The sequence below is a fragment of the Candidatus Zymogenus saltonus genome, from assembly GCA_016929395.1.
GTDB classification, from domain to species: Bacteria; Desulfobacterota; Zymogenia; order Zymogenales; family Zymogenaceae; genus Zymogenus; species Zymogenus saltonus.
Window position 1 is genome coordinate 1 of sequence record JAFGIX010000030.1, and the last position, 52,157, is coordinate 52,157.

46 protein-coding genes are annotated in these 52,157 nt (G+C 48.6%); 32 read left to right on the plus strand and 14 right to left on the minus strand.

Annotated features, from left to right (window positions below; all coding sequences use genetic code 11):
• Window positions 1–524 precede the first annotated feature (524 nt).
• From JW984_06370 to JW984_06380, 3 genes are all read left to right on the plus strand, one after another.
• Entirely contained in the window at window positions 525–1,589 is a 1,065-nt protein-coding gene (locus JW984_06370) for a 4Fe-4S dicluster domain-containing protein (protein ID MBN1572806.1), read from the plus strand.
• A gap of 793 nt (window positions 1,590–2,382) precedes the next feature.
• Window positions 2,383–3,045 carry a hypothetical protein gene (locus JW984_06375; GenBank protein MBN1572807.1) on the plus strand — a complete coding sequence of 221 codons (663 nt, stop codon included), beginning with the start codon at window positions 2,383–2,385 and terminating at the stop codon, window positions 3,043–3,045.
• Between the two features lie 440 nt (window positions 3,046–3,485).
• Complete coding sequence (locus tag JW984_06380) at window positions 3,486–4,103, plus strand: isoprenylcysteine carboxylmethyltransferase family protein (GenBank protein MBN1572808.1); 618 nt, start codon at window positions 3,486–3,488, stop codon at window positions 4,101–4,103.
• 225 nt (window positions 4,104–4,328) lie between these two features.
• On the opposite strand, the gene JW984_06385 is transcribed toward JW984_06380, so the two are convergent.
• Window positions 4,329–6,749 carry a hypothetical protein gene (locus JW984_06385; GenBank protein MBN1572809.1) on the minus strand — a complete coding sequence of 807 codons (2,421 nt, stop codon included), beginning with the start codon at window positions 6,747–6,749 and terminating at the stop codon, window positions 4,329–4,331.
• 495 nt (window positions 6,750–7,244) lie between these two features.
• Between JW984_06385 and JW984_06390 the strand changes: the two genes are divergently transcribed.
• From JW984_06390 to JW984_06400, 3 genes are all read left to right on the plus strand, one after another.
• Window positions 7,245–7,820, plus strand: a complete 576-nt coding sequence (locus JW984_06390) for a hypothetical protein (GenBank protein ID MBN1572810.1) — start codon at window positions 7,245–7,247, stop codon at window positions 7,818–7,820.
• Between the two features lie 258 nt (window positions 7,821–8,078).
• Window positions 8,079–8,540 (plus strand): cyclic nucleotide-binding domain-containing protein, encoded by a 462-nt coding sequence (locus JW984_06395; GenBank protein MBN1572811.1) that lies wholly within the window; start codon window positions 8,079–8,081, stop codon window positions 8,538–8,540.
• Between the two features lie 439 nt (window positions 8,541–8,979).
• Window positions 8,980–9,429, plus strand: a complete 450-nt coding sequence (locus JW984_06400) for a hypothetical protein (GenBank protein MBN1572812.1) — start codon at window positions 8,980–8,982, stop codon at window positions 9,427–9,429.
• 734 nt (window positions 9,430–10,163) lie between these two features.
• On the opposite strand, the gene JW984_06405 is transcribed toward JW984_06400, so the two are convergent.
• Window positions 10,164–10,685 (minus strand): ECF transporter S component, encoded by a 522-nt coding sequence (locus tag JW984_06405; protein ID MBN1572813.1) that lies wholly within the window; start codon window positions 10,683–10,685, stop codon window positions 10,164–10,166.
• Window positions 10,686–10,990: 305 nt separating this feature from the next.
• On the minus strand, window positions 10,991–12,025 hold the full coding sequence (locus JW984_06410) for a DUF4118 domain-containing protein (protein MBN1572814.1): 1,035 nt from the start codon (window positions 12,023–12,025) through the stop codon (window positions 10,991–10,993).
• A 391-nt stretch (window positions 12,026–12,416) separates the two neighbouring features.
• Between JW984_06410 and JW984_06415 the strand changes: the two genes are divergently transcribed.
• The 17 genes from JW984_06415 (at window position 12,417) to JW984_06495 (ending at window position 31,759) form a co-directional block, all read left to right on the plus strand.
• Entirely contained in the window at window positions 12,417–13,097 is a 681-nt protein-coding gene (locus JW984_06415; GenBank protein MBN1572815.1) for a response regulator transcription factor, read from the plus strand.
• Window positions 13,094–14,827 (plus strand): HAMP domain-containing protein, encoded by a 1,734-nt coding sequence (locus JW984_06420; protein ID MBN1572816.1) that lies wholly within the window; start codon window positions 13,094–13,096, stop codon window positions 14,825–14,827. The genes JW984_06415 and JW984_06420 overlap by 4 nt, the downstream gene beginning before the upstream one ends.
• 291 nt (window positions 14,828–15,118) lie before the next feature.
• The gene (locus tag JW984_06425) at window positions 15,119–16,123 is read left to right on the plus strand and encodes a diguanylate cyclase (protein ID MBN1572817.1); all 1,005 of its coding nucleotides are present in this window, start codon (window positions 15,119–15,121) and stop codon (window positions 16,121–16,123) included.
• A gap of 96 nt (window positions 16,124–16,219) precedes the next feature.
• Window positions 16,220–16,681 carry a universal stress protein gene (locus JW984_06430; protein ID MBN1572818.1) on the plus strand — a complete coding sequence of 154 codons (462 nt, stop codon included), beginning with the start codon at window positions 16,220–16,222 and terminating at the stop codon, window positions 16,679–16,681.
• A gap of 70 nt (window positions 16,682–16,751) precedes the next feature.
• Complete coding sequence (locus JW984_06435; GenBank protein MBN1572819.1) at window positions 16,752–17,231, plus strand: universal stress protein; 480 nt, start codon at window positions 16,752–16,754, stop codon at window positions 17,229–17,231.
• Window positions 17,232–17,371: 140 nt separating this feature from the next.
• Window positions 17,372–17,908 carry a XylR N-terminal domain-containing protein gene (locus JW984_06440; GenBank protein MBN1572820.1) on the plus strand — a complete coding sequence of 179 codons (537 nt, stop codon included), beginning with the start codon at window positions 17,372–17,374 and terminating at the stop codon, window positions 17,906–17,908.
• Between the two features lie 56 nt (window positions 17,909–17,964).
• Window positions 17,965–18,426: a universal stress protein gene (locus JW984_06445; GenBank protein MBN1572821.1), complete on the plus strand. Its 462-nt coding sequence runs from the start codon at window positions 17,965–17,967 to the stop codon at window positions 18,424–18,426.
• 55 nt (window positions 18,427–18,481) lie between these two features.
• Window positions 18,482–20,371: a GNAT family N-acetyltransferase gene (locus JW984_06450; GenBank protein MBN1572822.1), complete on the plus strand. Its 1,890-nt coding sequence runs from the start codon at window positions 18,482–18,484 to the stop codon at window positions 20,369–20,371.
• Between the two features lie 62 nt (window positions 20,372–20,433).
• Window positions 20,434–21,738, plus strand: coding sequence for a 4-hydroxybutyrate CoA-transferase (locus tag JW984_06455; GenBank protein ID MBN1572823.1), 1,305 nt, complete (start codon window positions 20,434–20,436; stop codon window positions 21,736–21,738).
• A gap of 127 nt (window positions 21,739–21,865) precedes the next feature.
• Window positions 21,866–22,234, plus strand: a complete 369-nt coding sequence (locus JW984_06460; GenBank protein ID MBN1572824.1) for an AtpZ/AtpI family protein — start codon at window positions 21,866–21,868, stop codon at window positions 22,232–22,234.
• 275 nt (window positions 22,235–22,509) lie between these two features.
• Window positions 22,510–22,770 (plus strand): ATP synthase F0 subunit C, encoded by a 261-nt coding sequence (gene atpE, locus JW984_06465; GenBank protein ID MBN1572825.1) that lies wholly within the window; start codon window positions 22,510–22,512, stop codon window positions 22,768–22,770.
• 1,019 nt (window positions 22,771–23,789) lie between these two features.
• Window positions 23,790–24,989 carry a HAMP domain-containing histidine kinase gene (locus tag JW984_06470; GenBank protein MBN1572826.1) on the plus strand — a complete coding sequence of 400 codons (1,200 nt, stop codon included), beginning with the start codon at window positions 23,790–23,792 and terminating at the stop codon, window positions 24,987–24,989.
• Between the two features lie 151 nt (window positions 24,990–25,140).
• Entirely contained in the window at window positions 25,141–25,515 is a 375-nt protein-coding gene (locus tag JW984_06475; GenBank protein MBN1572827.1) for a response regulator, read from the plus strand.
• A gap of 213 nt (window positions 25,516–25,728) precedes the next feature.
• Window positions 25,729–25,959, plus strand: a complete 231-nt coding sequence (locus JW984_06480; GenBank protein MBN1572828.1) for a hypothetical protein — start codon at window positions 25,729–25,731, stop codon at window positions 25,957–25,959.
• Between the two features lie 281 nt (window positions 25,960–26,240).
• The gene (locus JW984_06485; GenBank protein MBN1572829.1) at window positions 26,241–26,747 is read left to right on the plus strand and encodes an NAD(P)H-dependent oxidoreductase subunit E; all 507 of its coding nucleotides are present in this window, start codon (window positions 26,241–26,243) and stop codon (window positions 26,745–26,747) included.
• Between the two features lie 94 nt (window positions 26,748–26,841).
• A complete protein-coding gene (gene nuoF, locus JW984_06490; protein MBN1572830.1) occupies window positions 26,842–30,006 on the plus strand; it encodes an NADH-quinone oxidoreductase subunit NuoF in 3,165 nt (1,054 codons plus the stop codon).
• Window positions 29,987–31,759: an iron hydrogenase small subunit gene (locus JW984_06495; GenBank protein ID MBN1572831.1), complete on the plus strand. Its 1,773-nt coding sequence runs from the start codon at window positions 29,987–29,989 to the stop codon at window positions 31,757–31,759. The genes nuoF and JW984_06495 overlap by 20 nt, the downstream gene beginning before the upstream one ends.
• Before the next feature lie 594 nt (window positions 31,760–32,353).
• Here JW984_06495 and JW984_06500 read toward each other — a convergent pair.
• The 3 genes from JW984_06500 to JW984_06510 all read right to left on the minus strand — a co-directional run bounded on the left by JW984_06500 (window position 32,354) and on the right by JW984_06510 (window position 35,341).
• On the minus strand, window positions 32,354–32,749 hold the full coding sequence (locus JW984_06500) for a response regulator (protein ID MBN1572832.1): 396 nt from the start codon (window positions 32,747–32,749) through the stop codon (window positions 32,354–32,356).
• A gap of 183 nt (window positions 32,750–32,932) precedes the next feature.
• Entirely contained in the window at window positions 32,933–34,006 is a 1,074-nt protein-coding gene (locus JW984_06505; protein ID MBN1572833.1) for a hybrid sensor histidine kinase/response regulator, read from the minus strand.
• Between the two features lie 537 nt (window positions 34,007–34,543).
• Window positions 34,544–35,341: a sulfite exporter TauE/SafE family protein gene (locus tag JW984_06510; protein MBN1572834.1), complete on the minus strand. Its 798-nt coding sequence runs from the start codon at window positions 35,339–35,341 to the stop codon at window positions 34,544–34,546.
• Between the two features lie 494 nt (window positions 35,342–35,835).
• On the opposite strand from JW984_06510, the gene ubiE reads away from it, so the two are divergent.
• The 3 genes from ubiE (at window position 35,836) to JW984_06525 (ending at window position 38,269) form a co-directional block, all read left to right on the plus strand.
• Entirely contained in the window at window positions 35,836–36,537 is a 702-nt protein-coding gene (gene ubiE, locus JW984_06515) for a bifunctional demethylmenaquinone methyltransferase/2-methoxy-6-polyprenyl-1,4-benzoquinol methylase UbiE (GenBank protein MBN1572835.1), read from the plus strand.
• Window positions 36,538–36,653: 116 nt separating this feature from the next.
• Complete coding sequence (locus JW984_06520) at window positions 36,654–37,358, plus strand: rubredoxin (GenBank protein ID MBN1572836.1); 705 nt, start codon at window positions 36,654–36,656, stop codon at window positions 37,356–37,358.
• A 260-nt stretch (window positions 37,359–37,618) separates the two neighbouring features.
• Window positions 37,619–38,269 (plus strand): tetratricopeptide repeat protein, encoded by a 651-nt coding sequence (locus JW984_06525; GenBank protein MBN1572837.1) that lies wholly within the window; start codon window positions 37,619–37,621, stop codon window positions 38,267–38,269.
• Between the two features lie 274 nt (window positions 38,270–38,543).
• Here the strand turns inward: JW984_06525 and JW984_06530 are convergent, their stop codons facing one another.
• Both JW984_06530 and JW984_06535 read right to left on the minus strand, forming a co-directional pair.
• Window positions 38,544–38,945 carry a hypothetical protein gene (locus JW984_06530; GenBank protein ID MBN1572838.1) on the minus strand — a complete coding sequence of 134 codons (402 nt, stop codon included), beginning with the start codon at window positions 38,943–38,945 and terminating at the stop codon, window positions 38,544–38,546.
• Between the two features lie 400 nt (window positions 38,946–39,345).
• Window positions 39,346–39,990, minus strand: a complete 645-nt coding sequence (locus JW984_06535) for an HAD-IB family phosphatase (GenBank protein ID MBN1572839.1) — start codon at window positions 39,988–39,990, stop codon at window positions 39,346–39,348.
• Window positions 39,991–40,167: 177 nt separating this feature from the next.
• Between JW984_06535 and JW984_06540 the strand changes: the two genes are divergently transcribed.
• The 4 genes from JW984_06540 to JW984_06555 all read left to right on the plus strand — a co-directional run bounded on the left by JW984_06540 (window position 40,168) and on the right by JW984_06555 (window position 43,203).
• On the plus strand, window positions 40,168–40,500 hold the full coding sequence (locus JW984_06540; GenBank protein MBN1572840.1) for a hypothetical protein: 333 nt from the start codon (window positions 40,168–40,170) through the stop codon (window positions 40,498–40,500).
• Between the two features lie 29 nt (window positions 40,501–40,529).
• Window positions 40,530–41,672, plus strand: coding sequence for an acyl-CoA dehydrogenase family protein (locus tag JW984_06545; GenBank protein ID MBN1572841.1), 1,143 nt, complete (start codon window positions 40,530–40,532; stop codon window positions 41,670–41,672).
• Window positions 41,673–41,926: 254 nt separating this feature from the next.
• Complete coding sequence (gene yidD, locus JW984_06550) at window positions 41,927–42,163, plus strand: membrane protein insertion efficiency factor YidD (GenBank protein ID MBN1572842.1); 237 nt, start codon at window positions 41,927–41,929, stop codon at window positions 42,161–42,163.
• 86 nt (window positions 42,164–42,249) lie between these two features.
• Entirely contained in the window at window positions 42,250–43,203 is a 954-nt protein-coding gene (locus tag JW984_06555; protein ID MBN1572843.1) for a TAXI family TRAP transporter solute-binding subunit, read from the plus strand.
• 395 nt (window positions 43,204–43,598) lie between these two features.
• Here JW984_06555 and JW984_06560 read toward each other — a convergent pair whose 3' ends face one another.
• Complete coding sequence (locus JW984_06560) at window positions 43,599–45,137, minus strand: hypothetical protein (GenBank protein MBN1572844.1); 1,539 nt, start codon at window positions 45,135–45,137, stop codon at window positions 43,599–43,601.
• A 156-nt stretch (window positions 45,138–45,293) separates the two neighbouring features.
• Between JW984_06560 and JW984_06565 the strand changes: the two genes are divergently transcribed.
• Window positions 45,294–46,328: an endo alpha-1,4 polygalactosaminidase gene (locus tag JW984_06565; GenBank protein ID MBN1572845.1), complete on the plus strand. Its 1,035-nt coding sequence runs from the start codon at window positions 45,294–45,296 to the stop codon at window positions 46,326–46,328.
• Window positions 46,329–46,389: 61 nt separating this feature from the next.
• Here the strand turns inward: JW984_06565 and JW984_06570 are convergent, their stop codons facing one another.
• Window positions 46,390–47,577 carry a M28 family peptidase gene (locus tag JW984_06570; GenBank protein ID MBN1572846.1) on the minus strand — a complete coding sequence of 396 codons (1,188 nt, stop codon included), beginning with the start codon at window positions 47,575–47,577 and terminating at the stop codon, window positions 46,390–46,392.
• Between the two features lie 195 nt (window positions 47,578–47,772).
• On the opposite strand from JW984_06570, the gene JW984_06575 reads away from it, so the two are divergent.
• Entirely contained in the window at window positions 47,773–49,125 is a 1,353-nt protein-coding gene (locus JW984_06575) for an MFS transporter (GenBank protein MBN1572847.1), read from the plus strand.
• 310 nt (window positions 49,126–49,435) lie between these two features.
• Here JW984_06575 and JW984_06580 read toward each other — a convergent pair whose 3' ends face one another.
• The 4 genes from JW984_06580 to JW984_06595 form a co-directional block, all read right to left on the minus strand.
• The gene (locus JW984_06580; GenBank protein MBN1572848.1) at window positions 49,436–49,741 is read right to left on the minus strand and encodes a hypothetical protein; all 306 of its coding nucleotides are present in this window, start codon (window positions 49,739–49,741) and stop codon (window positions 49,436–49,438) included.
• Window positions 49,734–49,997: a hypothetical protein gene (locus JW984_06585; GenBank protein MBN1572849.1), complete on the minus strand. Its 264-nt coding sequence runs from the start codon at window positions 49,995–49,997 to the stop codon at window positions 49,734–49,736. The genes JW984_06580 and JW984_06585 overlap by 8 nt, the downstream gene beginning before the upstream one ends.
• A complete protein-coding gene (locus tag JW984_06590; GenBank protein MBN1572850.1) occupies window positions 49,978–50,292 on the minus strand; it encodes a DUF3467 domain-containing protein in 315 nt (104 codons plus the stop codon). Before JW984_06590 ends, JW984_06585 begins: the two co-directional genes overlap by 20 nt.
• Before the next feature lie 434 nt (window positions 50,293–50,726).
• Complete coding sequence (locus tag JW984_06595; protein MBN1572851.1) at window positions 50,727–51,932, minus strand: alcohol dehydrogenase catalytic domain-containing protein; 1,206 nt, start codon at window positions 51,930–51,932, stop codon at window positions 50,727–50,729.
• Window positions 51,933–52,157: the final 225 nt, after the last annotated feature.

The following is a 52,157-nucleotide window of genomic DNA, read 5'->3' on the forward strand; positions in this document are numbered from 1 at the left end:
CTGGTTAGCGCACCTGCTTTGGGAGCAGGGGGTCGGAGGTTCAAATCCTCTCGCCCCGACCAATATTATCTAACAATATCAACTGCTTACTAAATCCACCGCTTATCCAAATTGCCAAAAACATTAAGTTTTGCAAAAAGTGGTACATCTGCGACAGGGACGCGGTATCCTTTTCCTGGCACGGAGGGGGGCGCGGGTTCAGGACTATATTTGGATAACGGGGGCCCGCGGGAAACCGCACCCCAGCGAGCTTCCGGGCGGAGATTGCCCTATCCTAAAACCGCCTTGTTATCTATCGGCCCTGCCCCTAAAGACGGTTCCATGTTATAGGCCGGAATCATACGGGTAGGGTAATATTAAATATCCGGACGTCCCCAGATCATGGTATAATCGGCGTGGGGGCCTGAAAAAAATATGCCTCTTCCCGCCCCCCGGCCCCGGGATTACCTGCGCATAATCTCCCGGCGGGAGGCCGTGTAAAAGGGAGTGGCTGATTTTCCAACAGAAAAAGGAGTGGAGTTATCATGTCTGAAGATATTTTCCGTCAATTACAGAAGCGGCTCGACCGCTACTCTATGGGATTTCCTGAGACTAAGTCCGGCATCGAGTTGAAAATTCTTAAGTATCTGTTTTCCGAGGACGACGCGGAGATGTTCTTATCGTTGAGCCACGAGCTGGAGAGCCCCGAATCTGTGTCGTCCCGTTTTAGCCGGCCGCCGGAAGAGGTCGCCGCCCTCCTGGACGATATGGCCGAGCGGGGCCTTCTGTTTCGCCAAAAAAAGGGGGGTGCCGTCAGGTACGCCGCGATACCGTTTGTCCACGGTCTGTTCGAGTTTCAGGTGAAAAACATCGAGCGAGAATTTTCCGAGATGGTTCAACAATATTTTGAAGAGGGTTTTCACAGGGCGATCGAGAACGGCGCCGAGTATTTTCTCCGCACTGTCCCCGTTCATGAATCTGTGAAGACGGGTTACAACGTTGCGGCCTATGAAGACGCCGTGGAAATTCTACGCGGCAAGGACAAGATCGTGGTTACGGACTGCATCTGCAGAAAGAGCATGAAGATTATCGACAGGTCGTGCGACAAGCCGCTGGAAGCATGCTTCATGTTCGGCTCTATGGGGCAGTATTACCTCGACCGCAAGATGGGAAGGAAGGTCGACGTGGACGAGGCGAAGGAGATCCTGCTGAAATGCCACGAGGCCGGCCTGGTGACGCAGCCGGCAACGGCTCAAAATCCGGGCGGCATGTGCAACTGCTGCGGGGATTGCTGCGGCGTGATGCGCGCGCTGAACAGACATCCGAAACCGGCTGAAATAGTTTTTTCAAACCACTACGCGGTTGTTGACACAGGCCTCTGCACCGGGTGCGAAACCTGCATAGACCGTTGCCAGATGGAGGCCGTCACTTTAAGCGAGGGCGTTTGCGAGATCAGCCTCGACCGCTGCATCGGCTGCGGACTCTGCGTGACTACTTGCCCGGCGGGGGCCCTGGAGTTGGTTACCAAACCGGAAGAGGAGTACCGCACACCTCCAGAAAACACGTCTGAGCAGATGATGCTGATGGCTCAAAAACGGGGGCTGGTCTGATTCAAAGATTAAAAACCAGGAATTCCATTGCCAGGGAAACTTTTTGATACTATTTGAAAACCTAACAATTTAAAGTGTATCATGTTTAACGAAACGTGTTCAAAATCCCTCGGGTGGAATCGAAATTTAGAACACTGGCCAGTTTATTTGTATGTTATTTATAATATGCGAAATTGTTACAAAAATGTTACAAAAACTAGGGAATTCTAGGGCATTTCAGGGCATCCTGGAGCAAGATAGGAACACAAAAACACCCCGCAGGGGCACGCAATTAAGAATTATGCAATGATGTCAGTACTTTATCGTCTTGTCGCTATGCTTTTGGAGCAGGGGGGCGGAGGTTCAAATCCTATTGCCCCGACCATGATTATCCAACAATACTTTATATTTGTTGAACTTGCTATTCTTTCTGATTTTAAAGAATAGCAAGTGAGACTGAGTGCTAATACGATTTTCAACGAATCGAATAATTTCCGGAAGATCAGATATATCGAATCTTTTAATGGGAATCTCATGAATGAATAGCTTAATGGAGAGAGCTTTGATACACTATTGTAAGTAAAAGTATTGACAGAGAGATGGCGAAGAGAGTACGATACTCTTGCTAAATAATGTGATTGTTTATAATCCCCCAATTCCTGAAGCAATGATTCCCCGGTTTTCTGGAGCTTAAAAGGAAACATTCGCCAATAGACTAACTTAAATACTGTCCAGTTCTCGGGGGCAGGTTATAAGTAGTCGCTGACATTTTTCTTTGTTTTAGTTGTTCTACTTGTGTTTTAGCTATTAGTCAATGGCAATATCACTTCAAGAATCACAAGCGATTAATGAGATGGTTGGAACGCTATGTAGCTTCTTACCAGGTACCCCCCATCCTTATGCCTCATTCGACATTTCATTTGAGGGAATCGCTCAGAAACTTGGTCTATCTAAATATTGGATGGGCGGAAGTAAATCACCAGCGATAAATAGGCTTTTACAGGCCACGTTAGAAACAAGAAGAGACATTTTTTGTAGGTTAATATTAGAAATAGTTCAAGTGGGCATGACTTATCGGAGTAATAAGGGTGATCCGATAACGCGAGAGGAAATTGTGCAACTAAACGATCAGATAGAACGCTTAAGTTTTAAAATCCCTGAACTCTGGAATTCGAACTTCTTGGATTCGCTACCGCGCTCAGAGGAACAAGAAGAGTCTGCTGTCGAGGAAATAAATCAAGAGGTACTTCTGAAACTGAAAAACGATTTACTAAGAATAACGGAGTTAGAGGCTCAACCGCGAGGGTACGCCTTTGAAGAATTTCTTAACGAATTATTCAAAGCATATAATCTTGACCCACAGAGTTCATTTAGACTAGTAGGTGAACAGATAGATGGGAGTTTCAAATTGGTAATGACACTTATCTTGTTGAAGCGAAGTGGCAAAACAAGCAAATCGGGCAAAGTGAACTACTGAGCTTTGATAGAAAGGTTGGCGGTAAGTCTAAATGGTCTCGTGGATTGTTCATCAGTTATAACGGTTTTTCAGAAGATGGGCTTTCAGCTTTCTCAAGAGGCCGCTCAATTGGCATTATAGGTATGAATAGTAGGGACTTATTTTTCATTCTTGAAGGCAGAATGTCTTTAGTAGATGCTATAAATCTGAAAGCGAGACGCGCCGCCGAAACTGGTGAGTTCTTTATAGAAGTCTATTTATTAAGCACAACATGATAAGTAAATATTTTTATTCATAGAACAAGTTGATACTAAAAGTAATTGCTATTCATTCCGCGTTTATGAACTGTTGCTTCGTTTATGCGTTGAAGTCGATATAAAATGAAAAGGGATTCGGCCTATTTCCCTGAACCTGAGGCCGATCCCGGTGTTTAATACAACCTTAATCAAGGGAGGCTTATTATGCATCTTATAGGCGAGCAAGGAGTTGGGATATTCCTGTTCGTGATGCTGGCATTCCAGGGCGGGACTATGATGGTCTTTGCCAGGAGATTTCTCCAGGTCAAGCCCGAAGGACGAGGTATAGTAATCGTAGAAAACTATTTCAACACGACCATACTCATCTTATTTATCCCCCTGATTGCCGTTTCCCTGATCATAGGCCGGTATCAAGCCCTGGACCTGACTCACCTGGTTATAACCACACCCTGGCTGATCTACGGGCTGGAGGCCGTCGGCATTGCCCTGATAATCTGCGGCACCGCGATGATCGTGCTCGGCTTCATTGCCCTGGGCACAACCTTTCAGCCCGGCGGCTTCGCTCCACGCCCCAATGACCCGCTGGTTACCTCGGGTATATACTCCTGGGTGAGACACCCGCTGAATGTCGGTGTCTTATCCGTATTGCTGGGCCTCGCGCTTTTAGTACAGTCCCTTTTCGTACTTATCCTGTTTATCGTCTACTTCATACTGGTCCTGCGCGTGATCTCGATAGAGGAAAGCCATCTGTCCGAGACGTTTGGTGAGGCGTACCTCTCCTACAGCCGGAGGGTCAGGCGGCTGGTTCCGTTTATCTATTGACGCCGTAACGAGGCCCGGCCCCTTATATATTACAGGGGCCGGTGCCGCTTTTTTTCAATAAAAACCGTTATCGCCGCCGGGGGCGGCCCGGGGGGGGTCGGTCGACCTGCCCTCACCCGCGGCGGCGGCCGTTAAAGCACGGGCGATGCGGCCCTATAGTCCTATTGCTCGCCCCATCGCCCGCGTCATCGCTTGCTTCAACGCTATATATTTTCGGCCGCCGGCCTAAACCAGGAGCCTCACCGTGGCGACGGTGCCGGTAAACGGCACTAACACGCCCTTCGAGTCGACCTTCAGTTGTTCTATGTCCCGCTCCCGGGCGTCTGCGAGAAACGCCTTTTTGATCTTTTTGTCCTTAAGGGAAATCTTCACCCTGTCGGGCCCGAACGATTGGAGCCTCACGATAAGGCCTTCGCCCCGATGGGCCCGCTTTAGGGCCACCACCGTTACATCCTCACTGTCGAGATCAACCGCTACGCCGATCGCGTCCGGAATTTCCTCTTCCTTAGGATCAATGCGGGCGTCTTTAATGATGTCGGCGGCCACAGAGAAGAGCCTGTTTTCCCTCCAGTCCCCCTTTCTGGTAAAGCCGGCCGCGAAATTGAAGGAGTGCTCGGAGCCAGCAAGGCCGTAGGCTGGAAAGGCGGTGGGTATCGGGAAGATACGGTAAGCGCGCTCCATCGGGGCGTTCCTTATGGCGACGCACTCCAGAGCCCCGTTGGCGGTACCGCTTACGCTGACGGGGCCTCCCATAAAGAGGGCAAAACCCCTCTTCGTTTTTGGATCTGTGATGTGGGCGAAACCGGCCCCGGCCCAGTAGGTCGGATTATAGATTTTTATTAGGGGCCTTTGGACAACGCCCCCCGGCACATCCATGTAGATGGAATGCGGGAACAGCCGGGATGAAAAACGGCAGGTGATGGTCTTCCACCTGCGGGCCGAGCCGGTAAGCCTCATGCGAACGAAGGGCGAATCGGAGCTGAACCACATCTCCTTTTTCATCGCCCTGCCGTCGAGCGTAAATTCGGATGTGACATGGAGGTATCCGTTCTGGTTTTCCATATCCAACTTGGCGGGCCTTCCCGACATGCACTCCGTCATGAAAAACTGTCCGCCGGCAAACTCATGGCCCATGCGCCACAGACCCCCCGAATCCTTGTAGAGGATTACGTCTCCGGCGAGGCCTGTGAGTAGCTCTTCGCCCGTCTTCGGATCCCGCCAGCCGTCGACGCACCCCCCCAATTTCTCCGAGAGGGTGATAATATAATGTTTGTTTTCAATCCTGATCTTGCCGTTGGAGGCGGTGACCTTGGGCGGTTTTACAGGGGATTCGGCGGCAGCCGGGGCCGTATGCAGGGCCTTTGCCTCTTTCTTAACCCGGTCTATCGTCTTCTGCGCCTCCACAAGCCAGGGTCTCTGCTCCTTTTTCCAGACACGGTCGGGGGAGGTGCCGGTGATGAAGTCGTGGTGATTTGCAACAACCACCGTCTCCCAGACGGGGGCCAGCTCGCGTAGCAGGTCTGAGGCCTGCTTTTCATCTTTCGCCAGGGCGAGCGCGCTCTCTATTCTCAACAGATCATCGACGATCTTTTTGCACCTCTGTTTCACGTCCGGGCGGGCGGAATAGAAACCGGTCCAGTAGGGGTTGAAATCGATCTCCAACTCCGGCAGTTTGTCTATATGGCACGATACCAGGTCGAAGTAATCGTCCATCCCCGCGTTCAACACGTATATGCCCGATTCGGGATAGACCTCCCGGTTGTATTTGTCCAACAAGGAGAGAAGGCCGGGGACAGGCCCGTTGAAGTCAAGACCCATGGGACATAGCATATACGGAGTCTTTGCCAACGGGGCGAGGTCTTTTACATAGGATTCTATCTTTTTCGCCACCTTCTTGATGGACCTTGCCCGAAAGCCGAAGGTCACGCCCATCATCCTCACCGGCGCCGCCGCGGCGATGGTGTCGCCCTGCCCGTATGTGTAGGGATTCCAGTGACAAAGGAGCTTGGAGCCGTCCGGCCCCCGCCAGACGAAATCGTCGGTTTTGAGATCGCGCCTCAACAGTTCGGCTGATGACCCCGGACGGGGAAACAAGCGGGGGTCCGCGTAGTCCGTGCCCGGGTAAAAGCACCCGTCGATCCTGGACAACGCCGTATAAGCATAACCGAGGGCATTGAGCACCGTCGGAAGGGTCGGGACAACCCCAAAATTGTCCGGCAGGTAGGCAAGCCGGGACTCCTGATTCATGCCGTTTTCCCTGAGCCACTCCTGGCCGATCAGGTAATCCCGGATGATCGCCTCGAGGCCCGGAACGCAGGTATCGGGGGTTCCCGTGCTGCTGCCGGTTAGGCGAAACCTCCTTTCGTTTACGAGCCTTCGCACCGACTCCCTCCGTTTCGGCCTGCGCTCCCAGTACATTTTCAGGAAAAATATGCATTCTATGCCGAAGATTCTCCTCGGATCGGCCTCACACTCCTTAACGGCTTGGTCGAGCAATCTCCTGATTCTCAGCTTATAATATTCCTTGGATGTAAACATCCAGTTCGGGTCCCAGTGGCTGGACTCACTAAAAAGCAAAACCCTTTTGGCATCATCGGGGATTTCAAGCTTTTTCCTGAGTGTAATTTCACGTTCAGAACTAGTCATAGAGACTTCCTCCAAAAAGGTAATTTAGAGTGGATTTTAGTAGAAGAAGTACAAAAGGTCAAGGACAAACGCTTACTTCAATTCACGACGTCGGCCGCAAATTAATTTTCCACCCCCGATTTGCCCTCGAAAACAAGTCCCCGTAATAGATTAGAGCTGGCAGCATAGCCTCACCGAATCTATTTTTACAAAATTTCTACAATTTAATATTGGAAAATGATCCATTAAATGTTATATTTTTGATATAATTATTATACATTTATAATATCTTTGGGGACGGCCGCTTTTCTGTTTTTCAATATTACATGCCGTGAGAGCGAAACCGGGGGTCTTAACTTGATGAGGGCCGAGGATTGAAGACTAATCGTCAAGCGCCCAATCGGGAAAAAGAACCGATTCTCAAGATAGATAGAAGCTATATGTCTTTTTTATATTAACAGTAGAACTCCCGTCTTAATTTACTATATATAGCTATCGCATTTTTAAGGATTTGATATGACCGAAAAGAGCGTTGCCAATGTAGTAATCAGGGTCACCCTTGACGCTACGGAAGATGTTATGGGGAAAAACGGGATGAAAGCCCTGATGAACTATGCGGGCATGTCCCACCTTTTCGAAAACATGCCCGATTATTCCCCTGAGAAGGGCTTTACCGATGACGATCTAAAGGCCATCGACCAGAGTTTCCTGAAGATCCTCGGAATCTCGGGAACCATGGCTCTGTATCGTGTCATCGGCAGGGCGGCCGGCAGGTACCCCTTGGAGCTGGGGATCTTCGATGGATTTCAGAGCCTGCCGACCGATGAAAAGCTTCTTAAAGTCATAGAACAGATACCCATATTTACGGGGAGGGGAACTGTATTTGTAGAGGGAGATACCATCGTATACGATAATCCCCTGTGTGCCTTTTGCGAGGGACAGGAGTCCACGAAACCGATTTGCAGCTTCGTAAGCGGCCTGATGGACGAATTCATCGCCTGGTCGGGCAAGAAAGATTGGCGAGCAGTGGAGACCCGGTGCAAGGCCATGGGCTCCGATTCGTGCAGATACGAGATTTTGCCAAAGGAGTAGGTTTTGGGCGATACTAGTTTGTGTAACCCCTATTACAGACCCAGTGATGTTAATTCTCTATATTATATTTCTACATATTACATACTCATGAAAGCAGCGTCTATTCTAAATTTGGGAAATAATCACATTAAAGAGAGGATAAAAGCATAGAAAACAAACGGTTGAAAAATAGCAAAAAATGTATTAATAGTAAAGGTAATAACTTCAAGTCATTTTAAGAATTTGATTTAATTAAAATATTTTCTGGAGATTATCCATATGGACATTTCGTATATTAAAAAGCTTAACCTATTTCAAGACTTAAACGACAAAGAGCTTGATACCGTCTCCAAATTGCTAATGATCGAAAATTATCCCAAAGACCATGTCCTATTCCGGAGAGGTGACAGGGGCGACAAGCTGTATATTATATCAAAGGGGGCGGTAAGGATAAGCCTTGAGATAGAAAACAAAAAGGAAGAGGCCCTGGCTGTCCTTAACGCGGGCGAGCATTTCGGCGAGATGGCCCTCGTCGACGACGCCCCGAGATCGGCGGATGTGATCATCCACGAAGACGCCGAACTGCTTGTTCTCTCAAAGGAAAACTTTAAGGAAATATCCCTGAATCACAGAGACATCGCCTATAAGATGTTCTGGGTGTTGCTAAAGACTATCTCCAGCCGGCTGAGGAATTCCATAAACCAGACGGAAGCCTTAATACATATCTGCATGATCTGCTGACGGGCGTTCAAGCCCCGCCCTGCCATCCCCAACGAAAAGCCCTATAAAAAAGCCCAACACTTGACGGTCCAAATAGGCATTATTTTGGAAAGGAATAGGTGCGTAAAGGTCTAAAAAACATATAACCAAACAGGACGCTCACTCTCGAACCTTCGGCAAGGCTTACGTTACGTATTGAATCCCCTGATCGGCCAATCAAAAGTATTCTTGTGTTAGGTGCAAAAATGTATTGCATATTTTAAAAATGTAAATAAAAAAATCTTGCCAAGCCGATATTTTTTGTTCAAACCTGTAAAAAACCAACCATTTGTTACTAATCCCTCAGCCAAATATCCCCCCTTGAAACCGTTCTTTGGTACATAAATTGCGTTAAATATTAATCAAGGGAAGATAAAAACTAATTTATTAATAGCGGCAAGATACTCAAGGAATTTTTGTTATGGATAAGACGGTAAATAATTCAGACCTAAGGCCATTTACGGATCACCGAATGATTGATCTGCAATACCAAGCGGTTGAACACGAGATTTCTGAACCCTACAACGTCGAAGAGATAAAGGCCTTTTTGAGATTGGAATCTTTAAATCCGCCAAGGATGAAAGACATACATAAAAATGAAGGCTCCCCAAGCCCTATCGAATCTTCTGGACGGATGAGGGAAGACACAAAAGTCCAAATCCAGATACCGGAGCCTGATATGAATAGGAACGGCCTTAGTATCGTTAAAGGATTTCAGACACGAAAAGGCGTAGTGAGTCATAATGGTGTTTCAGAAGAGTGTATTCAATTCAGAGAGGCGCTTTCCAATCCAATCTCATGGATCGACGTTTTCCTGACCATTGCCGCCGGGTTGTTGATCGGATTTATTTTGTTCGGGGCCTTTCTATAATAGATGCGAGGGATTCAGCAAATAGTTCCAATCAAAACTGTTGTTTCCAGAGGTTGTCGCGACATCGAAACATATTATTGAAATAAAGTTCATCCGGGGGAAATATATATTTTTTCAGGAAATAAAGGGAGAACCAAAGAGGCTTTTCCCTCGGATTTTTAACTAATTGTTCAACCCCGTTTTTTAAATTATGGAGGGGAAACCATGAATTCAATATGGTGTTTATGGGTCAACGCCGCCGTCATATTCGTATATCTTGTTATAGCGGTTGGAATAACCGTATTGAGGTTGTCCGAGAAGCAGTTCTTTTGCTCGATTAAAACAAACACACTCTCAACTATATTTTCGTGCCGCGTGCGTATTTGTCCTAACAAAGATCATCCAACTAAGGGGGCCGTTTAGGAGCAAATTAGGTTTTCAATAATCGGTTCCGGTCGTACGTGAAAGAAAGCGGCTATATCAATTGTTCAATCACGCAATTGTTCAATCATGCGATTCCACAATCCCTCGATCCCGCCGTTTTCAATCCTAAAAAGGCGCACCGATAAGCCGGATTCTCCAACCGCTTCATGGATTTTGTCTATTCATGAATCTTTAGGATCATCACGATGAGTCCCTGCCTCCCTACCCGCTCGATTTTTTTCCATCTTTGATGCAACACGAGGGCCCCGCCAATGCAAATGCTGAAAGGAAATTGGATATAAAGCCGAATGCCTCTCACATTTAGTGCAAACTCATTCGTCTATACTCTTTACTTTAAGTACCCTGGTAACCGCCAGGTAGACCACTCCCCCCAACAAAGCGGTCACAATCTGGGGCCATGAGAAAGCGAAATACAACGCCCCCACGAGCTTTGCCGGAAGGCTGGTCATCTTCAAGAAAATCGCAACGGATGCAAAGAGAAATGAGAACTTGAGTATCGCCCCTACGCCTATCCCATAAATCCTCCTCTTCAATAAATAGAAGACGAGTACCAGGATAAAATTTCCGATCCCGATAAACGGCAAGAACGGAATTGGAACTGGAGCTCCGGTCAGTACCGCCGTGAACGGTGTGACGAAGGCTATTACGGAGGCGCCCTTGATCCCGGCGTATTCAACGGAGATGAGCAGGCAGGCGTTCACAAGGGTCCCCACAATGAACATATTCATGGGCCCCAGAAACGAGGTGAAATACCTGCCCGCTATCTGTATCGCCGCGGTCAGGGCGAGCAGAATGGCGGTCCTTGCAATAACTTTGGTTCCTTTTTCCAACATTTAACTTACCTCTTCCTTTCTGAAGGCAAACGGAAATAAGAGTCGGGGTTTCCTCTTTTAGCCCCCGCCTTCAAATACCGATTAACATCAGATTAACATCTATATCCAGCGTCTTAGAAATATCCTTTTATCTTTGGCCGATCTCGCCCGCTTGTTAAATGCCCTTGAGATCCCCCCATTCAATGCCCAAACCGCTTTTGCCGCTTACAGGTGAAAGGCCAAGCCCCGTCAACAATACAGCACAGATCCGCCGCCCGCCGTTCGGACGGGATTTGTTATACCGTTTGTCTATTATATATGGGGGGCTATTCCCTAACGCCTTTTCGTGGAATGTGAATCGTAAACTCCGTGCCTGTAGGGCCGCTCTCTTTATCTGCGTTGGACTTGACGGTTATCCTGCCCCTGTGCATCTTTATAATTCCGTGGCTTACCGAAAGTCCCAGTCCTGTTCCCTTTCCTATCTGCTTTGTCGTGTAGAAAGGCTCGAAAATTTTGCCAACCTTGTCGGCTTCAATCCCGACACCGGTGTCCTTGATAGCCAGCCGAACATCGTTTTCATCGCCTTCAACCGACACGGTCAGTTTTCCCCCCTCCGGCATAGCATCCACCGCGTTACTTACTATATTTGTTATCAGCTGGACAATCTGGTCGTCGTCCACCTCGGCTACGGGGTCGTCGCAGTTGCACTCAACACTCGCTTCTATGTTATCCGGAAAATCCGTCAATTCCAGGCAGTGAGCGGCTATCTCATATAGATTTTCCGGTTTCAAGAGAACCTTGTTCTTTCTGGCAAATTGGAGAAGATCAGATACGATCTTCTTGCAGCGATCGGCCTGCTCCACTATTATTCGAGAGTCTTCACGGACACCTTCGTCCGGCGCCTCGTCTTGAAGTAAATGAGCATACATAAGGACGACGCCCAGCGGGTTGTTGATTTCATGGGCGATACCGGCGGCAAGCTGGCCCAGGCTCGCCAGCTTCTCCGCTTCCACCAACGCCTTTTCGCTTCTGCGCAGATCTTCGTTCGCCTTTTCGATCTTTTCGCTCAACAACATAACGACAATGCCGATAATGATGAACATAAATGCCCGAAAATAGTCGTTTATGTCGGAGACATAATCCCTCAGGAAAATATTGCTGAATATCAGAAACAACGACAAGAAAAGCGCTACGATCAGACCCCGTCTTTTCCACCAATAGGCCGATAAAATTATTGGAATGTAAAATAAGTGTGTGAATACGGTTCCCGTGTTAAGTACCTTATGAAAATAGAACGTGATCAAGCATAAAATGATCAAAACCACCACTATAAATAGAATTTTTATTCTTTCTCGTTTCATAACAAAAAAATCCGCTGGTTAAAGTTGAGGATATTTTGTAAGGGTGACCTCCTCCGATATAATTTACCTATACAAGATAGAACCGCTTCAACAAGGGAATCCGTTTTTTCGAGGCCGTTTTTCCCAAGGATACTATCACGTTGTTGAGAAAAATAACAGTCAAAAAAGGTAAAACCGGTCATTAAAAACCTCTCAGTATCTGTTATGTGATTCAAAGGAACGCGAAAATTCAAGGTCTATTATCGAAGCGTTTTTCTTCATATCGGGGACGCTCGGTCTTTAAAAAATTTGACACCTCCCTGCAATTCCGGTTATAAAAGAATATATTGAAATATTGCCGGGATAAAGGTAGTATTATGAGAGGGATTTCACTCAATTTAGAGACCAAAAGATGGAAAAATTGATAGTCATTTTAGACGATGAGCCGGATATTGTCAAAATCGTGTCGGAGAGCCTTAAAAACTTCGGCTTCAATGTAGAGGGGTTTTACGATGCTAAAACCTTTTATCAATTTATCAAGGATAAAAAACCGAGCCTGATACTGCTCGATCTGATGCTTCCGGACGAAGACGGCTTTGAAATATGTAAGAACCTGAAAACTAAAAGCGATTACTCCGACATTCCAATAATCATTTTGAGCGCAAAGAGTGCGGAGACCGATAAGGTAGTAGGCCTGGAGCTCGGCGCGGACGATTATATCACAAAGCCTTTTTCCACCCGGGAACTGGTGGCGAGGGTAAAAACGGTCTTGAAAAGAAGTGTGGAAAACAAGGGGACAAAGATAATAAAAATCAAGGACGACTTTTTAATAGACTTGGACAAATATGAGGTTACGGTTGACGGGGAAAAGATAAAACTCACCACAACTGAATTTAAGATTCTTAAACTCTTGACTTCAAAGATCGGCGTCGTATTTTCCAGAGAAGAGATTCTCGACTACCTTTGGGGTGAAGAAAAATATGTTATTGACAGAACCGTCGATATACACATAAGGCATTTGAGACAAAAGCTCAAATCGGCTTCAGGAGTAATAAAAAGCTTCAGGGGAATAGGATATAAGGTAGAGCTATGAAAAAATCCCTGTTCCTGAAGTTCTTTGTAAGCTACTTTTTTATAGTATTCTTCTTTTCATTGTTTGTCGTTATCTTCTCCTTCCATTCCATAAGATCCCACTACACCGACAGTTACGCCAAAGATCTTGAGAGTCTTTGCAAGATACTCAGCCCCCTGATTGTTCAGTATATGAATTCGGGCCAAGAAGAAGAGCTCAACAAGCTCGTAGACAATATAAGAAGCGAAACCGACACGAGAATAACCATAGTAGATATAAACGGCAGAGTTCTAAAAGACTCCGAAGAAGATCCGAAATTAATGGAGAACCTGAGTGATCGTGAAGAGATCTTCAACGCGAAGGAGTCGGGTGTGGGCAGATCAATCCGCTTCAGCGACACGGTCGGGGAGCAGATGATATTCGTTGCCATGCCGCTCAAGGAAGATAAAAACACAATAGGCGTTTTGAGATTAGGTTTATACCTGAAGGATGTAGAAATCCTTTTGAACAGATTAGAGCTGGAAATCCTATATATAGTCCTGTCTTTCCTGTTCTTGGCCCTTGCCGGCTCGATCTTTTTTTCCAGAAACCTTGTAAAGCCCATAAAGGATCTCAACTACGCAACGAAAAAGTTAGCGGAAGGCGATTTCAGCATAAGGACTTCCGTAAACAGGAACGACGAGTTAAATACCCTTTCAGAACATTTTAACTTCATGACGGAAAGAATCAATAAATTATTCACGGAGCTTTCACAGCAAAAGGACGATTTGTTTCTCATAATATCCTCGATGCAGGAGGGGGTTTTGGTCCTGGACAGAAAAGAGAGAATCTTGTTTACTAATTCAAGCCTCACCGAAGTAATGGGAAGGGAATTCATTTTGGGTAAATTTTACTGGGAGGTCATAAGAGAGGGCGACCTGGTCGAGCTGATAAGCAGGGTCAGGCAGGAAGCGGACAACGTCTTGAAAGAGCTGTATCTCGGAGACAATGTTTTTCTTTGCAGCGCAACCTTCTTGAAGGCCAAAGGAGAGATAGTGCTGGTCTTTCACGACATAACGGAGATGAAAAAACTCGAAAATATGAAGAAGGATTTTATAGCCAACGTATCCCATGAATTGAGGACGCCGCTGACATCGATCAAGGGGTCGCTCGAGATGCTGGAAGAAAGTCCACCCGAGAAAAAGGATCAATATCTGGATATTATGAAGAGGAATACCGAAAGGCTCATCAATATTATTCAAGATATTGCAATCCTGTCGGAGCTCGAGAAAAAAGAGCTGCCCCTTGAATTGGAAGAAGTGAATGTCAAGCAGATCGTAGAGGATGTTATCAAGATCTTTGAAAGGGAAATAGCGGAAAAGGGTCTTAACCTCAATTTCATGGCCGACGACAAGCAATATATTATATCCGCTGACCCATTTAAGCTGGAGCAGATGATCATAAACTTGATATCCAATGCAATCAAATACACCGATCGTGGAGAGATACTGATCTCTTTAAGGACACAAGACACGAAGTTGATCCTAACCATAAAGGATACGGGCATCGGGATACCCAAAAAAGACCTTCCAAATATTTATGAAAGGTTTTACCGCGTGGATAAGTCCCGCTCGAGAAAATTGGGGGGAACCGGACTGGGCCTTTCAATCGTGAAAAGCATTGTAGTGCAGCACAAAGGAGATATCAAGATAGACAGCACTCCCGGCCAGGGGACTTCCTTCACGATCAAGCTCAATAAAGACTTGAATTAAAACTCGCCGCTCCCCAAACAAACAGTTTTTCAAGAATCGCTTTCTTGTCCACATATTTTCAAAAATAAAAATTAACACAAAATTTACATAACCTTTATTTGGAATAAACACGCAAATGGTATTCATTTTACCGAGGGTATCAGGTGCAAAAAAAGAGGGAGGGGGAAGGGGGAGTAAATATATGAAGGTCACCAAAAGATCATATGACATGAAAATCTAAACATAAAAGAACAATTAACGGAGTGACAAAAATCGGTGTTTTTGGGGCCTTAAATGCGACAAGACTTAAACATGGTGGATGTAAAAAACAAAAAAGGACAATTTGCAGACAGCGGTTTTGATTGGGATCTAAAAAACAGGGAAGCCGAGAAATCCGAAAACCGCAGAGAGCCGAACGCGGAAACGATATTCCAAAGCGAAGAACTTTATCGTACGTTGATTGAAACTTTAAACGACGGTCTGGGATTACAGGACGAAAACGGGATCTTCACCTATCTGAACGACAAATTGTCCGAAATGTTCGGATATTCGAGGGATGAAATGATCGGCCGACCCGTAACCGATTTCTTAGACGACCATAATCGGAAGGTATTTGAAGCTCAAATGGCAAAGAGGATGAAAGGCGACAGCTCTCATTACGAAATTGTATGGACGGGAAAGGACGGCCGTAAGATCCCTACAATCATGTCACCTCGACCGATTTTTAACGATAACGGAACCTTTAAAGGCAGCTTTGCAATATTTACCGATATTACAGAGCGCAAAAAGATGGAGGAAGAGCTGATACACCTCTCTATCACCGACGATCTTACCGGTCTTTACAACCATCGCTATTTCTACAAGAAGATCAGTGAAGAGGTAAACAGGGCTAAAAGGATGTCATATCCGTTGACCCTTCTGATATTCGATATAGATGATTTCAAATCCTTCAACGATACATATGGGCACATTGCGGGTGATGATGTTTTAAGAAAGGTGGGCAGGATAGCTACAAAAAATATAAGAAAGGATGTGGACTCCGCTTTCAGATATGGAGGGGATGAATTCGCGATTATACTGCCCTATACCGATCGGGAGGAAGCGATCGCTTTATCCGCTCGTATCAGCCGGTGCATAGAAAGGGAGATAAACAAAACCAGAATCAGTATCGGTATTGCGTCCTCGAACCACCATAAATCATTCGAAGAAGTAATTAAAGCCGCGGACGAAGCGATGTACGTTGAAAAAAGTCTGCGCAAGGAGAATAGGTCGAGCAAGTCTCTTCAAAAAAGATTGTTTAAGAAAAAAACTGCGTAATCAGTTATTTGGGAGAGGCAACAAGCTTCCTGAAAAAATATTTAAAGGATTCTCAAATAAGTTCCCAAAAATATTTATTATGAATGGAGGCATAAAATGTTACCGGTTAAAAAGATACTTTGTCCCGTCGATTTCAGCGAGCCGTCATACGAGGCGCTCAAGGTGGCTGAAGAGATATCGACTCATTTCTCCTCGGAGTTGAACATAGTGCATGTTGTGAGGGAGATCTCAAGCTCGCTGTACGGGCCGGAATTTTCGGACTTCGATGTCGATTCGTATCAGGAGGAACTGGAAGAATCAGCCAAAAATAAGCTGAGTGAGGTAGTCAAAGAGAGGTTGCCGATGGATTTAAGCGTGAAGCAAATTACCTTGAAGGGAAAGGCCGCGGATCAGATAGTCAACCTTTCCGATAAGGACGATATCGACTTGATTGTAATAGCGACCCACGGCCAGACGGGCTGGCGGCACTTTGTCTTCGGCTCGGTAACCGAAAAGGTCGTCAGATTAGCGCGGTGCCCGGTACTTACGATTCATGCCCCGAGAGAAGAGGGTGATTAATTGCTTGATTTGCCGCTCCTTGTTGTTACTCAGGCGCCTGTTTTTTTTGAGTGGGGTTTTTAGATCAGAGATGTTGACGATAAAAAAGATTCTTTGCCCGGTCGACTTCAGCGAGCCGTCATACGAAGCGCTCAGAATTGCCGGCGAGTTGGCCTCGAATTTCTCCGCCGAGCTGTGTGTTATTCACGTGGTCACGGAAAACATCAACTTCGACGGTCTTGTTAATATTTTAAGCTTGGATGTCAAATCGATTCAGCAGAGAATTTTGGAAAAATACAAGAAAAAGTTAAAAAAAGTAATCGAGAAAAAGGTCTCTATGAATGTTCGCGTGGATCCGATAGTCTTCGAGGGGAATCCGGCAGGCGACATAGTAAAGATCGCCGAGCTTGAGAACCCCGACATCATCGTTATGGCGACCCACGGCCAGACGGGCTGGCGGCATCTCGTTTTCGGCTCCGTGGCCGAAAAGGTCGTCAGGCTCACGAAGTATCCCGTTCTTACGATCAACGCCCCACAAAAACAGAGAAGGATGATGTCGCAGCAGAGTTGACGAAGTTTTCAGGATAAATGTATTTGATATGATTCCTTAGAATTATACTATTGCCTTAAAGATAAAAAAACCATATACAGTTATCATTAGTGCTTTTATATTGCTATTGCCTATAGTATCTTAATGGAAGATTATTTATTATGAAAAATTTGAAACACTGGGATTCCAAAGACGCTTTAGAAGAGATAAAAAATTCCTTATCGGTGGATGAGGATGAGATGTTCACGATGCTTGGAAGGAGAATCGTCATCACGCCTCAGGCCACATTCGGTCTCATGATGCGCTCGGCGGCCGACCTCGGTGGAATAAACGCGGCAAAGATTTTCATGAGGAAGGCTGGATATGAAATCGGTACAGATATGGCCAAGATCATGAAAGAGCTTTTAAAGCTTCAAGGAGAAGAGCTTATTACCTTTTACTGTGAGACCGCGGGGAAAAGGGGTTGGGGCTTCAATATAATTGAAGAGATTGACGTGGAGAGGGGACTTTTTAAGACGAATCTCTACTTTTCTCCTTTCGTCACCGGTTTTCCTGAGAGATCCAAGGTCTCCGTCTGCGATTTTCAGGCGGGAGCGATTGAGGGGATGTTTAACGCCACAGGGAAAAAGGTACAGATTGTCGAGACCAAATGCGTGGCAAAGGGGGACGATGTCTGTGTGTTTGAAAATAAGAAGTAAAAAACTTATCATGTAATCATAGAAAGAATTTTATCTGTAAGGAAAGGTAAACCAAAATGGAAGACTTGAACAGGCCCATAAAAAACATTCTTGTACCTGTTGATTTCTCCGAAACATCGAGGGTCCTCGCCCATTACGCCAACATCTTTTCGGAGAAATTTAAGGCAAAAATCCATCTACTTCATGTTTTTCAGGAATATGAAGGGTTAACGAAGCTCGTTCTGACAAACAAGGTACTGGAAAACCTGATGGACGAGCTTGACGATTCCGGCGTAAAGGAGATGGGGGATTTTTGTAGAAAATATATCGACAAAAATGTCGAGTACGAAACATTATTTTTAAAAGGCGACCCTTTCAAAGAGATCTTGGAGACCATCAAGGATAGAAATATCGACCTGGTCATTATGGGGACCCACGGCAAAACGAGGTTTGACCATTTCTTTTTCGGCAAGACGGCTGACAGGGTGGTACGAAATGCCAACTGCCCGGTAATGACGGTCAGGGTTACATCTTGGTAGATAGGAGCCGGGGCAAAGCCGATTATCGTTCAGCTTAAACGGACCTACAGGGCGAATAAAAAGTGGAGGTGTGGTGGAAAAGGAAGCTTATAAAGAAAAATATCCCGAGAAGCTGCTGGAGACCGATAAAATATTTGAACGCATACACCGCGGCGACAGGATATTTATAAGCACCGGATGTGGAGAGCCGAGCTATCTCGTGGGGGAAATCATAAAATATGTTGAATCCCACCCGAAGGCGGTGGTGGATGCGGAGATATTTCACGTGTGGACCCTCGGCGTCGCCCCCTACGCCGATGACAAATTCAAGAGCAACTTTCGCCACAACTCCTTTTTCATAGGGGACAATACAAGAGGCGCCGTCAACCAAGGAAACGCGGATTACACGCCCGTGTTTCTATCCGAGGTTCCGAGTCTGCTGAACCGAAATATGATACCGGTGGACGTGGCCCTTATTCAAACCACACCCCCTGACAGTCACGGCTACATGAGTCTCGGGATAAGCGTGGATATTGTAAAGGCGGCGGTAGAAAATGCGTCCCTTGTGATCGCGCAGATAAACTCGAACATGCCCAGAGTACACGGAGACGGATTCATCCATATTGAACAGGTCGATTTTCTCGTTCCCCACGATGAGCCCTTGATGGAGTATGAGGATCGGATTCCGGACGAGATCTCTCAAAGAATCGGGAATTACGTAAGTCGCATCATTCAGGACGGCGACACAATACAGGTGGGATACGGAAGCATCCCGAACGCGATACTGTCGAACCTGAAAGACAAGAAGCACCTCGGCGTCCACACGGAGCTTTTGACCGACGGGATCGTGGAGCTGATGAAAGCGGGCGTCATAGATAATTCACAAAAAAGCCTGGATCGTGGAAAGACCGTCGCCACTTTCTCAATGGGAAAGAAGAAGACCTACGATTACATCCACGACAACCCGAGCGTCGAGTTCAAGTCGGTGGATTATACCAACAATCCCCTGATTATCGCCCGCCACGAAAACATGGCCGCAATCAACAGCGCCCTGGAGGTCGATTTGACGGGTCAGGCTACCGCCGAGTCGATCGGCAACACCTTCTACAGCGGGATCGGCGGACAGGCGGACTTCATGAGGGGGGCAGTCCTGGCCCGTGGGGGAAAAACCATCTTGACCATTCAGTCGACGGCGGAAGGGGAGAGTATTTCGAGGATAGTGCCCTATCTCAAGGAGGGGGAGGGAGTGACCCTAAACAGGGGCGATATTCATTACGTGGTTACCGAATACGGGATCGCGTACCTGCACGGTAAAAACATCCGGGAGAGGGCCATGGAGCTCATTTCCATAGCCCACCCGAAATTCAGGCCCTGGCTAATAGATGAGGCAAAAAAGCTCAATTTCATATACAGAGACCAGGCCTTTATTACGGGGGAGTTCGGGGAATACCCGGAGCACCTCGAGGCATACAGGACTACAAGGACCGGTCTCAAAATACTTCTCAGGCCGGTAAAGATCAGCGACGAGCCTCTCCTCAAGGAGTTCTTCTACGATCTTTCGGACGAGACCCTCTACCGGAGGTTCATGTCGATGAGGAAAGATATGCCCCACGACAGACTGCAAAACTTCGTTGTGATCGATTACACCAGGGATATGATAATCCTCGCCGTCTTGAAAGAGGAGGAAAAGGAAACCATCCTCGGTATGGCCCAATACATCTCGGATGAGAAGTCCCTCCAGGTGGAGGCGGCCATAGTGGTCAAAGACGAATTTCACAGGCAGGGGATTGGGTGGGAGCTGGTCCAATATCTGGTGCTTCTGGTAAAGAGGAAGGGGCTGACTGGCGTCATGGCCTCGGTATTGATAGAAAACAGACCTATGATGAGGCTTTTAGAAAAGAGCGGATTCGATATAGAAAAGGAGAGCATCCAGGGTGTCTACGAGATGAAACTGAATTTTAGATAAATATGTGCATGAGCATTACCCTCATAATTTCCTACAAGAATAATTATGAAAGGAGAAATCTTTTGGACTGGCAAAAAGATTATAAGAAGAAGTTGGTAACGAGCGACGAAGCAGCGGCGGTAATCAAGTCGGGAGACACGGTGGGCATGCCGGGCGGATGCAGCCAGCCCGTCGATGTCGTCAATGCGCTCTGCAAGAGAAAGGACGAGCTCGAAAACGTGACGCTCTATTCCGGAATATCTATGTATCCCTATGAAGTCTTCAAGCCGGAATACAAGGGCCATATTAATTTTATATCTTTATTTGTAGGACCGCTGGAGCGTGCGTTTCTGAAGGGAGGGAACGTCGATCCGATTTCATATCATTTCTCCCATGCCCGCGCCATAAGCTTCAAGGCCGACTGCAACATATTTATGTGTGAGGTTTCGGAGCCGGACGAGAGGGGCTACATGAGCTTCGGCCCAGTGGGGGCGTACAACAACGAGATAATGATGCAGATCGCCGATATCGTGATCATTCAGGTAAATAAGCAGACCCCCTTCGTCTTCGGCAATCAGACCGTCACCCATGTCAGCAACGTTGACTACATCGTGGAGAGCGATCATCCCCTTCCGGAAATACCGGAGATACCGATCAGCGACGTGGAAAAAAAGATCGGAACCCTGATCGCGGAGCGCATTCCTGACGGGGCCACGATACAGATCGGCATCGGAGCGGTGTCCGACGCCGTCGGAAACCTCTTGGTCGACAAGAAAGACCTGGGCGTTCACACCGAGATGATGACCAACTGCATGATGAACCTGGCGAAGAAGGGGGTCATCACCGGCAGTAAGAAGAGTTTCCACCCGGGCAAGATGGTGGCGGCGTTTGCCATCGGGAACAAGGAACTGTACGATTTTATCGACCGCAACCCGGTGTGCGAGTTTTGCCCCGTCTACTACGCCAACGATGTAAACAACATCGCTAAAAACGACAACATGATCTCGATAAACAACACCATGACCGTAGACCTGACCGGCCAGTGCGCCTCGGAGTCCCTCGGCTTCAGCATGTTCAGCGGCACCGGCGGGCAGCTCGATTTTGTCAGGGGAGCCACCAAGTCGAAGGGGGGGATGTCCTTTCTCGCCCTTCCCTCCACGGTGGAAACAAAATCAGGGACCTTATCGCGCGTCGTCACGCAGTTTAAGCCGGGGACGATAGTCACAACCCCGAGGTCGGATGTTCAGTATATCGTCACCGAATACGGCATCGCGGACATGTGGCTCAAAAGCGTCCCCCAGAGGATAAAGGAGATGATCTCCATTGCCCATCCGGACTTCCGTGACGAGCTGGAAAAAGAGGCGAGAGAGGTGGGATTGCTGTATTAGATCAGAATGTAATGAAAGAAAACTGGCGGTTTTTGGCAATAGAGGTTTAGGAATCAAAATTAAGCGAGACAGTTTTTTGTTGCCGATGCATGAAGACGGAGAATTCATGGCGCAATAAGGAGGAGATATGAGAGAAAAAGAGGGAAGGAAAGATTTCTTTAAGAGGATGTTTTACTTGAGCACCATGGGCCTCTCAATGGCGTTTGCAATCTTTATAGGCCTCGGCGTCGGTATATTCCTTGACAATCACTACAAAACACACCCACTTTTTACAATGATCTTACTGATAGCGGGGATATTGGCAGGATTCAGGAATATATACGTCCTTTTTGTAAAATACGGATTACAGAAGGGCAAGAAGGATGTGGGCGATGAGATTAAAGATGCAAGCAAGAAGATCCCGGACTGGGCGATCTCTATGGGAAAGAAAAGGGATGTTAGAGGCAAGGAAACCAAAAAGAGCTCGGACTCTTCGACCTCAAACTCCAATAAGTAAATCCGTTGCGGGATTTTTTTAAGATCGCCGGCATCGGCAAAGGTAAAATCCTTCTGGGATATTTATTACCTTTTTCACCTTCTGAAGATGTTTTGTATCAGAGATGATATAAAATGATTGGTATAAAGAGGAAGACTTAAACCTAACATTGGAGGAGATCTAAAATGACGAAAAAGCTGGTCTGTCTTATTATCGTTCTTTCGGTGATTTTCATCTCGTCGATTGCAATAGCGCAGAGCCACGAGGAGGATCAGGCAAAGGAAACGGATCCTCAACTGGCGACCTTAATCTACATGGCCTCTATCCTCGGAGCCTGTCTGGCAATTGGATTGGGCGTTGTCGGGCCCGGAGCCGGAATGGGACATGCGGTGAGGGGTGCAATGGAGGGAATGGCCAGGAATCCACAACAATACAGCAGGCTTCTCGGCACCATGATGATCGGACTTGCGATTATCGAATCCCTTGCGATCTACGCGCTCATCATATCGCTGATCGTACTTTTCGCCAATCCATTTATAGCGAAAATGGGTTTATAAGGTCAATGGTTTGAGAGTAAAGGATCAGGTAAGCGATATCGTCTTGCAGAATTGCGGGATTGTCCGATACAATTCTGAAGTTGCTTAAGTTTCACCGACCGTATTGTCAGCTCAGACATGGAAGCAGTTCCGTTGGGTCGAACCCAGCGTTAAGGCGGGACATTGCATGCAAAGAAGTTTAACGGGGTGGAGCAAGGGAAAACGCCCCACCCCGGACCTTCCAACCTTATACCTGAGACTGCGAAGCGATTAACAGTTACCTGAAAATTGAATTGGTATTTCAGAGATTCCCACGGCTCACCGGACTCACAGCACTGAAGGGATTTTAAGCTTACCGTATTCTATTTGGGAAGGGACGGTGCTTTATCTCGCGCTTTATCTCGCGTTTTATCTCGCTCGATATGGGCGCGATATGGGCGACACCGGCATCGATTATGGGGATCAAGAGATTATCTTTGAGCGTTTGGAAAGGTTGACGGGAAAATCTTAAAGGACGCGGTTTCTGAAATTGCTCTAATTACCCCGCCGATGGTGTTCATCGACGACCTTCAAGATCTCAGCAACCTTGACGAGGGAATTCGATCCTATTTAGGCTCAAAACAATAACTCAAGTTTTTTCTTGAAAAATCCCCATCGAATAATAAATTCTTTCAGCAATGATGAGATACGCTCGATTAACGTTCGAATTAATTACTTTCCGAAAATATTAATATTGGTGTCAATGTTAAATAGGTATTAGAGCTTAACACCCACGACAGCGTAAAGAGTTATCCAACCGGGCCTTATGGAATTGTAGAAACATAAAAAGCTCAACCTTTAGGCGCTTACTTCATAATTGAGCTATTTAAAAGAGATTTTGAAGATTATTTACTTTAAAACTCTGCCGAACAAAAATTAACATAAAATTTACATAACCTTTATTTGGAATAAACACGCATGTGTTATTCATTTTATAAATCCATCATATAACCGCGATAAAAGCGGCAATTTATGATTTTAATCGGTGAATGGACTTCGTTATGGATCGTTTACGTGTACTTGTTGTCGACGATGAATTGGGAATGTGCCTCGGTATAGAGCGCGCTCTCAAGGATTTCGCCGTCACAATACCGGATTTATCCGAAGAAGTCAGATTTGACATTGACAAGGCTTTAACGGGCAATGAGGCGCTGTCGATTATCGAGGCAAAGCCGCCGCATATCATACTTCTGGATTACAGGCTCCCGGATATGCTCGGATCGGACATTCTTGAAACTCTCAAGGCGGATAAGAGAACTGATATTCTTGTCATTATCATCACCGCCTTTGCATCGATTGAGACCGCCATAGAAACGATCAAGCTCGGCGCTTACGATTTCCTCGCGAAACCCTTCACTCCGGACGACCTCAGAAATGTTTTGAGAAAGGCCGCCGGAAGGCTGATCCTCCAGAGAAAGGCGAAATCTCTGCTTATGGAAAAGCGCCAGATTCGTTTTCAGTTCATATCGGTTCTCGCCCACGAATTGAAGTCGCCTCTAAACGCCATCGAGGGATACCTCGGGATTATGCGCGACAGGAAGCTTGGCGAAGAGATAGATAAGTATGATCGAATGATAGAGCGCTGTATCATTCGCATCAGCGGAATGAGAAAGTTGATCTTCGACCTGTTGGACCTCACCCGAATCGAGTCCGGCCAGAAGAAGCGTTCCTTTGAAAAGGTCGACCTCTGCAAAGTAGCCGTGGATTCGATAGAGATGATGTCAAATGACGCCAAGGCCCAAAAAATAGATATTGAAATGAAAAGCAAGGGCCCAATTATTCTAACCGGCGTACGCGACGAGGTCGAAATCATATTCAACAATCTTATTTCCAACGCCGTAAAATACAACAAGGAAGGCGGAAAGGTCACGGTCGACATCGGACTTAAGGACAACATCGCCAAGATCAGGGTGACCGACACCGGCATAGGGATGAGCTCCGATGAGGCGGCAAAGATATTTGACGATTTTGTGCGCATCAAGAACTCGAAGACCAAAAACATCATGGGAAGCGGTCTCGGGCTCTCCACGGTCAAAAAGCTGGTCGTCTTATACAAGGGCAATGTGTCCGTAACAAGCAAAGAGGATAAGGGGAGCACCTTTACGGTCACCCTAAGAACGGATTTAACACCGGAGTCGGAAAGTGACATATATGATGAAGGGTGGGGCCTTACTACCCAAGGAAACATTCAAACCATATAATTGTATAACATAATCGGAGTCCTTTAGTGCCGGAATAAAAGTTTTCGTAGAGAGAGGGTGGTGTTGGTAAATTTTGAAAGGACTCTTAACTGTTTGGATAAAAAAAGAAAAAATTTCTAAAAAACCGTTTTTTTAGAACAGGAGGTGTGAGATGAAAGGCGGCAAGCACGTGATAATGGTGGTTGACGACGACCAGGACGTCCTCGACGGATTAAGGGCGATTCTGGAGTCCGGGGGATACAAAATGGTTGAGGCCAGCAGCGCCGAAGATGCGGCAAAGGTATTTGAGGACGAAAACCCTGACCTTCTTATCGTTGACATGATGATGGAGCAAATCGACTCCGGCCTGAATTTTGTAAAAATGGTCAGAGACAGCGGATCAAAGGCGCCGATGTACATGTTGAGCTCCGTCGGCGACGAGCTGTCTAAAAATATCAGCAGTTCCGATCTGGGCGTGGCCGGCATACTTCAGAAACCGCTGGACAGTGAATTTATACTGCGGGTACTGGAGATCCAGCTTCATTAGGGATAGGTATGCGCAGATCCTCGCAGACATGGGATTCAAGGAACAACTTATTACACTTGAGTTGGGATTGAGGATAGACTAAAAAAATGGATGTAACCGCAATGCGACAATATCAAACAAATCGGGCAAACAAATCGGGGCGAATAAAGTCAGAGCGAACTAAATCAGAATATATTCATACACACATTGCCGCTTAAAGAGAAAACGCTTGAAATGAACGATAACAAAACGGTGACGGATAAAGACAGGGACAAGTTAGAGCGGTTCAGGGAGATAAATCATTGGTATAAAACAATGGAGGATATAAAGGGCGTGGAGGCGATAGCCGTCTTGACCGACGAGAGGCCCGATCTTCTTATCGCCGGGGTGATGATGAGGGAAATACGCATCGACTTGGATTTTCAAAAAATTGTCGAAGGAGGCGGAGTAAAAAACGTCCATTGAAATATTAAGTACTGTCGGTAACGCAGCGGTTCCGATCCGCTTTCAGCCATCGGACCTCAAGAAGTTGTTGGTCATGTAATATATTATTAAAGATTATCCAAGAAACTATTTGATCAGAGATTGAAATAAACCGAAAGAGAGGGGGGAGAAAGTTTTTTAGAAAGCCAAGCATTCCGAATAAGTGGATAAGTCTAATATCTGATAAGGTAGGTCTCTAAAAAATATGTCGGCACTAAGGGAAGTGCTTAAAAAGCTAAACAGATTTTATAAAGGGGATCGTTATGTCAATTGAAATATCGTGTTGTAATTGTGAAGCTTGTGAAGCTTCTGAAGCCGAGCTTTTTGAAAGACTGGATGAAGTATTAAAGGACTACGCCAATAAGCCCGGAGGTCTTATTCCAGTGCTTCAGATTGCGCAAGGAATCTTCGGCTACCTGCCGGAAAGTGTCCTTAAGCGGATTTGTCTGGCTCTTAACAAGTCTTACAGCGAAGTTGCAGGAGTGGTAGGGTTTTATTCCTTTTTTTCCACCGTGCCCCGAGGCAAACATGTAGTTCGGATATGTATGGGAACCGCCTGTTACGTGCGTGGGAGTAAAAAAATACTCGATACCCTGAAAAACACTTTAGGCATAGACGTTGGAGAGACGACGGAAGACAAGCTGTTTTCGCTTGAGGTTGCTCGTTGCTTTGGTGCATGCGGTTTGGCCCCCGTGATATCCATAGATGATGAGATATACAAGCAGGTAAAGGCCTTGACCGTAAACAATATCCTAAAGCAGTACAGTTGATATCAGGAGATGAAAAATGGTGAAACTTAAGATTGAAGATTTTCAGAAGATAAGGGATGACATATTGAAGAGCATGTCCCAAAGAGAAGAGGGGATGAGGGCTCAGAGCTTGGTTAAGCCGGAAGCTCCTGATGTTGAACCCGGCGAAGTCGAAGCTGTTGCCGTAACCCCCGAGGTCTTGAAAGAGGGCCGATTCGACCTGCTGATATGCGGCGGGACCGGCTGTCACTCTTCCGGGAGCATAAAGATCAGAGAGAGACTTTTGAAAGAGATCGAGGACAGGGGGCTCTCGGAGAAGGTCAGGGTGGTGGAGACCGGGTGTAACGGTTTTTGCGCTCAAGGGCCGATAATGGTGGTCTATCCGGGGGGGATTTTTTATCAGCTCCTCACCCCCGAGGACATGCCCGAGCTGATCGACGAGCACATCGTGAACGGACGTCTCGTGGAGAGGCTGATGTATCTGGACCCCATCGAGAAGAAGCATCTACCGAGGATGAAAGATATATCTTTCTTCAAACATCAGGAGCTGAGGGTTCTTCGGAACAGGGGCCTAATCGCCGCCGAAAAGATCGACGAGTATATCGCGAGGGACGGCTATACGGCCATGATCAAGGCCTTTACTAAGATGACCCCCAAAGAGATCGTCTCCGAGGTAAAGGACTCGGGTCTCAGGGGACGCGGCGGTGGGGGCTTCATAACCGGACTGAAGTGGGAGCTCTGCAGCAGGTCCGAGGGTGACGTCAAATTTGTCATCTGCAACGCCGATGAGGGCGACCCGGGAGCGTTCATGGACAGAAGCGTTCTCGAGGCCGATCCCCATGCGGTCCTTGAGGGGATGATGATAGCCGCAAAGGCGATCGGCGCCCATAAGGGCTATATCTACTGCAGGGCCGAGTATCCGCTGGCGATAACCAGGCTGACAATCGCCATCGAGCAGGCCGCAAACTACGGACTTTTGGGTAAGGATGTCCTTGGCACCGGCTTCGACTTCGATATCGAGATCTGTCAGGGCGCCGGCGCCTTCGTCTGCGGGGAGGAGACGGCCCTCATGCGCTCCATCGAGGGAAAGAGGGGCGAGCCGCGTCCCCGGCCCCCGTTTCCCGCCATAAAGGGGCTCTGGGACAGCCCGTCGGTGCTCAACAACGTAGAGACATTCGCAAACGTCCCATCCATCATAAATCACGGGGCGAAGTGGTACCGCTCTATGGGGACGGAGAGGAGCCCGGGAACCAAGATCTTCGCACTTACCGGAAACGTGAACAGGGTCGGCCTCGTGGAGGTCGAGATGGGGATACCTCTCGGAAATATCATCTACGACATCGGCGGCGGTATTCCGAACGATAAAAAATTCAAGGCCGCGCAGATAGGCGGCCCGTCGGGCGGGTGTATCCCCAGGGAACACCTGAATGTGCCCATAGACTTCGAGTCCTTGACGGAGCTGGGCGCGATAATGGGTTCCGGCGGATTGATAGTCATGGACGAGGATACCTGTATGGTGGATATGGCTCGCTTCTTCCTCGAGTTCGTCCAGGAGGAGTCGTGCGGAAAATGCACCCCCTGCAGGGTCGGAACAAAGCGTATGTTGGAGATCCTGACTAATATATGCCAAGGAAAGGGGAAAGAGGGCGACATAGAGAGATTGATCGATCTGGGCGAGACCATAAGGGACACCTCACTGTGCGCACTGGGACAGACCGCCCCGAATCCGGTCCTTTCGACGATAAGATATTTCCGCGACGAATACGTGGCCCACATTCGGGACAAAAAGTGTGTCGCCGGAGTCTGCCCCGATTTGGTGAGGGCGCCCTGCCAGAACGCCTGTCCTGCTGGAGTCGACGCCCCTGGATACATCTCCCTTATCGGGGAAAAGCGCTACGACGAGGCGATTCTACTCCACAGGGAGAGAAATCCGCTCGCCGCGATCTGTTCGCGCGTCTGCTTCCACCCCTGCGAGGATAAATGCCGAAGGGGATCTTTGGATTCACCCGTGGCCATTCGCCGCATAAAGAGGTTTATGGCCGACAAGGATAAAAACTTCAAGATTCCCGAGGTGCGCGTGAATGAACAAAACGCCAAGAAAAAGATAGGAATCATCGGCTCCGGACCCGCCGGACTGTCGTGTGCCTATTTTCTTGCCCGCCTGGGCTATAAACCCACGATCTTCGAGGCCGAGTCTAAGCCCGGGGGAATGCTCCTGCAGGGAATTCCGGCCTACAGACTTCCGAGGGATATCCTCAAAAAGGAGATCAAGATGATCGAGGATATGGGAGTCGATATCAAGACCGATGTCAGACTGGGGAAGGACATTACTCTTGAAGGCCTGCGTGATCAGGGATACGACGCCGTCTTCATCGGTGTGGGGGCGCCCACGGGGAGCCTTATGAAGGTGAAGGGCGAGGATACCCAGGGTGTAATAGACGGAATCGGCTTTCTGCGTCAGTTCAATATGACGGGGAAGGCCCAGGCAGGCAAGAACGTTATAGTCATAGGCGGAGGCAATGCGGCCGTGGACGCCGCCCGTACGGCTCTACGGCTCGGTGCGGAGTCCGTCACGATAGCCTACCGTCGAACGAGGGAGGAGATGCCGGCCTACAAAGACGAGGTCGAGGAGGCGGAGCGCGAGGGCGTTAAGTTGAGGCTTTTGATGGCTCCCGACGGGGTAGTCGCCGGCAAGGACGGCCGTGTAAAGGGGATGACGTTCAAGCAGATGGAGCTCGGCGAGTTTGACAAAAGCGGGCGGCGGCGTCCCGTGCCGATAAAGGACGCAGACCTCTTCATAGAGGCGGATCAGATAATCGCCGCTATAGGCCAGACACTGAACCCGGAGGAGATGCTCGACAAAACCAAGCCCAAGCTTAATAAGTGGGACTATTTCGAGGTGAATCCGATTACGGGTCAGACATCGATAGAGTGGGTATTCGCCGGCGGCGATGCGGTTACCGGGCCCTCCTCCGTAACGGAGGCCGTGGGTCAGGGCGAGAGGGCCGCCTTCGGGATAGACCTTTTCCTGACCGGAGCCGATCACGCATTCTGGAGAGTGTACAAGGAGTCGGATGTGTTCTTTGACCCGGAGGCGGACCCCAAAGATTACCCGCGCGCCGAAACCAAACTCCTGGATGTGTCCAAGCGCAAAAAGAATTTTAAAGAGGTAGAGCTTGCCTGCGCCGAGAAGGTCGCCATATGCGAGGCGAAGAGATGTCTTCGCTGCGATTACAGAGAAAAAGAGGAGGTTACACAAAATGCTGCATCTAACTATTAATGATATTTCGGTTGAGGTTCCGGAGGGCACGACCATCCTCGAAGCCGCTAAAGGCTCCGGCATACACATCCCCTCATTGTGCTATATGAAGGACCTCACGCCTATTGGGGCATGCCGCGTTTGTCTTGTCGAAGTCGAAGGGGCAAAGACGCTTGTGGCCTCCTGTATAACCCCCGCAAGAGATGGAATGAAGGTATATACAAAGACCGCGAGGGTTAGAAACGCCCGGCGCAACGTGGTGGAGCTCCTGCTCTCCGAACATATAGGAGAGTGTCAAACGTGCGACAGGAACTACGACTGCGAGCTGCAGGCCGTCGCCCGGGAGCTTGGGGTCAGGGATATTGCGTATCCGGGGGAAAAGGGCAGGCAGTTGATCGATAAAAGCACCCCGGCGCTGGTACGGGATACGGGCAAGTGCATAAAGTGTCGGCGTTGTGTCACCGTGTGCGGGGAGGTCCAGGGAGTATCGGCCCTCTTCCCCCAGGAGCGCGGTTTTGACACGGTCATCGGCCCCGCCTTTGCCCTGGAGCTCGACGACATCGTCTGCGTACAGTGCGGTCAGTGCTCGGCGGTCTGTCCCGTTGGGGCGATCAGCGAGAAAAACCAGATAGGCGAGGTCTGGGCGGCGCTGGACGACCCGGACAAGCACGTTGTGGTTCAGACGGCCCCAGCCATTCGCGCCGCCCTGGGCGAATGCTTCGACAACCCCCCGGGAACCCTTGTTACCGGAAAGATGGTCTCCGCGCTCAGGAGAATCGGCTTTGACGCCGTGTTCGACACCAACTTCGCGGCGGATTTAACCATCATGGAAGAGGGGACGGAGCTTCTGACCCGTCTTAAAACGGCGCTGGTCGACAAAAAAAAGGTCGCCCTGCCGATGTTCACGAGCTGCTCTCCCGGCTGGATCAAATACATAGAACACTTTTACCCCGATATGCTCGCGAACGTATCCACATGCAAATCGCCCCAGCAGATGTTCGGTGCGGTCGCCAAGACCTACTATGCCGAAAAGCTGAATAAAAAGCCCGAGGATATATTCGTGGTGTCCATCATGCCGTGCACTGCTAAGAAGTACGAATGCCAGCGGCCCGAGATGAACGACAGCGGCGTTAGGGATGTAGACGTTGTGTTGACCACAAGAGAACTCGGCCGTATGATCAAGGAGGCCGGCATAGACTTTAATTCTCTCCCCGACGACAAAATGGACGCGCCGCTGGGAATGTCCTCCGGAGCGGCCGACATCTTTGCGAATACGGGCGGCGTTATGGAGGCGGCTCTCAGGACGGCCTACGAGATTGTAACGGGCAAATCACTGCCGTTTGAGAATCTCCATGTCAAAGATATAGTGGGACTCGAAGGCGTCAAAGAGGCGTCCGTCACGATCTCCGAGACCGTCCCTGAGTGGTCTTTCCTGAAAGGGGCGACCTTGAACGTGGCTGTCGCCCACGGCCTGGGAAATGCAAGGAAGGTGATCGAGAGGGTCAGGGCAAAAGAGGCGGATTACCACTTCATAGAAATTATGGCCTGCCCGGGCGGGTGCATAGGTGGAGGCGGCCAACCGCGCATGACCACAAAAGAGACCCGACTGGCCAGAATCAACGCAATATACCGCGAAGACGAGGGGAAGAAATTGAGGAAGTCTCACGAGAATCCCGAGATAAAACAGATTTACGATGAGTTTTTGAAAGAGCCGCTGGGCAAGAAATCCCATAAACTGCTGCACACAAAGTACACGCCCAGAACGAGGGTTTAGCAAAAGGCGGGAAGCCAAAGGGAGGCGCCAATAATCGGGATGCGGTGAAAAGAGGGTGGGTGCGAGCGTCGGATGGGAGATGATAGTTGGAAGGGCGGACGGAAGGTGATTGTTGGAAGGGTGGATGGGGGATGAAGGGATGGACGGGAGATGATAGTTGGATGAATGGACTGGAGATGATAGTCTGAAACCACGATTTTTTCGCGATCAGCGCGATCAGTTATAAATCCGACATAAGCTTGAAATCAAAAACATTTGTGGCTCTTGGAACTGAAGTTGTTTTAAGCGGAATATGGCAGGTGTTTCTTGTTAAATGTTTTTGACGATTCAAGCGAAGCGGGAAATCTTAAAGAGATTTCCCGCTTTTTTTTGCCGCGTTTTTTTTTGCCGCGCTTTTTTTGATAGATCAATAGAATAGAGATCAAAGATTGTTCACCGGAATAATGGAATCACAAACAGTTATCCCCGCATCATAGAGCGGCAAGGCGGCGGCTTTACCACCGACAACGGCGGGGCGTTCCCCCGTTCCCCTCTCCCCGTCAACCCTTAAAAGAGTACCAATGCATAGACGATCAATGAACGGGGGGGAAGCCTCTATTTCTTTCTTCTCTCAAATGCCGACTCGATTGTTTTAATAAGCTCTTCCTTTTTCACCGTCTTTTGAAGGATAAACTCCGTCTTGAGCTCCTCGGGAGCGATCATGTCCAAATCCTGCTTGATTCCAAGGGTGGACAGGATAATCCTGGGGATGTCCTTTATCTTCGCGTTTTCAGCGAGTCTCTGAATCATATTGAAGCCCTCGGTGTAGGAATCCATGATAACATCGATGATGATTAGGTCGGGGGCCTCCGATTCGGCCTTCTCGAGTCCCTCCACGCTGTTTTCCGCCTCAATGACTTGATATCCGTCCGATTCGAGAATCTTTCTGGTCGCCCGCCTGAAATCCTTGTCGTCGTCAACCAACAGTATCTTCTTCTCACTTTTTTCCATCTCTGTTTCCCCCTCTAAAGTCTACAAGTTCATAAAGAAACCCAATTAATAACCTTTGGACATCACTGAAAACCGCAAAGCCTCCCCTCTTTATTCAATTCTCTTAAATCCCCATTCCTATACCACCACCCCCCTACCCCCCCACCTCGACTCCCCCTACTCTTACTCCCCCTGCCCACCGATTTAACCCTTGAAGATCGGCAGATAAACCGTAAAAGTGCTTCCCTCCCCGTATTTGCTCTTGACCTCGATCGTTCCGCCGTGTGCCTCGACGAATTTTTTTGTAATGGAGAGTCCCAGCCCCGTTCCCTCTATGTCTTTTGTTTCCTCCGACTTGACCCGATAAAACCTGTCGAAGATCGATGGCATATCCTTCTCCGGTATTCCGATACCGCTGTCCTCAAAAGATATAAAGCAGTTCTCCTCGCCGTAACCGACGGTTATCGTTATCTTTCCCGAGTCGCGGTTGTATTTTACCGCGTTCGAGATCAGGTTCGCAAACACCTCGCCGATGACCCGCACACTTCCATATACCGGCGGATGATCATTTGGGCAGTCAAGCTTGATTTCGATATTACGCTCCTTAATAAAGGGCATCAGGAACTCGACGCGCTCATTGAGCACCTTCACGATATCGATCGGCTTGAAATCGCTTCTGGCCTTCTTGGGGTCAAACTGGGCGAAGACGAGCCAGTCCTTTATCGAATCAATCAACTCGCTGAGGCGTATATAAGAGCGCTCGAGGAGCTCGCGGGTCTCACCCGAGATTTCACCCGTAATATTTCCCAGAACCACCTCAAGATATTTATTTATTGCTATCAACGGCGTCTGAAGCTGATGGGATATAATAGAGATGAAGAATTCCGACTGGATCCTCTTCTCCCTCTCAATGGCCTCCTTTTCCGCGGCAAGCCTTCCTGCCTCCTGACCACGCTGAACGGTCAAAAGGATCTTTTCCGGGGAGACCGGCTTTGCCAGAAAATCATAGGCCCCCCTTCTCATCGATTCCACCGCATACTCAACTGTCGCGGAATCGGTCAGGGCGACCTTAACGATTTTGGGATCAATCCCGGTTATCTTCTCGAGGAGCTGAAGACCCTCGCCGCCCGGCGCCCCGATGTCCACGATAACCAAATCGGGCTTGAGGCTTCTTACCTTGTCAATCCCCGCCTCACTGTTTTCCGCAAGCTCCACCCTTAAGCCTTTCGTCGAGAATATATCGAGACACGAATCGCGAACGACTTTATCTTCATCCATTATAAGGATTGTCGACTCCTCGCGAGATACTTCGTTTAAAACCGTTTTTTTCTCTCTATCCGCCAATTATAAGGCTCCCTGATTGTTTTGAAAATCCCGATATCCCTTGTTACAAAAATTATACTGCTATTCTTGCATTATTCAACAAAGAACTTTCTTAAATTCAATTTTTATAATCGCCTTTCAACAGGATATTCTCCTTCACGGCATAAAGCCGTCGGTTCAAGGACCGACCTTTACTTTACCGGAAAGAAGACCGTCACACTATAACATCCTGCGATAACGTCCTAATATAAGTATAAGAATTGTATTTCATCCTCTCGAGTATTCTCCCGCTTCGAAATTCCCTATATTCTAACATATCCTCCGTCACAATTTTAAGATAAATCGATAGCGGTCACAGACGGATGTTCGCTTTTTTGTGGGCAATTTTACTTACAATACTCTCTTTATCTCATGGATTAAAAAATCCAAAGCCGTTTGAGTTTATAAAGCAAAATGCCCTTATATTTACATGTTCCTCCGTTCGAAGAATTCTTACAAAAATATCTGTATTATTGTAGTCAATCCCAATATTATCGTAACAATTCCTATGATGATTTTCATGATTCTGCTTTTTACTATCTTTACCGTGTAAGCGGAAAACGGTACGGAAATAACCGCGCCGATTATAAGATAGGGAGCCAACAACCAATCGATCACATCCTTTGTAAGGATGTATGCAGCTACGCCGACGATGCACGTAATCCCTTCCGCCAGCGAAGTTATAGCAACGGCGTTTTTTTCGCTGACTCCGGAAACCAGCTGCCCCCCTACAACTACGGGCCCGTAACCGCCGCCGCTGATCCCTTTGTTAAAGGAGGCTATCAGTCCAAGAATAGTGATCTTCTTCCACGAGAATTTATACTCCTTGTTGATCGTAGCGATAATTACTATGCCGATTAAAAAGATCAGAATCCCTATATAAAGCTTGAGGTAAAACTTCGGCAAGTTTATCGCGATAAAGACAGCGGCTACGGTCCCGACAACACTGCAGAGGGTTATGACTATGACAACTTTAAGACTCTGTGGAAATCCGAGTCTTATGCTGTTTAAAACCCCTATCTCTTTTAACGAGGAGTAAATCCTTTTAACGTTCATAGTTTTGGGTTTGAAATCGACATTGCCGATTGCGTGATGGGTAAATCCGGCCAATAATCCCGTTATCAGCTCGGAGAGCAAAATAGAGGGAACAATTTGAAGGGGCTCATATCCCATAAGCAGCAGAAGCGGGGTCAAGGTCGTTCCGTAACCCATGCCTAACGAAGAGTCAATGTATTCTGCAAGAAATGCCATTACTACAATGACTATTCCTATCTGTAATCCTAATTCTAAAAGCACTTTTGTTCTCCTTTAAAAACTATACATTTGAACTGTGTGAATATTTATCATTGTTCTATTAAGACACGATAATGCCTTGAAAAAAGGCAAAATCCCCTTTCCACATCCAGTCTTTGATACTATCTCGAAGACAAAAGAACACAAAATACAAATCGGTTTTGTACTTAAAAAGACCTTTTTCCATTTATTATTACCAAATGCGTGTTTATTCCAGATAAAGGTTATGTAAATTTTATGTTAATTTTTTCCGGGCGCGCGTGTGTAAAATCTGAGGGTCAAAGAGGCAGCTATTATCGAAATCCCGCCGTAAATATCTATATTTTTTAACATCTTCAATCCAATTTAAGCCTGCAATTTGAATTTCACCTTCAATTAGACTATACTTAAAGAGACCATATTGATACTGACATCTAATTTTGAGACATCTAATTTTGAAAATTCGGTGATTTATGAAACCAAAAAGCGGTGGAAATATTTCCGCACTCTTTGACGATATCTCGAGGAAGTACGACTTTCTAAACCGGGTTCTGAGCTTCAACGCCGACATCGGCTGGAGGAGGAAGCTTGTCAAATTATCCGGAGCTTCAACCGGAGATAAGGTTCTCGACGTTTGCGCGGGAACGGGCGACATTGGGATAGAGTTAGCCACGGTTGCCCCCGTGGACAAGATATTCGGCGTCGACTTCTCCCTCGAAATGCTTAAAGAGGGATCAAAAAAGATAGGGGAAAAAGGTTATAAGGGCAGGGTCATAAGTTTCATCGCCGATGCCCTGAACCTCCCCTTCGGGAGCGAAACCTTTAACGTGGTGACAATAGGATTCGGCCTCAGAAACCTCACCGATTACAGGGCGGGAATCTCGGAGATGACGAGGGTCCTTAAAGGGGGCGGGCGGCTTATGATCCTCGAGTTTGCCATGCCGGAACGGAAGATCGTAAGCACCATCTACGGCCTCTACCTGAAGCGGATACTGCCTATAATCGGGGGGGTCTTGACCGGCAAAAAGAGCGCCTACGATTACCTGTCCGATTCCATTGCCGGCTTCCTCAAGCCGATGGAAGTGATTGAAATAATGAGGGCGGAGGGTCTTGTAAATCTCGAGTCATTCCCCATGATGGCGGGGACGGTGTATATTTACAGGGGCGAAAAATAGATGCAATTCCTTGTAAAGAAAGATTGTTATGCTATAATTCGGCCGTGAGTCCACCGCCATAAAGGACTTTTATATTGTTTCAATTCAATAATTCTCTAAACAAAGGAAGGAGCATCATGAACACCAAAGCTCTTCATAAAATCAGTTACGGTATGTACATTTTGACGTCAAAAAAGGGAGATAAGATCAACGGACAGATAGCCAACGCCGTAATTCAGGCGACCTCGGAGCCGGTCACCGTCATCGTATGTGTGAACAAACAAAACTTTACACACGAGTGTATGGAAATCAGCAAGGTCTTCACGCTTTCGATCCTGGCGGAGGATGCCCCGATCAAATTGATCGGGAACTTCGGCTTCAAGTGCGGAAGGGATATAGACAAGTTCGAGGGGATAAACTACAAATTAGGTCAAAACGGCGTCCCTATAGTCTTGGACAACGTCGTGGCCTTTTTGGAATTTGAGCTGATAAATCAGATCGATGTGGGAAGCCACACAATATTCGTGGGAGTATTTATCAACGGGGACATCCTCTCCGAAGAAAATCCCATGACCTACGCGTATTATCATTACATCAAGGGCGGAAAGGTCTCTAAAAATGCGCCCCATTATATAAAAGCTGAAAATGAAAATAGCTCCAAGGCAAAAGGAGATGCAAAAATGGACAAGTATGTGTGTACCGTTTGCGGGTACATTTACGATCCCGCTGAGGGTGATCCCGAGGGCGGTATAGAGCCCGGGACTCCATTCGAAAAGCTGCCCGACGATTGGGTCTGTCCCGTGTGCGGAGCGTCCAAGGACGAGTTTGAGAAGGAGGAGTAGAGGGAAGGGGGAGTTGCGAGTTGAGAGGAGGGGCTTCATTGAGAAGATCACTCCCATTTTTTAATGGTAACTTTTGGCTTTTTGTCATCTAAAGAGGACAGATGAGGGCCGGTAGGCCGTTGGATATTGCCTCGCGACAATTACTGACCAAGGATCGCCCGCAGGAATTTAAGAATTAAAATAGTCACAAATATCTATTTCCCGCTTAAGTTTATCGTGAATTTTTCGCGCATATTGAAAATCTCTATTCGGAGGAGGAGATGAAGAAAACAAGGTCTTTTCTGATTATCTTTGCGCTGTCCATTTATATTGCAATTCTCATCAACCCGCTCAACGCCTTTGCCCAAAACGCCGACGACTGGTTCATTAAGGGCTTCGACAGCACCGATCCGAAAGAGGAGATCAAGTACTACACCAAGACCATCGAGATCGATCCCACGTATGTACAGGCGTACCTCTATCGGGGAAACGCCCACCAGAAGCTCAAGATGTACAAAGAGGCGATATACGACTACACAAAGACGCTCGAGCATGACACCGCCTACGGCTTTATAGACCTCGCCTACGACGGCCTGGCGTGGTGCCATTTATATCTGGGAGAGTACGAAAAGGCATTAGACGATATCAACAAGGCCCTTGATTACAAGCCGGATTTCTTCACGCTTTTGATCACGAGGAGCAATATCTACCAGGCGATGGGGAGGTACGAAGAGGCGCTTACCGATCTCAACAAGGCCTCGGCGGAAGACCCAGGCCCCGGCTACAGTCCCATCTACTACCGCGCCTTCTATGAGAGGGGGCTCCTCTACAAAAAGATGGGGAAGATTTCAAAGGCGGTGAGCGATTTCAAGACCGCCTGCGACATGGGGGGCGAGGAGGCCTGTGAGGCGTTGAAAGAGCTGAATAAATAGAGATCGGTAAGTTTCCTCTCCTGATCCGTATCGATAGGCTGCATCGACTTCTTTGGATTTAGATCGCTGGCGATGTTTTGAAATTAAGGGAGGAAGACTCCACATCGCCATGTTGATACCGATATTTTAGGTCCAATTGAGATAAATACGCTTTAAGAAGCTTTTATCGATTCCTGATTCAAATAGATGGAGCGGCCAGTAAAAACCAACGGCCGCTCCTTTTTTGACAAAACTGGATTTTTCCTATCGCCGATTCAATCCTTTGCCGTTTGATCTATTGCTTGCGGTACTTGACGTAAAAGTATCCCCACGCGACGAAGAAGGCCGCAAACAAAATGACCATCATCCAAAATGTCGCCGGTATAAGACCGAGCATAACCGAGCGAAGGAAAGTAAGTGCCGCAAATAATGTCCAGACAACTTCAAAAAGCACAACAATCCTTACCTCACTCCATTGTTTTGCGAGATATCCGAACAAGTCTTTTATCGCAAGGGATAGGGTAAAAGCACCGATAACCCTAATCGGTTCAGGGTCCAAGAGAGCCCATTGCATCGATTTTGCCCATGTAAGAGGGATGAAGAGGAGTAAAACCCCAGAAATCAAACTAATAATTCCATGGACTGCAAAAACCGCTTTCAATCCCCTCGATAATCCGGTTTCTTTTCCTTTAGCCATGACAGCCTCCTAAAATAAGGTTAATGGACACGTAAAAAACCTATGAGCATTCCCAACCTCTATCAAACCATTAACAATGGTTTTTTAAATCACGGATTTTTTGAAGCCAGCCGAATATTTACCAAACCTGAATTTTCAGAGGAAGATCGTAACCAACAAGAGGTAACAGAAAGGGTAAGAACGTCAACCTTTTTTACGACAAAGGAGATTCGCAGTATTAGGAACAGAAGACCTTAAACAATTTTCAAAGCGAATTTTACAAAAGAAAACCTAATTGGTGTCAAGTCTTACGGTTATTTATTACGGTTCAATTTAGCATTAAACAATTTCCTTTGTCAAGCCTTATTTTCGGCAGTACGACGGGAAGAACGGCATGAGAAAAACATGATTCTTCAAAACTTCAGGGAGATAATTTGCCTATAATCTCCGAAAGCTCAAAGAGGGATTCCCCGATCACCAGGTCCGAGGCCGCGGCAACGTCTTCAGAGACGTTCCCGAACCCGACCGAAAAGCCCGCCTCGACAAACATCGGGATGTCGGAGGGGCCGTCCCCTACGGCGATCACTTCGGCCGGATCGATCCCCATCGAATCGGCGAAGCGGACAAGCGCCGTCCCCTTTTCGTCGTGCCCCACGGCGATCTCCACGCCCCCGGTAAAGACGCCGTCCTCCAAGACGAGGCGGTTCGCAACGGAAAAGTCGACCCCGAAGTCCCCGGCGATCCTGTCGGTCAGAAGCGTCAGCCCCGTGGAGATGAGCCCGGCAACGAGCCCCGAAGCCCCGATCCGGTCAAAAAGCTCCCCTATCCCGTCCCTGTAGGGGAGCTCCATTACCATCTCCTCCATCCTTGCCGCCCGAATCCCGGCCCAGAGGAGGGCGTCTCTTTCGCAGAACTCTCTATAGGAAATCAAACCGGCGAAGAAATCCTCCTGGAACTTCTCCGCATTCCCCGCCCAGAGGCCGAGCCTTTCGTGGATATACTGCCATACGCTCTTCTCCGTCGTCAAAACGCCGCAGACGTCGAGGGCCACCGCCTTGTATCTCACGGCCGAATATCCCTTAAAACCAACAGTAAAATATCATTTTTGACGATATAAAAAACATCATAAAATAGCAAGAACAAATGAACCCGCAAAAAGGAGGGATAAAAGGGAGTTTAGGCTTGCGAAATCCGGCCGTAGGAAGTATAATTCTACATCAAAACGCAAATCGAGGAGGATTGTATGAAGGGTTTGACCATAAAAGGTTTAAGGGCGGGCGCCTTTTCATCCAGCGCCGGAAAAATATCGATCTCCCTTCTCACCATTCTTCTTCTCTCCCTCTTTTGCTTCTCCACCGCAACAGCCAACGACGACGCGGAGAATTCAATCCCCCCTGCATCGAGTAAACGGATATGTACAATGGCGGTCAGCGGTGGGCGCGAGCTGGGCCTCCTTGTCCTCGGGATCGGCTGGGAGGCGGTCAGGATCGTGCTGCCGGAGGCGCGCCCGGAGAAGGATAAGGACATCGATGAGCTGATTATCTCCATAAAGGAGCGAAAATCAAAGTTGCATTAGAATATTCGATAATTTGAAAGGAGACTCGATTGCTGTACGAAATTTCTGAAGAGCAGAGGATAATTATCAACACGCTGAGGGGCTTTTGCGAGGAGAAGGTAAAACCGGTCGAGGAGGAGAACGACAGGGAGGGGAGATACCCCGAAGATCTGGTAAAGGAGATGGCGAAGCTCGGCTTTTTCGGCTCGGCCATCCCGGAGAAGTACGGCGGGAACTTCGTCGACTACTTCACACTTACCCTCCTCTCCGAGGAGTTCTCAAAATATTCCCCGTCCCTTGGAACCATTATGGGGGCGTCGTCGCTCCTTTTCGGGAACAACCTCTCCCGAAACGGAACGGAGGAACAGAAAAAGAAATACCTGCCGCTTGTGGCCTCCGGCGAGTGGATGGGCTGTATGGGGCTTACCGAGCCGGGGGCGGGATCGGACGCCATGGGACTCTCCACGACGGCCAAAAAGGTAGGAGACGAATATATTTTAAACGGCACCAAGACCTTCATCTCCAACGCCCCCGTTTCGGACGTGGCACTGGTCTACGCGACGCTGGATAAATCCTTGGGCCCCAAGGGAATCTGCACCTTCATCGTGGAGAGCGGCTTCGAGGGATACTCGGCGGGCAAGAAATTCGACAAGATGGGCCTTCGTTCATCGCCCACGGGCGAGCTTGTCTTCGAAGACTGCCGCGTGCCGGCGGCCAACCTCGTCGGCGGCGAAGAGGGTCTCGGCGCAAAGCAGATGATAGGCGGACTTGACACAGAGAGGGTCGGGTGGGGAGCGATGAGCCTGGGGCTTGCCCAGGGAGCCTTCGACGAGGCGTTGAAGTACTCGATGGAGCGGGAACAGTTCGGCGGCCCCATCTATAACTTCCAGATGATTCAGAAGATGATCGCCGATATGGCCACCGAGATCGAGGCGGCAAGGCTCCTCCTCTACAACGCTGCCGCCATCCTGGACAAGGGTGGAAAGGCCCGCCTCGCGGCATCGTATGCAAAGCTGTTTTCCTGCGACATGTGCATGAGGGTCACCACGGACGCTGTTCAGATCCACGGCGGATACGGGTATATTAAGGAGTTCCGGGTCGAAAGGATGATGCGGGACGCGAAGATCTTCTCCATCGGCGCCGGGACGTCCGAGGTCCAGAGGATGATAATCTGCCACTACCTGAGACCGTAGATACCTCAAAGGCCAAATAAATAAACAAATGGACTACGGCGGGTGGAAACGATGAACGGCGGTGAGAGATAGGTTATGGCCGACTTTCCCACGGCGGACATGATTGAAAAGGAGCCGAACCGATCAATCTCAGGGGGGGGAGGGATGAGGAAAGAGTGATGGAAGATTCAATCACGACGAATGGAATAGAGGTCAGGCCGAACAGACCGGCCAGGGGGGGTGATGCAGGGGGAAGGAGGGGAGCGCTCTACTTCTTGAGATACATCCCAATGGGATTGATCCGGCTTTATCAAAAGACCCTCTCCCCGGACCACAGTCCGTTGATGATGAGGCTCCTCTCCCACGGTGTCTGCAGGTTTTACCCGACCTGCTCCGAGTACACCTATCAGGCCGTCGAAAAGTACGGGATCGTAAAGGGGGGCTGGCTGGGATTGAAGAGGATCGTCCGGTGTAACCCTTTTAACCCGGGGGGGATCGATCCGGTGCCTTAATTTTTTTCGCCGTTGCCGTCCTTCATGTCTCATCCGCTGACCGAGGCGGCGATGATCTCTTAAATTTCATAAATTGGAGTCAAATTATGAAGCATAAAACGAAAGCAGTCTCAAAAAAAATGTCAAGGCTCGCCGCGATTCTCCTTGTGGCCCTGGCCATATTTCTGCCAAGGGCGCTTCTCGCCGAGGAGACCCTGAAGCTCGCCACAGACGAGCGCGGGAAGTTCCTTTGGGTAATGGGGACAAAGATCGCAAAGGCCCTGAACGACTCTGGGATTCCCACAGAGGTTCTTGTCACGGGGGGGGAGGATGAAAACCTCAAACTGCTGTCAAGCTCAAATGTTGATATAGCCCTCGTAACCGCGCCGGCCCTGAACGACTATCTGAAGGATAAAGGAGGAAACAACGGTCTCTTAACGATCACGGCCCTCTGGCCCAGGATGGCTCATTTCGCACTTCTGGACAAATTCATCAAAACAGGAACACTGGCCGACTTCCACCGGAGGAGAGTCTACCTGGGGCCTGAGGGGAGTCAGGAGAGGCGGATCGCCGAGGAGATTTTTCGATCGATGGACATAAAGACCAAGAGATTGGTTATGAACGTCGACGAAACCAACATCATTGATATCATGACAGACTATATCGTTCAAAGGCTGGACGGGGCGGTCTTCATAGATTACGTTCCATCGTCCACCGTGGCCTCTATCCTCGGCAAGACCGGCCATTACTACAAGCTGATCCCCGCCGAAAAAGAGCCCGCCGGCCTTGAAAAAGGCTACTTCAAGGCGGTGGTGCAGGAGGAATTATATCCATATCAACACGAGGATTACATAACGATCGGGGTTGGAAGCTACCTGATATCGAGGGGTGAGCTGTCGGAAGACACGGCCCATAAAATCGTTGAGGCGATCTTCAACAGCGTTGAAGATATCGAGAAGGACTTCAGCTACGGCTTCGGATTGAAGAGGGAGAACGGGGCGATGAATTTCGTATTACCCATTCACCCGGGCGCCGAAGAATATTTCAGGGCCGTCCCCTGATCTCGATCAACGGGGGACGTTTCGACCGATGCAATCTATTAAAGGGGAGAGTCTCGATCGGGCGTTTGAGCCCCTTGAAGTTGAACAGGGCGGGCCATTACTTTTATAAGGTGTGACGCCGCTTTATCCCCGTGTTCCCCCGTCTCTTTATCACGTCACGTCTTCTATTTGAGGCCATTCAACCGTCCTTGCAAGCAACGTTTGAATCACAATCAAGCCAAATCCCAACATGAGGAGCCGGGCCGACTGGGATTGCCGAACGTCATTCCCCCTTTAAGCCGTACGGCTGATTTTTAGGGGCCGGCGGCCAAGATCGAAGCGAGACCGCAAGACCACTCTCAACAACGGCCGTTAAATATATGAGATTTGAGGCTATCCCGCCCTCTGTACAATCCCTATTCCTTTAGCGGGATGAGGTAGAGGACGCCCCCCTCGTAGTCGAAGATCAGGTCGTACCTCTCGAGGAAAGAAAGCCCCAGCCCGCCGACCGTCGATTCCGGGAGGCAATCCCGCCTCGATACCTGATCGAGATCGACGTTCTCAAAGACCATTCCGCCGATGTTAAGGGACCCTGCGGCATAAGCGTCACCTTCCCCCTCAACCCCCTCCTTTTTAACAATGAATCCAAACCCCCCGAAGCCGGTGTCGACTGCAAAGGAGCCGGAGACGCCGTCCACGACGCCGGAGACCAGGGGCACCCCCCCGTCTACGGCGATCCTGAGCTTTCTGGCCCCCTCAGGCGGCGTGAAACCTTTCCTGTCGTATATGGTCAGCTTTCCACCCGCAAGATCGAGGCGCACGGGATTTTTCGCCATGAGGGTATACCCGATGACCCCTTTAACGGAGACCCCCCTTTCCCCCACAATCATTCCCAGCTCCTCCGTTGCAAAGAGGGCCGAGGTTATCTCAAGTTTTTTCCTCATCAATCCGAGCGTGAGATCGAGGGGCCTGGTTACACAAAAGGGTGCGCCGCCGGAGTCGGTGCGGTGATCGAAGATCTCCCCGGGGCAATCCCCCCTTCCGGCATCGACGGCGGGAAGGCTGCCCCAGCCGGTGTCCAATATGAACTTTTTCCCGATTCCGCCGATATTTACATTAAGGGCTATATATTCTCCCCCTTTGCCTTTTATTTTGGAGAGGATTAACTCCACGGCTTCGGCACCGTCCGTAAACGAAGCCCCGCCGCTCTCAACGGGGGGAGGGAAGTCACAGGCTTTAAGCCCCGGGTTCAGCTTCAGGGACTCGACGTTTAATACCATCGTCGTTTTGCCTGCAAAAATCAATCTCCCGGGGAACTTGACCCCGGCCATAGATTTATAGTCCTCAAAGGACACCTCAAACTTGCCCCCCCCGGTCTCCATGGCGAGGCCCTTTATCAGGTGTGTCTCCGGGTCGAGCCTGATTTCTGTTCCGAAGTTGGCGCCCGTGTCCATTGTGAATACTTCGGGATCGTCCTCACGCTCCGGCATTAGGGGGATTGTCATATCCTTGATGTATGCGTAATTGAAGACGGCGGATAGGGCATACAGCGACTCAGAGTCAAGGCCCGAAAGCTTATTCACCGCGCCGTCCGCTGTTTTGACGAACACCCCCGCCGGCGACCTGAACCAGACCGCCTCGAAGATCTCGTTTTCTATCTTTACCTCGAAGTAATCCTTGTAGATACCTCTTATAGTGACAGTGCCGGGAATGCCGTAAAAATCGGCCGTCCCCGAGATGGCGAAGCTATCGACCGATTTTATCTTTCCCCTCCCGCCAACGGCGCTTATGTGCCTCGAGATCACCGTTTCGGGATTCGTGGCGTCGGCCCCGACCGGAAACAGAAGAGATACGAGCGTGAAGGCCGTCAGAAAGAGCAATGTCAAAAACAGCGAAAGAGACATCGCTTTAAAGCCGCTGCAGATGGATTTTAAACACGATTTGGATACAAACATCTTCTCCCCCTCCTAATCATTTGTTTGACATTATTTCATCCGGGGGTATTATGTCAAGATGGAGCGGATTAGATATTCATTAGACAGGAATTAAATTTTTTTAATCTAATTTTTTCTATATGTGGACTGTCCAAAAACCGGGCATTTTTCAACAAGATGAAGAAATACAGGGTAAAAACAGCCGTTTTTTCTGCGGTCATGACGATCGCCATTGTCGGCCACGGGTCGACAACCGCTGGCTATAAAACGCCGGTTCCAATATCTATCTGGCTTGTAAAAAGCTGGGCCTGCCAGCTGCAGGGGCTCGAATACGATGGGGCGGTCGAGAAGCTCGCAAGTCTTGAGGTCGACATGCTGGTCGTCGAGCCTATGTCCACGCTGAAAGAGGACGACGGCTTCGACGCGGTGGGGATGGTTAAAAGGCTCATGGATTCAGGCTCCACAAACCCTAATTACAGAAAGCTGATCTTAGCCTATGTGGACATCGGCCAGGCGGAGGAGTGGCGCACCTACTTTAAAGATGACTGGCGCCCCCCCGCACGGTTTCGCCCGGGGCGGCCCGACTTTATGGTAGGCATTGACCCGGACGGCTGGTCGGGAAACTACCCTGTCGCCTACTGGGACAAGAGGTGGAAGGAAATAGTAATCTACGGAGTTATCTACGGCGAGAGGAGCGTCTTGAAAGAGGTCGTCGACCTCGGCTTTGACGGGATATACATGGACTGGGTGAAGGCCTACGACGACGAGTCGGTGATCAAAAAGGCGAGGGTTGAGGGGAGAGATCCGGCCGCGGAGATGGTCAAGTTCATAGGCGAGATAAGGGAATATTCAAGTAAGAGAAATCCCGACTTTCTCGTAGTCGCCCAGAATGGACCGTATCTTATTGAGGAGGCCAAAGGCTATCTCGACGTGATCGATGCGATAGCCATAGAAGACCTCTCATTTTCCGGGGGCGGGGACACCTACTGGGACGACCCCGAGAGCGGGGATATAAAAACCCCGAGGGGCACATGCAGATGGTGCCGGGATGACCTCGCCAGGGTCCTTGTGAAATACCTGAAGGCGGGCAGGCCCGTCTTTACGGTCGACTACTGCATAAGGGCAGAAAACGCGAGGGAGGCGAGGGAATATTCAATCTCCAGGGGATTCGTCCCCTTCGTATCCAGGACTCCCTTGGACAGGCTCCCATGATTATCGGAAGCCCTGACAATAAACCATGACCGCCAATTTAACTTGATGGACATCAGCTCCCTTAATCTATCTCCTTTTCCGCCTCCTCAATTATCCCGAGGCAGACGGAGAGGGCGTCGGCGAGCCTCTCCTCGCCTATGTTCTCCGGTTTGTCCTCCGGCGAGTGCCAGAGGCTGAAGAGGTTCGTTTCGTCCATCCCGAAGAGGCAGGCGGATTTTCCGCCCCCCTTGATTATCGCGTAGGAGTCCGTCCCGCCGTAGGTGATTGCGACCTCCTCGAGGTCGAACCCTCTGCGCCCGCCCCCCCTCTTGATAATCTCGATTACCTCGGGAGAATAGGCCATCCCGTGGTGTTTCTCCCTCTCGATTATCGCCAACGTCCCGGCGCCCACCGTCTCGATGTTGACGTTGAGGGCATCCTTTATCGTCCCCCGATGGGCCTCGGCAAAACCGTTAGAGCCGTAGCCGAAGACCTCCTCAGACCCGAAGGATACGAGCCAGACCTCGGTATTTTTAAGTCTGTTTTCCTTGAGACAATTCCCTATCCCTATGAGGACCGCCACCGCGGACAGGTTGTCGTTGGCTCCGAGGTTCTCCTCGTTCGTGAGCATATTTGCCCTGAAAAAGAGGGCCAAAAAAAGCCCCAGGACTATGACCGGAAAGAGGGTGTCCCACCAGCCCATGCTTTTCGGAAAATCGTACAGGTTTATCACGGGGCCGGCGAAGATCGCCCTCGCAACGCCCGCCGGGATCGTGAGGACGAGTCCAAAGACCACCCCGTTTTCCATCCTGTGGACGTTCCGCTTATACGGCGGGGAGAGGAGCGGCATCATGTACGGGCTGTCGTGGTGGCCGGAGAAGATAAGAGTCTTCTTTTTCTCCCCCTTCGCCCTGTAAACGCCGACCACGTTTTGGGTCTCGCCCGCCTTCAAAAAGAAATCGATGACCTTCGGCGAGACCTTCCGGGCGAGGAGGAGAAAGGCCAGCGCCGCGGACGTAATCAAAACTGTGGCGGCGGGAAAGAAGGGATATGCGACAACCGCAGCGAGGTAAGAATAGGCCAATATCCTTATCATCGCCCTTAAATGCTCCGGGTACGTGGGCATTCTTTCGATGGAGGTCTCGGCGCCCCTCTCTCGAAACTCCTTAGCGATCATCTCGGCCGCCGCAGCCTCACCCTCGCTTCCGGCAGTCCTTGTGCCAACATCGGCGATCACCCTCTCTATGAAGGGCTTCAACCTCTTTTTCATAATATCCTCTCCGTAATCAACGCCAAGAATTCAGACATCCAGCACCCCGCCAATACTAAAATTGCATAATTATCGCCCGATGTCAATAAAACGGGTGGAAAAAGTTTTTGACTTCCCCAGGCCTTTCATGTATACCTTTATCTAAAATTATAACGTTTTTCGAGCGATAATCTAAATCGTTGAAAGGGGGAAGTCTTGAAGAAGGATTTAAGAAGATTTGTGCCAAGCACCAAACCGCTGACCCTCAAGGAGATCATCCTTTACAACCTCGCCGGATTCTCATTCAATATTTATGATACAATTTTATACGCCTGGGTCATGTACTTCTACATCACCGCCACAACCGGACACGCCCAATATATCACCACGATGCTCGTCGGGGTCATCCTCTTCGGGGGGAGGATTCTGGACGCCCTGACCGACCCGTTCATCGGGTACATGAGCGACCGGACGAAGACGAGGTGGGGACGAAGGAAGCCGTACATGTTCATCTCGTACCCCATCCTCTTCATCTCGTTTGTCCTTGTCTGGACGCCCCCCGTAAACGGCACTCACATATACAACGCCCTCTACCTCGGCGCCGTACTCTTTTTCTATTACTGGTCATACACCGGGGTCTTGATCCCCTGGTTCGCAATGCTCCCCGAGATGAGCAGGGACAACCAGGAGCGGGTGAAGATCGCCTCGATAGGCGTCGCCATCGGCGTATTTGCGGCGCTCCTCGCCGGGGGTATCGCCCCCATCCTCTACCAGAAAACGGGCGCCTTTATGATGGCGCTGGTATTCGGACTCGTGGGCTTTATAGTCGGGGAGTTCGGCCTTTTCGGCACGAGGGAGCGCTATCGGCCCGATCTGGAAGAGGAGACACCCGGCTTTTTTACCGCGATGAAGGCGACTTTTCAGGACAGGCAGGTCCTCTCCTTCGCGATAATGATCATGCTCGTTCAGCTCACGTACCAGCTTATGCTCATGATAGTCCCGTTCCTGACGACACTGGTGCTCGGCCTGGAGGAGGGGATGTCCTCCATAATCCTGGGAGAGGTGATATTTCTCATGGGGGCCGTGGTCCCGCTCTGGTTCTACCTCCTGTCGAAGTTTCCAAAGCGCAACGTCTTTCGGGGGATCATCGTCACTATGATCGTGGGATTTGTCGGCTGCTACTTCATCGGCGAGTACCCATTCGGCTCCCCCCTCGTTCAAGCGATGTTGATAATCCCAATAGCGGCGATACCCATCGGGGGGATGTTCACCGCTGTTCTTGGGATCATCTCGGACCTGACAGACCTGGGGGAGCTCAAGACCGGAAAGAGACGGGAGGCTATCTACTTCGGCATCTACGGGATAGTGAGGAAGTTCGGCTGGGCCTTCTCCTCCATCATACTGACCGGCGTCTTCACGATCTTCGACCCGAGCGGCAAGCCGACGGTATTCGGCGTCAGGGTGGTGTGGCTCATGTGCGCGGCGGTCTGCCTCCTGGGGCTTTTGGCGTTCATACCGTATAAGCTTGGCGACACAAAGGAGGAAACGAAAAAGATCATGGGGCTGTAGCTGGACGGATAAAAAGCCTTTAATCCCTGTCATTCTGGCTGTTGTGTTTCAACGGGAAGGGGTTAGACTTCGACGATCGAAGTTCCTTACGAGACTTAACCAGTCTTTCGATACTACGGATCGATTTTGATAAGGAAATCAGATGATTTAAACCTTTGAAAAAGGCTTGCAAATATTGCGATCCCAAATATGGCAAGTAACTAGCGTTTTTAAGATTTCTGCAAATAAACGGAATTTTGAAGATAATTATGCAAGATTAATGGGGCAGGCTTATCAGAAAAATTTGTTTGAGGAATGAAGATAACTATTATTATCTTTTTTTGTAAGAAATACCTGTTGCCGTTCCTGTTTTTATAACATATACCGTCTTATCTGGCCTATCTATATGATACATAACTCTGGTATTACTTTCCTTCCATCTATAAATTCCCTTATATTTTTTACCCTGTAATTTTACTATACGTTTCGGTTTAGGATGATAAAAGGGATTGTTTTTAACGTCAATTTCAAAATGATCTTTGCATAACTGTTGGTCTGGATGAATTATGAAAAAGGAGTAGTATTCCTCTTCTATGTTGTCAGTTCCAAAGCCGATCTTCCATTCTATATCAGACATTGCTCTTTTCTGATAATTTCTTTTTAAGAGACTCATACCTTGATAAGACTTCTTGTCTTAATTCTGGTATAGAATTTATTTCTGCGGCTTCTTCCCAGCCCCAAATGTAATTTTGTATTTCTTCTTTATCCCCAGAAAAAGATAGTTTTAAAAGTCCACATAAAAGATCGGCTTTATCATCTTCTGAAATATTATCAAGAAGAAAGCTAATTCTATCTTCAATAGAATTTTCTATATTATTTTTCATCTTTGCCATAAGATTTTTTATATATATCGTAATTTGTTTTAAGGGCTTTAATAATAGGCTCCATTAATCCAATTGGTATGGCTATTTCTACTTGAACTGATGCAGCCATAATTTTAGAATCAATCACATCATTTTTTTCTGTATCAGTTAGTGGTGGTCTCGCATCACAAAATGTAAAAGTAAAGTCAAAAGGCCCGTGATTAACTGTAAAGTAATTGGCATAGATCCTTTTAGATTCGGTATCTCTCGTTGGGATTACTTTAACATCAATTGTCTTATTTGATTGTTTATCATTATCCAACATATTATGTACTCCTTATCTATATCTCATGTGATGTCATATAATACCTTATATAATTATCCTCCTCTGCATAAAATATATCAATACTTTTCTATTTATTTTTAAAAAAAGTTATTGTAAAATACAATAATAAAATGTTTTTACTCATTTAATCCCTCTACTGCTAAATTGTACATCTCAAACAAGAAAATGATTAATCACACTTTTCCCAGAATATCATTTCCAAATGCAGTCAAACCATTTATTTGTCGATGATTCTGTTAAACTCTCTTAAATCCTTCACCGGCTTGAAGGGAACCGGGTATTTCCGACCGCAAGGAGTAATCTCCCCAACAGAGTATGTAAAGCCCCTCCGGTTTATACGCCCGGCGGGGCTTTTTTAGCTAGATGAATGAAACGGTTCGATCTCGAATAAAACTCTCTTCCCAAAGCCCCGGCTACCCGTGCCTCAACGCCACCTTGATCGCCCCGTTCTTCCCCTTGTTCAAAAACAGGTCGATCCCCTTGAGGTAGTCCTCCATCGGGAGCACGTGTGTGACAAAGCCGTCGAAGTTGAGATTTCCCTCCTTGTACAGGATATAGGCCGCCTCGAAGCTCGTCATCTCTTTGCCCCGAAATGTCTCCATCCCGTGGCAGTTGATCCCTTTAAGCTCCACCTCTTGATACCAGAAGGGGGAGTAGTCGAGCCTCTTCGGTGAGAAGTTTATCCCCACGATGACCACCGTCCCCTCGGCTCTTGCCCACCTGGCGGCGTTCTTCAGGGTCTGGTCGTTTCCCACCGTGTCGTATATAACGTCAAAGCCGCCGATCACCATCTCGTTTCTGAAGGGGGCCTTGAAGTATTTTCCTCCCGTGATGTCGGCCACCTGTTTAAATATATCCCGCCCCTCGATTATCCCGGTCGCCCCGAGCCTCTTCGCCATATCGGTCTGGTGGGGGTAGCGGGTCGCGATGTAGACCTCGGAGTCGGGCGCCAGCGCCCTTACCACGCTCAGCATGTTCAGCCCGATCGACCCCGCCCCGATTATCAGGACCTTCTCCTTCGGCATCGGCGGCCTCTTAAGGACGGCCCTCACGGAGCAGGCGGTCGGCTCGATCAATATCGCGTCCTCGTCCGGGATGTCCTTGTCGACCTTCATGAGCTGGGTCTTGTGGACGACCATGTAGGGCGAAAACCCGCCCCCCTGGTTTTTGGGCATATCGGGCCAGCCCGGGTTCTCGCAGAGGAGGTAGTTCCCTTTTGCGCACTCCCGGCACATGGGATCAGCCTCATTCTGGAAGCAGCTGGGCCAGTCGATGGTTAGGATGACCCTGTCCCCGTCGCTGAACCCTACCGCCCCCGTTCCCGCCTCTACCACATCCCCCACCACTTCGTGGCCGATGAACTTCCTCGTTACCGCAGGGACGGCGGCGGGCGCGATCTTCGGGTCTATCTCCAGGAAGATGAAGTGGATGTCGGAGCCGCATATCCCGCAGAGCCTGTTTTTCACCTTGACCCAGTTCGGGCCCGGGAGCTTCGGCTCTTCCACCTCCCCGTATCTCACCGGGGAGAGGGGCGAGAGGGCCGCCCGCTTCCAGATCGGCGAGAGCGCCTTTATCAGCGCGATCTTCTTTATATCGGCGTCGAAATATAGTCCTTTCATAATCTTCTCCTCGGTGAAAAATATCTAAAAGTTGCCCCTTTTATACCACTATTTCGACGTGTTTTGAAGGTAATTTAGAGAGTTTTTTCGGAAGATTTTTAGGATTGCATTGGTCTTGAAGTGAATTGTTAAAATGCTTAATTGAAAAAGTTACGATCTTACCTTACAGTTTAGTCGTTTAAAGAGAAGATATTTTATCATAGAAGAGCCATCCCCGAACTTTAA

Bases quoted from the DNA above. Each gene is read 5' to 3' on its own strand.
- JW984_06425 (MBN1572817.1), top strand. From the start codon at position 15,119: ATGGTGGATGTAAAAAACAAAAAAGGACAATTTGCAGACAGCGGTTTT.
- JW984_06405 (MBN1572813.1), bottom strand. From the start codon at position 10,685: ATGTTGGAAAAAGGAACCAAAGTTATTGCAAGGACCGCCATTCTGCTC.
- JW984_06595 (MBN1572851.1), bottom strand. From the start codon at position 51,932: ATGAAAGGACTATATTTCGACGCCGATATAAAGAAGATCGCGCTGATA.
- JW984_06570 (MBN1572846.1), bottom strand. From the start codon at position 47,577: ATGAAAAAGAGGTTGAAGCCCTTCATAGAGAGGGTGATCGCCGATGTT.
- JW984_06430 (MBN1572818.1), top strand. From the start codon at position 16,220: ATGTTACCGGTTAAAAAGATACTTTGTCCCGTCGATTTCAGCGAGCCG.
- JW984_06580 (MBN1572848.1), bottom strand. From the start codon at position 49,741: ATGTCTGATATAGAATGGAAGATCGGCTTTGGAACTGACAACATAGAA.
- JW984_06525 (MBN1572837.1), top strand. From the start codon at position 37,619: ATGAAGAAAACAAGGTCTTTTCTGATTATCTTTGCGCTGTCCATTTAT.
- JW984_06420 (MBN1572816.1), top strand. From the start codon at position 13,094: ATGAAAAAATCCCTGTTCCTGAAGTTCTTTGTAAGCTACTTTTTTATA.
- JW984_06500 (MBN1572832.1), bottom strand. From the start codon at position 32,749: ATGGAAAAAAGTGAGAAGAAGATACTGTTGGTTGACGACGACAAGGAT.
- JW984_06520 (MBN1572836.1), top strand. From the start codon at position 36,654: ATGAACACCAAAGCTCTTCATAAAATCAGTTACGGTATGTACATTTTG.
- JW984_06440 (MBN1572820.1), top strand. From the start codon at position 17,372: ATGAAAAATTTGAAACACTGGGATTCCAAAGACGCTTTAGAAGAGATA.
- JW984_06510 (MBN1572834.1), bottom strand. From the start codon at position 35,341: ATGGCATTTCTTGCAGAATACATTGACTCTTCGTTAGGCATGGGTTAC.
- JW984_06540 (MBN1572840.1), top strand. From the start codon at position 40,168: ATGAAGGGTTTGACCATAAAAGGTTTAAGGGCGGGCGCCTTTTCATCC.
- JW984_06565 (MBN1572845.1), top strand. From the start codon at position 45,294: ATGAAGAAATACAGGGTAAAAACAGCCGTTTTTTCTGCGGTCATGACG.
- JW984_06485 (MBN1572829.1), top strand. From the start codon at position 26,241: ATGTCAATTGAAATATCGTGTTGTAATTGTGAAGCTTGTGAAGCTTCT.
- ubiE (MBN1572835.1), top strand. From the start codon at position 35,836: ATGAAACCAAAAAGCGGTGGAAATATTTCCGCACTCTTTGACGATATC.
- JW984_06435 (MBN1572819.1), top strand. From the start codon at position 16,752: ATGTTGACGATAAAAAAGATTCTTTGCCCGGTCGACTTCAGCGAGCCG.
- JW984_06585 (MBN1572849.1), bottom strand. From the start codon at position 49,997: ATGGCAAAGATGAAAAATAATATAGAAAATTCTATTGAAGATAGAATT.
- JW984_06380 (MBN1572808.1), top strand. From the start codon at position 3,486: ATGCATCTTATAGGCGAGCAAGGAGTTGGGATATTCCTGTTCGTGATG.
- JW984_06390 (MBN1572810.1), top strand. From the start codon at position 7,245: ATGACCGAAAAGAGCGTTGCCAATGTAGTAATCAGGGTCACCCTTGAC.
- JW984_06415 (MBN1572815.1), top strand. From the start codon at position 12,417: ATGGAAAAATTGATAGTCATTTTAGACGATGAGCCGGATATTGTCAAA.
- JW984_06560 (MBN1572844.1), bottom strand. From the start codon at position 45,137: ATGTTTGTATCCAAATCGTGTTTAAAATCCATCTGCAGCGGCTTTAAA.
- JW984_06555 (MBN1572843.1), top strand. From the start codon at position 42,250: ATGAAGCATAAAACGAAAGCAGTCTCAAAAAAAATGTCAAGGCTCGCC.
- JW984_06460 (MBN1572824.1), top strand. From the start codon at position 21,866: ATGAGAGAAAAAGAGGGAAGGAAAGATTTCTTTAAGAGGATGTTTTAC.
- JW984_06375 (MBN1572807.1), top strand. From the start codon at position 2,383: ATGGCAATATCACTTCAAGAATCACAAGCGATTAATGAGATGGTTGGA.
- JW984_06505 (MBN1572833.1), bottom strand. From the start codon at position 34,006: ATGGATGAAGATAAAGTCGTTCGCGATTCGTGTCTCGATATATTCTCG.
- nuoF (MBN1572830.1), top strand. From the start codon at position 26,842: ATGAGGGCTCAGAGCTTGGTTAAGCCGGAAGCTCCTGATGTTGAACCC.
- JW984_06370 (MBN1572806.1), top strand. From the start codon at position 525: ATGTCTGAAGATATTTTCCGTCAATTACAGAAGCGGCTCGACCGCTAC.
- JW984_06480 (MBN1572828.1), top strand. From the start codon at position 25,729: ATGAACGATAACAAAACGGTGACGGATAAAGACAGGGACAAGTTAGAG.
- JW984_06470 (MBN1572826.1), top strand. From the start codon at position 23,790: ATGGATCGTTTACGTGTACTTGTTGTCGACGATGAATTGGGAATGTGC.
- JW984_06445 (MBN1572821.1), top strand. From the start codon at position 17,965: ATGGAAGACTTGAACAGGCCCATAAAAAACATTCTTGTACCTGTTGAT.
- JW984_06395 (MBN1572811.1), top strand. From the start codon at position 8,079: ATGGACATTTCGTATATTAAAAAGCTTAACCTATTTCAAGACTTAAAC.
- JW984_06475 (MBN1572827.1), top strand. From the start codon at position 25,141: ATGAAAGGCGGCAAGCACGTGATAATGGTGGTTGACGACGACCAGGAC.
- JW984_06590 (MBN1572850.1), bottom strand. From the start codon at position 50,292: ATGTTGGATAATGATAAACAATCAAATAAGACAATTGATGTTAAAGTA.
- JW984_06410 (MBN1572814.1), bottom strand. From the start codon at position 12,025: ATGAAACGAGAAAGAATAAAAATTCTATTTATAGTGGTGGTTTTGATC.
- JW984_06495 (MBN1572831.1), top strand. From the start codon at position 29,987: ATGCTGCATCTAACTATTAATGATATTTCGGTTGAGGTTCCGGAGGGC.
- JW984_06385 (MBN1572809.1), bottom strand. From the start codon at position 6,749: ATGACTAGTTCTGAACGTGAAATTACACTCAGGAAAAAGCTTGAAATC.
- JW984_06530 (MBN1572838.1), bottom strand. From the start codon at position 38,945: ATGGCTAAAGGAAAAGAAACCGGATTATCGAGGGGATTGAAAGCGGTT.
- JW984_06400 (MBN1572812.1), top strand. From the start codon at position 8,980: ATGGATAAGACGGTAAATAATTCAGACCTAAGGCCATTTACGGATCAC.